Source organism: Enterobacter sp. CFEC122 (genome assembly GCF_052983755.1).
Genome location: NZ_JBRIQR010000004.1, coordinates 110,305 through 167,975 on the forward strand (window position 1 = coordinate 110,305; position 57,671 = coordinate 167,975).

The window sequence follows — 57,671 nt, forward strand, 5'->3', positions numbered from 1 at the left end:
TAACCAGCCCGGCTACGCGCGAAAGGTCATCATGCGCTACACCACGGCGAAAGAATTTTTTAACCCGGTGCGGTTTGTGCGCGGCGGCAACCTGATCGATCTCGACTGGCTGCTGGAGTCAACCTCCAGCCAGATGCCTCTGGCCATGGATACTGCCGCCCGTCTGTTTGATAGCGGTAAAGAATTCTGGATGTGCGCCAGCCGGGGCGATGACTATTCCCCGGGCTATTTTTCGCCTCAGAAAGAGAACTGGCTGGACATCATCCGCGCCTCCAGCGCGATCCCCGGCTTTTATCGTACCGGCGCCCTGCTGGACGGTATTAGCTATCTGGACGGGGGGATCAGTGACGCGGTGCCGGTGCAGGAAGCCGCCCGTCGCGGGGCGAAAACCATTGTGGTGATTCGTACCGTACCGTCGCAAATGTATTACACCCCGCAGTGGTTTAAGCGGATGGAGCGCTGGCTGGGCGACAGCAGCCTGCAGCCGCTGGTGAACATCGCGAAGCAGCATGAAACCACCTACGGCGCGATGCAGCGCTTCATTGAGAAACCGCCGGGCAAGCTGCGTATTTTTGAAATTTATCCGCCTAAGCCGCTGCTGAGCATGGCGCTGGGCAGCCGCGTTCCTGCGCTGCGCATGGATTACAAAACGGGGCGGCTGTGTGGGCGCTACTTCCTGGCGACGGTGGGGAAAATGCTGGCGGAGCAGCCGCCGCTTCATCGCCATAAACGCATTATTACGCCGCCTGCGATTGTCGCCAACGACGCCCTGACGGTGCCCCTGGTTGACATTCCGCAGGCGAATGACGCTTTACTGGATAACGAGGATCTGGCGTGATGTACCGCTTTGTCGACACCCATTGCCACTTTGATTTCCCGCCGTTTACGGGAGATGAAGAGCAAAGCATTGCGAAAGCGGCCGAGGCAGGCGTTCAGGCCATTATTGTGCCTTCAGTGGAAGCGGATTACTTTTCCCGCGTGCTGGATCTTTCCACGCGTCACCCTGCGCTCTATGCGGCGCTTGGCCTGCATCCGATCGTGATTGAGCGGCATCGGGATGAGGACATTGAGCGACTTGATGAGATAGTGCAGACCGCAGGCGACAAGCTTGTCGCCATCGGTGAGATCGGCCTCGATCTTTATCGCGAGCATCCGCATTTTGAGCGCCAGCAGACGATCCTCGACGCGCAGCTCAGGCTGGCGAAGCGTCACGATCTGCCGGTGATCCTTCATTCAAGACGCACACACGATAAGCTGGCAATGCACCTGAAGCGTATCGATTTGCCGCGTAAGGGCGTCGTGCATGGTTTCTCAGGCAGCCTGCAGCAGGCGCAGCGTTTTATCGAGCTGGGCTACAAAATCGGCGTTGGGGGCACCATCACCTATCCGCGCGCCAGCAAAACCCGGGACGTGATGGCACAGCTGCCGCTGTCGGCGCTTCTGCTGGAAACCGACGCGCCGGACATGCCGCTGAACGGTTTTCAGGGCCAGCCGAATCGTCCGGAACAGGCGGCGCGCGTGTTTGCCACCCTGTGCGAACTGCGAAAAGAGACTGAAGAGGCCATAGCCAGTGCGCTGCTGGAAAATACGCGTTCGGTATTTGGCATCACGCTATAGATAAAGCGCCGGACGGATCACCGTTATCTTCTGTTTTTCCAGCGCTCGCGCCAGCGGTTCAACGTCTTCCGGCGTGGCGCTGCGCCATGACGCCGCCTCGCCGTACACGCCATGCGCATGAAACGCGTTGAGGCGCACCGGCACGTTTCCCAGCCCGTGGATAAACGCCGTCAGCGGCTTCAGATGTTCCAGATAATCACACTGTTCCGGAATCACCAGCAGGCGGAGCTCCGTTAAACGATTACGATCTGCCAGCCAGCGGATACTCTGCTTGATTTGCGGGTTTTCGCGCCCGGTCAGGAAGCGGTGGTGTTCGTTCCCCCATGCTTTCAGGTCCAGCATCGCGCCATCCAGTACCGGCAGCAGCTTTTGCCAGCCGGTTTCGCTTAACAAACCGTTGCTGTCGACCAGGCAGGTCAGATGATTCAGGTCGGGATCGGCTTTGATCGCGGTGAACAGCGTCACTAAAAACGGTAATTGCGTTGTGGCCTCACCGCCGCTCACGGTGATCCCCTCGATAAACGGTGCGGATTTGCGGATCTGTGAAAGGATCTCCTCCACGCTCAGGCGGTGCGCCATAGGCGTTGCCTGCTGCTGGCACAGGTGCAGGCAGGTGTCGCACTGCTGGCAGTCACTCTCCTGCCACCAGACGCGTCCCGCCTGTATGGTCAGCGCGTCGTGCGGGCAGTGGGGCACGCAGTCCCCGCAGTCGTTGCAGCGGCCGATCGTCCAGGGGTTGTGGCAGGTTTTACAGCGCAGGTTGCAGCCCTGCAGGAACAGGGCCAGACGGCTGCCCGGCCCGTCCACGCAGGAAAAAGGGATGACCTGACTAACTAAAGCGCATCTGCTGTTCATGGCTTATCACGCGCGGCTGACGTTCCAGAATACGGGTATTGCGCGCGGCTTCTTCACCCAGCCAGGTGGTATTGGTGCGCGATCCGGCTTCCCGGTACTTCTCCAGATCCGACAACCGCACCATATAACCGGTGACGCGCACCAGATCGTTACCCGCGACGTTGGCGGTAAACTCGCGCATCCCCGCCCTGAACGCGCCGAGACAGAGCTGGACCACCGCCTGCGGGTTACGTTTTACCGTTTCATCCAGCGTCAAAATATCGCTGATCCCGGAAGCGTAGTGCTTGTGGTGCGGCGCCACCGCCAGCAGGTGGCTGATGGGATCCGGCTCGTCGCCGTAGGGCAGGCGCGCGCCCGGCGTGGTGCCCGAGTCAGAGCTGATCCCCGACTGCGCATGCAGCATCGCGCGCTGCTTCCAGCCGTGTTTCACCGGCGTGTTTTCGACAAACGCCGCAAGCTGTTCGCTGATGCGATAGCCCAGCGCGTTGGCCTGCTCGTCTTTGCCGTAACGCCCAGTCATCCCGGCTTTCTCACAGAGCACGTTTACCGCTTCTGCCAGGCCGTACATGCCAAACATCGGCACAAACCGATCGGCATCAATCAGCCCCTCTTTCACCAGGAAGCTATTCTCAAAGAAGCCGGATTGTTGATACAGGAAATCGCAGCGGGCATCGATGATGGCCATTTGCTGCTGGCAGTAATGCGGGAGGGCGCGGCTGAAGAAGTCTTCCATTGACGTACTGTGTTCGGCGATGGCCTTGAGGTTGAGGCGCACCAGGGTGCTGCCACCGCCTGCCAGAGGCAGGGAGTTGTAACAGCTCACTACGCCGTAATGGCCTTTTGTGAAAATTTTATCATTCACCGGGCCATTAGAAATATGCGGTTTACTGCATTCACATATGTTTTTCGCCACCTCAAGCAGCAAATCGTCCGGGGTGATCGCTGGATCATAAATAAAGGTCAGGTTCGGTGCGACCTGCTTCAGCTCTGCATCTGCACGCAGAATGGCGCGCGTGACGGGGGTATCTTCCGGCCCGATATTGGCATGCATAAAGGCATCGGGCAGCGTACGGTCGAGATAGCGCCAGAAACGTTTTATTCGGCTATTGATTTCTTCTTGTGTTAGAATTCTAACATAAGGTTGCAGCAACGCATCAAGCTGACCGAGATAGACCGGCATCGATGTGACGGACGGAACATGGTGGTAGAGGATGGTTAACAGTGAGAGGGCGTCGTCGAGATCTTTTGCCCCTTCCAGCTCCAGCCATTCTGAACCATTAGCCAGAAATTTTGCGTAATCCGGCAGAACGTAACGGGGTTTGTAAGGCGCATGGCCTTCGAACATGTCGCAGATGAACCCCTCGTCCAGCGCGGCGCGCGCAGCTTCAGGAAGTGCCGGATACGGCAGGTTGTTTTCCGCTTCCAGCGCCAGAAAATGACGTTTTTGTTCCGGGGATAACACCGGGCTTGTCACAATCTGCTGGCAACGTTGTTGCAGGGCGTCGGGGCTGGAGTGGGACATGTTCGCTTCCTTGAGTGTTCTGCGGATGATGAACGGATTGTAGAAAGCCTGCCTGTCGGCACTTTTGATCCGACAGGGGGTATCGCTGCTTTAGTCCGCAATATGCGCGCTAAAGTTTGAAGAAGATCGCATTACAGTAATGCAAATTTGCACGCAGTTTTCATTAACTGTGATGAATGTCGAAGTGTGGATGCGGGTGGATGTTAGAATACTCACAGACCCGCAAGGTAAAATTTATACGGCACTGCCGTTGGAGAATGTTATGACCGATTTAACTGCAAGCAGCCTGCGCGCGTTGAAACTGATGGACCTGACTACCCTGAACGATGACGACACCAATGAGAAAGTCATCGCTCTGTGCCATCAGGCGAAAACGCCGGTGGGCAACACCGCAGCCGTCTGTATCTACCCGCGCTTTATCCCGATTGCCCGTAAGACGCTGAACGAGCAGGGCACCCCGGACGTGCGCATTGCAACCGTCACTAACTTCCCGCATGGCAACGATGATATCGAGATTGCGCTGGCAGAAACCCGCGCGGCGATTGCCTACGGCGCAGACGAAGTGGACGTGGTGTTCCCGTACCGCGCGCTGATCGCCGGCAACGAGCAGGTCGGTTTTGACCTGGTGAAGGCCTGTAAAGACGCGTGTGCGGCGGCAAACGTGCTGCTGAAAGTGATCATCGAAACCGGCGAGCTGAAAGAAGAGGCGCTGATTCGCAAAGCCTCTGAAATCTCCATCAAAGCCGGTGCGGATTTTATTAAAACCTCTACCGGTAAAGTACCGGTAAATGCGACCCCGGAAAGCGCGCGCATCATGATGGAAGTGATCCGCGACATGGGCGTGTCCAAAACCGTGGGCTTCAAACCTGCGGGCGGCGTGCGTACCGCGGAAGACGCGCAGCAGTTCCTGGCGATTGCCGACGAGCTGTTCGGCGCCGACTGGGCCGATTCCCGTCACTACCGCTTCGGTGCGTCCAGCCTGCTGGCCAGCCTGCTGAAGGCGCTGGGTCACGGCGACGGTAAGAGCGCAAGCAGCTACTAAGTTTGAATTGCCGGGTGGCGCCACGCTTACCCGGCCTACCCGGATCGTGGTCGGGTAAACCGTACCCGCCACCATTCACCCGATTCCTCATGGGGGTTACCGTGTTTCTCGCACAAGAAATTATTCGTAAAAAACGTGATGGTCATGCATTAAGCGACGAAGAGATCCGCTTCTTCATCAACGGCATTCGTGATAACACCGTCTCTGAAGGGCAGATTGCGGCTCTGGCGATGACCATTTTCTTCCACGATATGTCGATGCCTGAGCGCGTGTCGCTGACCATGGCGATGCGAGATTCAGGAACCGTTCTGGACTGGAAAAGCCTCAACCTTAACGGCCCGATTGTGGATAAACACTCCACCGGCGGCGTGGGCGACGTGACCTCCCTGATGCTTGGCCCCATGGTGGCAGCCTGTGGCGGTTATATCCCGATGATCTCCGGGCGCGGCCTGGGCCACACCGGCGGTACGCTCGACAAACTGGAAGCCATTCCGGGCTTCGATATCTTCCCGGATGACAACCGCTTCCGCGACATTATTAAAGACGTTGGTGTGGCGATTATCGGCCAGACCAGCTCTCTTGCTCCGGCAGACAAGCGTTTCTACGCGACCCGCGACATCACCGCGACCGTTGACTCCATCCCGCTGATCACCGCCTCTATCCTGGCGAAGAAGCTGGCAGAAGGGCTGGACGCGCTGGTGATGGACGTGAAGGTAGGCAGCGGCGCGTTTATGCCAACCTATGAACTCTCTGAGGCGCTGGCCGAAGCGATCGTTGGCGTCTCCAACGGCGCGGGCGTGCGCACTACCGCACTGCTCACCGACATGAACCAGGTGCTGGCTTCCAGCGCCGGTAACGCCGTCGAAGTGCGTGAAGCCGTCCAGTTCCTGACGGGCGAATACCGCAACCCGCGTCTGTTCGACGTCACCATGGCGCTGTGCGTGGAGATGTTAATCTCCGGCAAGCTTGCCAAAGACGACGCCGACGCCCGCGCGAAGCTACAGGCGGTACTGGACAACGGCAAAGCGGCGGAGATCTTTGGCCACATGGTTGCGGCGCAGAAAGGCCCGACCGACTTCGTCGAAAACTATGCGAAGTACCTGCCGACCGCGACGCTCAGCAAAGCGGTGTATGCCGACAGCGAAGGGTTTGTCTCGGCAATGGATACCCGCGCGCTGGGTATGGCGGTCGTGTCTATGGGCGGCGGCCGTCGTCAGGCGTCAGATACCATTGATTACAGCGTCGGCTTCACCGATATGGCCCGTCTGGGCGACAGCGTTGACGGGCAACGTCCGCTGGCGGTGATCCACGCCAAAGATGAAGCCAGCTGGCAGGAAGCGGCGAAAGCGGTGAAGGCGGCTATTACGCTTGACAATAAAGCGCCGGAAACCACACCGACTGTCTATCGCCGTATCACCGAATAGCGGTATACTGATCTGATCGATAATTTTTGAAGCACTACGTACGGAGAACAATTATGAAACGTGCATTTATTATGGTGCTGGACTCATTCGGCATCGGCGCAACCGAAGATGCAGAACGTTTTGGTGACGTGGGTTCCGATACCATGGGTCACATCGCGGAAGCCTGTGCGAAAGGCGAAGCGGATAACGGTCGTAAAGGCCCTCTGACTCTACCCAACCTGACCCGCCTTGGGCTGGTGAAAGCACATGAAGGTTCTACCGGTAAAATCGCAGCCGGTATGGACGGCAATGCGGAAGTCGTGGGCGCCTATGCCTGGGCGCACGAGCTCTCCTCCGGTAAAGACACCCCGTCTGGCCACTGGGAAATCGCCGGTGTGCCGGTGCTGTTCGACTGGGGTTACTTCTCCGATCACGAGAACAGCTTCCCGCAGGAGCTGCTCGATAAGCTGGTGAAGCGTGCCAACCTGCCGGGTTACCTCGGCAACTGCCACTCCTCCGGTACCGTAATTCTGGATCAGCTCGGCGAAGAGCATATGAAAACCGGCAAGCCGATTTTCTACACTTCTGCTGACTCCGTGTTCCAGATTGCCTGCCACGAAGAGACCTTTGGCCTGGATAAACTCTACGAGCTGTGCGAAATCGCCCGTGAAGAGCTGACCGAAGGCGGCTACAACATTGGCCGCGTGATCGCGCGTCCGTTTATTGGTGACAAAGCGGGTAACTTCCAGCGTACCGGTAACCGTCACGATCTGGCCGTTGAGCCGCCGGCGCCAACCGTGCTGCAGAAGCTGGTTGATGAGAAAGGCGGTCACGTGGTTTCTGTAGGTAAAATCGCGGATATCTACGCTAACTGCGGCATCACCAAAAAGGTCAAAGCGACCGGACTCGATGCGCTGTTCGATGCCACCATCAAAGAGATGAAAGAAGCGGGCGACAAGACCATTGTCTTCACCAACTTCGTCGACTTCGACTCCTCCTGGGGTCACCGTCGCGACGTAGCGGGTTATGCTGCGGGTCTTGAGCTGTTCGACCGCCGCCTGCCGGAGCTGATGGAGCTGGTGGGTGAAGATGACATTCTGATCCTGACCGCGGACCACGGCTGCGATCCAACCTGGACCGGTACCGATCACACCCGTGAGCACATTCCGGTGCTGGTGTACGGCCCGAAAGTGAAGCCGGGTTCGCTGGGTCACCGTGAAACCTTCGCGGACATTGGCCAGACCCTGGCGAAATACTTTGGTACGTCTGACATGGAATATGGCAAGGCCATGTTCTGATGTCATTGCCCGGTGGCGCTTCGCTTACCGGGCCTACGGTTTTGTAGGCCGGGTAAGGCGTAGCCGCCACCCGGCAAAAACAACAAGTTAAAAGGAACTGAAGATGGCAACTCCTCACATTAATGCAGAAATGGGTGATTTCGCTGACGTCGTATTGATGCCGGGCGACCCGCTGCGCGCGAAGCACATTGCAGAAACCTTCCTGGAAGACGTGCGTGAAGTGAACAACGTTCGCGGCATGCTGGGCTTCACGGGTACTTATAAAGGCCGCAAAATCTCCGTTATGGGCCACGGCATGGGTATCCCATCCTGCTCCATCTACACCAAAGAGCTGATCACCGATTTCGGTGTGAAGAAAATCATCCGCGTAGGCTCCTGCGGTGCGGTGCGTATGGACGTTAAGCTGCGTGACGTGGTGATCGGCATGGGCGCGTGTACCGACTCTAAAGTCAACCGCATCCGCTTTAAAGATCATGACTTTGCGGCCATCGCTGACTTTGACATGGTGCGTAACGCGGTTGACGCGGCAAAAGCGCTGGGCGTTGACGCGCGCGTGGGCAACCTGTTCTCTGCCGATCTGTTCTACTCGCCAGAAGGCGACATGTTCGACGTGATGGAAAAATACGGCATCCTGGGCGTGGAAATGGAAGCGGCCGGTATCTACGGCGTAGCGGCTGAATTCGGTGCGAAAGCGCTGACCATCTGCACCGTATCTGACCATATCCGTACCCACGAGCAGACTACCGCTGCCGAGCGTCAGACCACCTTCAACGACATGATCAAAATCGCGCTGGAATCCGTTCTGCTGGGCGATAAAGAGTAATTCTGTCTCTTCCCTCCCTCTCCCTGTGGGAGAGGGCTGGGGTGAGGGCACCAGCTAGCGCACGGCCTGCGCAATCCACGCTGACAGCTCCCGCAGCTCATTTTCCTGCTCCGGGAAATCCCCAATTAACGCGTCACATTCCTGCTGCAGCATATCCGCCCGGTACAAACAGCCCTGCAAGCGTGCCGCAAGGGCTTCCAGTGGCCCCGGATTCAGACTGTCCGTAAACACCTGCGTGCGGGTGATATGACCTTTCTCGACGTCAAAATGCAGCTCCACGCCGCCCCAGGTAAAACGCTCATCCAGCAGATGGGAAAATGCAGGTGCCTGACCGAAGTTCCACTCCCAGCTGCTCTGGCGGGCGAAGGTTTCCGCGAAGTTTGGCAGGTCCGGGGTTTTGTCCGGTGAAATCACTTCTGCTTCCACGCGCTCGCCGTAATGCGCAAAGAACGCCTCGCGCACGGCCTCACAGATTTGCTCGTGTGTAACGCCCGGCAGCAGTTCCACCAGATTCGCCACGCGCCCGCGCACGGAGGTGATGCCCTTAGCCTGTAGCTTTTTCTTATCTGGATTAAGGTAGTTAGCCAGACGGCTGAGATCGGCGTTCAGCAGCAGGGTGCCGTGGTGGAATCCGCGATCCATCGTTTCGCGATAGGCAGAGCCGGATACCTTGCGGTCGCCATCGGGTGTTTTGACCACCAGATCGTTACGTCCGGAGGCTTCAGCCGTCACGCCGAGCGAATTGAGCGCGTTGAGGACGATGGACGTTGAGATGGTTTTGTCGTATTCCGGTTTGCCCGCCATAAAGGTAAAGCAGGTATTGCCCAGATCGTGGAATACCGCGCCGCCGCCGCTGCTGCGGCGCGCCAGACGGACGTTGTCCTCTTCCATACGGCGGGTGTTGCACTCTTTCCACGGGTTTTGCGCACGACCAATAACCACCGTATCGGCATTGCGCCAGAGAAACAGTACGCGCTGGGTGGCAGGCATCTGGCGGAAGATGCACTCCTCCACTGCCAGGTTAAACCAGGGATCGTAAGAGTCAGAGATAAGCAGGCGTAACGTCGACATGGCAGAGTTCCTTTTCCGAATCATCCGCCTACTTTATCACTATTCTTTCTTCTCGCTCTCTTCGTCTTCGGGGACTGACCGGCTGGCGGTCAGCAGGAACGGGGATTGCTGCCAGCGCGTGCGCTTGCCGCGAAGCAGGGTACGCGCCAGCACAACGCCGATGGCGAGTGAAAGCAGCAGCATCAGGCGCAGAATGTTGGTGGTATTATCGACCTGTTTGGCTTCCGTGGGCAGGGTGTGGGTATCAAGGGTGAGGCGCAGATAGCCCAGCGGGCCATTCTTCCCCTGAATAGGTTCAACAAGCTGTTGGTTGAAGTAGCCGCCGGCTTTTTTGCCGTCCAGCGCCAGCCTGTCGCGCACGTCGACGTGCTCACCCGCGCGGGCAATCAGGTTGCCTTGCTCATCATAGACACCGGCATCAAGAATGCGGCTGTTCTCCGTGAGCAGGCGTAAAACCTGGCCTATCCGCTTCTCGTCAGGCGTTTCGTTACGCATGGACGGCGCGACGTTGAGCGTGACCTGGCGTGCCAGCGTGCGGGCCAGCTCTTCAAACTGCGGGTTGCGTTGCCGTTGATGGTTCTGGCTAAACCACGATGCCCCTTGCATCAGCACCACTAAGAGTGCGAGACAGGAAAGGACAATCACGGCGCGATGGAGCCGGAATTTCAGTTTTGCGCGAGCCATATTCCACCTGCTGAAAATTTACGGCTTAATGTTGCCAGAAGTGATGGTTACAGGGTAGCCTCATGCGTTATTTTCCCTCTGCAACCTTCCGGCGCGAACGAAATTACAGGAGCTTTAATGCCGAACATTACCTGGTGTGACCTGCCAACGGATGTCTCTTTATGGCCAGGATTGCCGCTCTCTTTAAGTGGCGATGAGGTGATGCCTCTGGATTACCACGCCGGTCGTAGCGGCTGGCTGCTGTATGGACGCGGTCTGGATAAGCAACGCCTGACCCAGTATCAAACCAAACTGGGGGCCGCGATGGTCATCGTCGCCGCCTGGTGCGTGGAAGACTACCAGGTCATTCGCCTGGCGGGATCTCTGACCCAGCGCGCCACGCGCCTGGCGCATGACGCCGGGCTGGATGTCGCACCGCTGGGCAAAATTCCGCACCTGAAAACGCCTGGCCTGCTGGTCATGGACATGGACTCTACCGCCATTCAGATCGAGTGTATCGACGAAATTGCGAAGCTGGCGGGCAGCGGCGAGCTGGTGGCTGAAGTCACCGAGCGTGCGATGCGCGGCGAGCTGGATTTCACCGCCAGCCTGCGACAGCGCGTGGCGACCCTGAAAGGGGCCGATGCCAACATTCTGCGTCAGGTGCGCGATGAACTGCCCCTGATGCCAGGGCTGACGCAGCTGGTGCTGAAGCTGCAGTCCCTCGGCTGGAAGGTGGCGATCGCCTCCGGTGGCTTCACCTTCTTCGCGGATTATCTGCGGGAAAAACTGCATCTGACCACCGTGGTGGCCAACGAGCTGGAGATCATGGACGGCAAGCTGACCGGTCAGGTGATCGGCGATATTGTGGATGCCCAGTACAAAGCCAATACGCTAACGCGCCTCGCGGAAAAATATGAAATTCCGGTTGTCCAGACCGTCGCCATCGGTGACGGCGCGAACGACCTGCCGATGATCAAAGCGGCCGGCCTGGGCATTGCCTACCATGCCAAGCCAAAAGTGAATGAAAAGACGGAAGTGACTATCCGTCACGCTGACCTGATGGGGGTGTTCTGCATTCTCTCCGGCAGCCTTAATCAGAAATAACGGTCTGCTTTGTAGGCCGGGTAAGCGTAAGCGCCACCCGGCTCGCAGGCCGCAGAGAAATAACGAGGTAAACCGTGGCGAAAGCTCCAAAACGCGCATTTGTCTGTAATGAATGTGGTGCGGATTATCCGCGCTGGCAGGGGCAATGTAGCGCCTGCCATGCCTGGAACACCATCACCGAAGTGCGTGGTGTGGCGGCTTCGCCGAGCGTGGCGCGCAATGAACGCCTGAGTGGCTATGCGGGCAATGCGGGCGTGTCGAAGGTACAAAAACTTTCAGACATCAGCCTGGAGGCGCTGCCGCGCTTCTCCACCGGCTTCAAGGAATTTGACCGCGTGCTCGGCGGCGGCGTGGTGCCGGGCAGCGCCATTTTGATCGGCGGTAACCCGGGCGCGGGTAAATCGACTCTGCTGCTGCAAACGCTTTGTAAGCTCGCCGAACAGATGAAAACCCTGTACGTCACGGGCGAAGAATCACTCCAGCAGGTGGCGATGCGCGCGCACCGCCTGGGCCTGCCGACCGGCAACCTGAATATGCTGTCGGAAACCAGCATCGAGCAGATCTGCATGATCGCCGAAGAAGAGCAGCCGAAGCTGATGGTGATCGACTCCATCCAGGTGATGCACATGGCGGACATCCAGTCCTCGCCGGGCAGCGTCGCGCAGGTGCGTGAAACCGCGGCCTACCTGACGCGCTTTGCCAAAACGCGCGGCGTGGCGATTGTGATGGTGGGTCACGTGACCAAAGACGGCTCGCTGGCGGGACCGAAGGTGCTCGAACACTGTATCGACTGCTCCGTGATGCTCGACGGCGACGCAGACTCTCGCTTCCGTACCCTGCGCAGCCATAAAAACCGCTTTGGGGCGGTTAACGAACTGGGCGTGTTTGCCATGACCGAACAGGGGCTGCGCGAAGTCAGCAACCCGTCGGCCATCTTCCTGAGCCGGGGAGATGAAATCACCTCCGGCAGCTCGGTGATGGTGCTGTGGGAAGGGACGCGCCCGCTGCTCGTCGAAATTCAGGCACTGGTGGATCACTCGATGATGGGCAACCCGCGGCGCGTGGCGGTCGGTCTGGAACAGAACCGCCTGGCAATCCTGCTGGCGGTCCTGCACCGTCACGGCGGGCTGCAGATGGCGGATCAGGACGTCTTCGTGAACGTGGTCGGCGGCGTCAAAGTCACCGAGACCAGCGCTGACCTGGCGCTGCTGCTGGCGATGGTCTCCAGCCTGCGCGACAGACCGCTGCCGCAGGATCTGGTCGTCTTTGGCGAAGTGGGCCTTGCCGGGGAAATCCGTCCGGTGCCGAGCGGGCAGGAGCGAATCTCCGAGGCGGCAAAACACGGTTTCCGTCGGGCTATCGTTCCCGCTGCCAACGTGCCGAAAAAAATCCCGGAAGGGATGCAGGTTTTTGGCGTGAAGAAACTCGCAGATGCGTTAAATGTCTTTGACGACTTATAATTACGTATTCGATTTTGCAGGAGGCACCGTAATTTATGTCATCATTTGACTACATCAAGACCGCTATCCGCCAGAAGGGCTGCACGCTGCAGCAGGTGGCAGACGCCAGCGGCATGACCAAAGGCTACCTGAGCCAACTGCTGAACGCCAAAATCAAAAGCCCCAGCGCGCAGAAGCTGGAAGCGCTGCACCGCTTTCTGGGGCTGGAATTCCCGCGTATGCAAAAGAACATCGGCGTGGTGTTCGGCAAGTTTTACCCGCTGCATACCGGGCATATCTATCTGATCCAGCGCGCCTGTAGCCAGGTGGACGAGCTGCACATCATCATGGGGTACGACGAAACCCGCGATCGTCAGCTGTTTGAAGACAGCGCCATGTCGCAGCAGCCGACCGTGCCGGACCGTCTGCGCTGGCTGCTTCAGACCTTCAAGTACCAGAAAAACATTCGCATTCATGCCTTTAACGAAGAGGGTATGGAGCCGTACCCGCACGGCTGGGACGTGTGGAGCAACGGCATCAAAGCGTTTATGGAAGAGAAGGGCATTGCGCCTAACTGGATCTACACCTCTGAAGAGTCCGACGCGCCGCAGTTCCGCGAGCATCTGGGCATCGAGACGGTGCTGATCGATCCGAAACGCACCTTCATGAACATCAGCGGAGCGCAGATCCGCGAAAACCCGTTCCGCTACTGGGATTACATTCCGACCGAAGTGAAGCCGTTCTTCGTGCGCACGGTAGCTATTCTGGGCGGCGAGTCGAGCGGTAAATCAACGCTGGTCAACAAGCTTGCTAACATCTTCAACACCACCAGCGCGTGGGAGTACGGCCGTGACTATGTCTTCTCGCACCTGGGCGGCGACGAGATGGCGCTGCAGTATTCCGACTACGACAAAATCGCGCTTGGTCATGCCCAGTACATTGATTTCGCGGTGAAATACGCCAATAAAGTCGCCTTTATTGATACCGATTTCGTCACCACGCAGGCGTTCTGCAAAAAGTACGAAGGGCGCGAGCACCCGTTCGTGCAGGCGCTGATTGACGAATACCGCTTTGACCTGGTGATCCTGCTGGAAAACAACACCCCGTGGGTGGCCGACGGGATGCGCAGCCTCGGCAGCTCGGTGGACAGGCGGGAATTCCAGTCCATGCTGGTGGAGATGCTCAACGAAAACAACGTTGAGTTTGTGCACGTTGAAGAGTCAGACTACGACTCCCGTTTCCTGCGCTGCGTCGAACTGGTGAAGGAGATGATGGGGGAGCAGGGTTAATAACTTTCCCCTCACGCTAACCCTCTCCCTTTGGGAGAGGGCCGGAGTGAGGGAATCAGTCCACTCAGAACTCAACCACCACTTTCCCACGCATATGCCCGTCCAGCACCTTGCGGTGCGCCTCGGTAATGCTTTCCACGCTCAGCCCGTGCAGCGTTTCACTCAGTGAGCTTTCGACCACGCCGTTATCCACCAGCTTCGCGACTTCGTCCAGGATCTCTCCCTGACGCGCCATATCAGCGGTCTGGTACATGCTGCGGGTGTACATAAATTCCCAGTGCAGGGCGGCGGATTTGGACTTCAGCTTGTCCTGGTTCAGCGGGTGTTCATTCTCCACGATAGAACAGATATGCCCCTGCGGTGCAATCAGGTCGCTGACCGCATCCCAGTGCCCGTCGGTGTCGTTGAGGATGAAAATGTAATCCACAAAGGTCAGCCCGTGCTTCGCCAGTTCGCCTTTCAGATCGCGGTAGTTCACCACCACATCTGCACCGCGATCGTGGCACCACCGGGCGGAATCTTCACGGGACGCGGTTGCGATCACCTTTACCTTGCTGTTGTGCTTCGCAAACGGGATCGCCAGCGATCCCACCCCGCCCGCCCCGCCGACGATCAGCAGGGTTTTGTCCGTACCGGCATCCTGAATATTCAGCCGTTCAAACAGGCCTTCCCACGCGGTGAGCGCGGTCAACGGCAGCGCGGCGGCAGCCGCCCAGCCGAGGCTTGACGGTTTGTGCCCGACAATGCGCGCATCGATCAGCTGATGCGTGGTGTTGCTGCCCGGACGGGTGATGTCGCCTGCGTACCACACTTCATCTCCCGGTTTGAATCCGGTGACGCCAGCCCCAACGGCTTTGACGATCCCGCTGGCATCCCAACCCAGCACGCGCGGCTCCTTCAGCCCGCTTTTAGCAATGCCCGCGTGGACTTTGGTATCGACCGGGTTAACGGAGACGGCTTTCACCTCCACCAGCAGATCGTGCTCGCCGGGCTGTGGCATCGGTGGGGTGATTTCAATGAAGGTGGACGGATTTTCCGGGTTTACGGCAATGGCTTTAACTGACATGGTGTGCTCCTCAATGGCATGCGTTTTGTTGAGGCTAGTCTATTAAGTGGCCAGCTGCATGATAAGATGGACAATCAAGAACTCAGCGTTCGTACAGGATGAACAATCATGTTTAAACAGCTGCAGGATATGGCGCTTTTCGCGCTGGTGGCCGAGATGGGCAGCTTTACCGCGGCAGCCCAGAAGGCGGAGCTGCCAAAATCCAGCGTGAGCCAGCGGATTAGCCAGCTGGAGCAGCAGGTGGGCATTCGCCTGCTTAACCGCACCACGCGCAGGCTGAACCTGACGTTTGCGGGTGAACACTATCTTGTCCACTGCCGGGAGATGCTGGCGGCCAGCGAGCGGGCGGAGTACGCCATTCAGCGCCTGCGCGAAAACCCAAGCGGGCGGCTTCGCATCACCTGCCCGGCAGGGATTGGTGCGACGCTGCTGGCGCATATGAATGCCGAGTTCCAGCTTCGCTATCCTGAGGTTTCGCTGGACGTGTCGATCTCTGATGACGTGGTGGATCTGGTTGAGGCCGGCTTTGACGTGGCGCTGCGTACCGGCAAGCCGCAGGACTCCTCCCTGATTGGCCGCATGATCGGGCACTGTCCGCGCTACATGCTGGCCTCGCCGGACTATCTGGCGCGCCGTGGGCCGCTAACGCATCCCCGTCAGCTGGTGGAGCACCGCAGCATTACGCATCGGGCGTGGTCAGAGTGGCTTCTGCGAAGCGAGAGCGAGGATTACCGCTACCTGCCGGATAACGCGCACATGACCGACAACCTGGTATACGCCCGCGAATGTGCGATTGCCGGTGCGGGGATTACGCTCCTTCCGGCTTTTTTGCTGGAAGATAAGGTCGAGAAAGGGGCGCTGGTGCAGGTACTGCCGGAGTGGAATGTTGAAGGAAACGACCTGTGGCTGGCCTATCCGAGCCGTAAGCTCAACTCACCCGCGCTGATGAGCTATATCGACTTTGCAATGCAGTTTGACGAGGTGAAGCGGTATTACGTGGGTAAATAAAAAAGCCGGGTGGCGGCTTCGCCTTACCCGGCCTACAAACAGCGCAGAACCGTAGGCCGGGTAAGCGTGAGCGCCACCCGGCTTTTGGGCACTTACTTAGAAATACGCTTGTACTTAATACGCTTCGGCTCCAGCGCGTCGGCGCCCAGCGTGCGTTTCTTGTACTCTTCGTATTCGGTGAAGTTACCTTCGAAGAACTCCACTTTACCTTCATCCTGGTAGTCCAGAATGTGGGTCGCGATACGGTCGAGGAACCAGCGGTCGTGCGAGATAACCATTGCACAGCCCGGGAACTCCAGCAGGGCGTTTTCCAGCGCGCGCAGGGTTTCGATATCCAGGTCGTTGGTTGGTTCATCGAGCAGCAGAACGTTACCGCCTACCTGCAGCAGCTTCGCCAGGTGCAGACGTCCGCGCTCACCGCCGGACAGCTCGCCCACGCGTTTGCCCTGGTCGGTGCCTTTGAAGTTAAAGCGGCCAACGTAGGCGCGGCTTGGCATCTCGGTGTTGCCGATACGCATGATATCCAGACCGCCGGAGACTTCTTCCCACACGGTTTTGCTGTTATCCATCGCGTCGCGGAACTGGTCAACGGAGGCCAGCTTCACGGTCTCACCCAGGGTGATAGAGCCGCTGTCTGGCTGTTCCTGACCGGACATCATGCGGAACAGGGTCGATTTACCCGCGCCGTTCGGACCGATGATGCCCACGATAGCGCCTTTCGGTACGGAGAAGGTCAGATCGTCGATCAGCACGCGGTCGCCGTAGGACTTACGCAGGTTGGTCACTTCAACCACTTTATCCCCCAGACGTGCTCCAGGTGGAATAAACAGTTCGTTGGTTTCGTTACGTTTCTGGTATTCGGTGTTGTTCAGCTCTTCGAAGCGTGCCAGACGGGCTTTGCCCTTAGACTGACGGCCTTTCGTGCCCTGACGCACCCACTCCAGCTCTTTCTCGATAGACTTACGGCGCGCCGCTTCCTGAGACGCTTCCTGAGCCAGACGCTGATCTTTCTGCTCCAGCCAGGAGGAGTAGTTGCCTTCCCACGGAATACCTTCACCGCGGTCCAGCTCCAGGATCCAGCCGGCGACGTTGTCGAGGAAGTAACGGTCGTGGGTGATCGCCACAACGGTGCCTTCGAAGTCGTGCAGGAAGCGCTCCAGCCACGCCACGGATTCCGCATCCAGGTGGTTAGTCGGTTCGTCGAGCAGCAGCATGTCTGGTTTTTCCAGCAGCAGGCGGCACAGCGCCACGCGGCGGCGTTCCCCCCCGGAGAGGTTCGCGATTTTTGCATCCCAGTCCGGCAGACGCAGGGCATCCGCCGCGCGCTCCAGCTGCACGTTCAGGTTGTGACCGTCGTGCGCCTGGATGATCTCTTCATACTTGCCCTGCTGTGCGGCCAGCTTGTCGAAGTCCGCATCCGGTTCGGCATATTTGGCATACACTTCATCCAGACCTTTCAGGGCGTTAACCACTTCGGACACCGCTTCTTCAACGGATTCGCGAACGGTGTGTTCCGGGTTCAGCTGAGGTTCCTGCGGCAGGTAGCCAATCTTGATGCCAGGCTGCGGACGGGCTTCACCTTCGATGTCTGTATCAATGCCGGCCATGATGCGCAGCAGGGTGGACTTACCGGCACCGTTGAGACCCAGAACACCGATTTTTGCGCCCGGGAAGAAGCTCAGCGAGATATTTTTAAGAATATGACGTTTCGGCGGGACAACTTTGCCGACACGATGCATGGTATAAACGAATTGAGCCACGTTGGACTTCGCCTCTTTTATCGTAATGAGAAGGAATTTCAGCCTCGAAGTGTAGCCTTTTTCCCGCCCTAATCCCAGCCAGGAACGTCGGGAGTGTTAAAACGCGCAAGAAAGGTAAAAAAGTGTCCATGACGTGGCGCGTTGCAGGATGCCTGGTTAGCATAAGTTAATGAGACTTTGACGTGGCAAGACGCTGCAATTGACGAAAAAACAATGAGGAAGAGCTTGTGGAAAAAGCCAAACGGGTGGTCTGGCGTCTGCTGGCTGCCAGCGTATGCGTAATGGCGGTAAGCCAGGCGGTGCATGCCGATTCACTGGATGAACAACGTAACCGGTATGCCCAGATTAAACAGGCATGGGACAACAAGCAGATGGATACCGTGCAGGCGCTGATGCCGACGCTCAAGGATTATCCGCTGTATCCGTATCTGGAGTATCGTCAAATTACGGACGATCTCATGAACCAGCCCACCGTTACCGTGAATAACTTCATTCAGGCGAACCCGACCCTGCCGCCAGCCCGGAATCTTCAGTCTCGTTTTGTGAACGAACTGGCGCGACGTGAAGACTGGCGCGGGCTGCTGGCGTTTAGCCCTGAAAAGCCGAATACCACCGAAGCGCAGTGTAACTACTACTACGCAAAATGGGCGACCGGCCAGCAGGAAGAGGCCTGGGCCGGGGCGAAAGAGCTCTGGCTGACCGGGAAAAACCAGCCGAACGCCTGTGATTCCCTGTTCGGCGCGTGGCGTGCTTCCGGCAAGCAGGATCCGCTGTCCTACCTCGAGCGTATCCGCCTGGCGATGAAAGCCGGTAATACGCGTCTGGTGACTGCGCTGGCGGGGCAGATGCCGTCCGATTACCAGACTATCTCCACGGCAGTTATTTCGCTGGCAAACGATCCCAACAGCGTCCTGACCTTTGCCCGCAGTACGGGCGCGACCGATTTTACCCGCCAGATGGCGGCGGTGGCTTTTGCCAGCGTGGCGCGTGACGATGTGGAAAACGCGCGGCTGATGATCCCGCAGCTGGTGCAGGCGCAGCAGCTTAATGAGGAGCAAACGCAGGAGCTGCGCGATATCGTGGCGTGGCGACTAATGGGCACCGATGTGACCGACGAGCAGGCGCGCTGGCGAGACGATGCGATTATGCGTTCGAACTCCACGTCGCTGGTGGAACGCCGCGTGCGCATGGCGCTGGGTACTGGCGACCGTCGTGGGCTCAATACCTGGCTCGCCCGGTTGCCTATGGAGGCCAAGGAGAAAGATGAATGGCGCTACTGGCAGGCCGATCTGCTGCTGGAGCGCGGTCGTGATGATGAGGCCAAAGAAATTCTTCATACGCTGATGCAGCAGCGCGGGTTCTACCCGATGGCGGCCGCGCAGCGCCTGGGCGAGGAGTACACCTTCCGCATTGATAAAGCGCCCGCTAACGCGAATCCGGCGCTGACCCAGGGGCCAGAAATGGCGCGCGTTCGCGAGCTGATGTACTGGAATATGGACAACACCGCGCGCAGCGAGTGGGCGAATCTGGTGACCAGCCGCACCACCGATGAAAAAGCTCAGCTTGCCCGCTATGCGTTTGATAACCACTGGTGGGATCTGAGCGTGCAGGCGACGATCGCCGGTAAGCTGTGGGATCATCTCGAAGAGCGTTTCCCGCTGGCTTACAAGGATCTGTTCGATCGTTACACCAGCGGCAAAGATATCCCGCAAAGTTACGCGATGGCGATTGCCCGTCAGGAAAGCGCCTGGAACCCGAAAGTCCGTTCCCCGGTGGGCGCCAGCGGCCTGATGCAGATTATGCCGGGAACGGCGACGCACACGGTGAAGATGTTTAACATCCCTGGATACAGTAGCCCGTCACAGCTTCTCGATCCGGATACCAACATCAACATCGGTACCAGCTACCTGCAGTATGTGTATCAGCAGTTCGGCAATAACCGTATCTTCGCGTCGGCGGCGTATAACGCGGGGCCGGGTCGCGTGCGCACCTGGCTCGGCAACAGCGCCGGACGCATCGACGCCGTGGCGTTTGTCGAGAGCATCCCGTTCTCGGAAACGCGCGGCTACGTGAAGAACGTGCTGGCTTATGACGCCTACTATCGCTACTTCATGGGGCAGAAAGATACCCTGATGAGCGATGCCGAGTGGCAGAGACGTTACTGATCGGCGTGGGTTGTGTTATGCTGTACTCGCTAATGAGTACAAGAGGCAGCATAACATGACCCAGCATTCCCCGTATTCCTCGGCAATGGCCGAACAACGTCATCAGGAGTGGCTTCGTTTTGTGGAGCTGCTTCGCCAGTCTTACGAGCAGGATTTGCATTTACCCCTGATGCAGCTAATGCTCACGCCGGACGAGCGTGAGGCGCTGGGCACGCGCGTGCGGATCATTGAAGAGCTGCTGCGCGGCGAGATGAGCCAGCGCGAGCTGAAAAATGAGCTCGGCGCGGGCATTGCGACGATTACCCGCGGATCGAACAGCCTGAAGTCGGCGCCCGTTGAGCTGCGCCAGTGGCTGGAAGCGGTGTTGTTGAAAAACGTCTAACGATAGATCGCGTTATGGAACGGGCTTAACGCCAGGATCACCGCCTGATGGTAAACGCCTGAACGCGTCAGCGCGCCTGCGGTAAAGACGCCAATCGCCCCTTCTTTACGGCCAATCTCATCAATGCCGGTGTACTGCGACATCACCGGCCCAAGCGCTTCACCCGCACGCACTTTTTCCAGAATGATCTCCGGCAGGGGCAGGGTGGCCGAACGCGCCTCGCCGCGCTGCTCGCGGCTTTCGATCACCACCCAGCTAAAGGTTGCGCCTTCGTCGATACCGGCTTCAATCGCCACCCAAAAGTCCGCATCCGGGGCCGCAGCTCTGGCATTTGCCACGCGATTTCGTGCGCCAGCGCGCGTTTCCTCGCTGCCAAACGGCTGTTCAGGAACGCCACTCTCGACGCCGATGGCCTCAATATGGCAGGATCCTGCGCCGAAGATCTCGTCAAATGCCCTTAGAATTGCCTGAATTTTGGCAGGATTAGTGGTAGCAGAGACAACATGGTGCATAATTAAGCTCGATTCAAAAAAAACTCATCGCAGTATAACGGAAAAAAAGCATGTTACAGGTATACCTTGTTCGCCACGGTGAAACGCAGTGGAACGCCGAGCGACGTATTCAAGGCCAGTCAGACAGTCCTCTCACTGAGAAGGGTGTGCAGCAAGCGTGGCAGGTGGCGGAACGCGCCAGAACGCTGGGCATTACCCACGTGATTACCAGCGATTTAGGTCGCACACAGCAGACGGCGCGCATCATCGCAGACGCCTGTGGCTGTGACGTCATGCTTGAGCCGCGCCTGCGCGAGCTGGATATGGGCGTGCTGGAAAAACGCCATATCGATACGCTGACGGAAACGGAAGAGGGCTGGCGTCGCACGCTGGTGAACGGTACCGAAGATGGCCGTATTCCTGAGGGCGAATCCATGCAGGAGCTCAGCGTACGCATGCATGCCGCCCTGGCGGAATGCCTGAAGCTCCCGGCAGGAAGCCGTCCGCTGCTGGTGAGTCATGGGATTGCGTTGGGATGCCTGGTGAGCACCATTCTGGGACTACCGGCTTACGCTGAGCGCCGTTTGCGTCTGCGCAACTGCTCTATTTCCCGAATTGATTATCAGGAGAGCGCGTGGCTGGCGTCAGGTTGGGTGGTGGAGATGGCAGGGGACATTTCGCATCTCGATGCCCCTGCGCTTGACGAACTGCAGCGTTAACGACGTATCGGAATCAAGAATTCCATACGCAGATTGATGGGGCCTTCTTCCGGTTTGGCATCCTGCGCCGGGTAGTAGCGCTCAATGTCCTGACCTTTACGGCGATTCAGATTCAGCATCGGCATGCAGGTCCCGTAAACGGTCAGGATGAACTCCTGAACCCCCGTTCCCAGCCCTTCATAGGCGAACATCACATATTCACCGCCTTCCAGCACGACAGGTTTTGAACCCTGAATGTAGCCATTGGCCATCTCTGGCGTCAGCGCGGTGGTGTAGAACACCTCCTGCTCGTCGTCCTTTTCCTGGCTTGGGTGCGTTTCGTTGAGACCATACAGAATAGGCGGGATCGCCGGTGCGTGGCTCAGGAAGTCGCGCCAGAACTGGACGCGCATCTGATGACGGAACTCGGAAATCTGCTTCAGCGAACAGGAGTAGCTCTGCGTCGTGCCGATCAGATGGGTTTCCGGCAGGGTAATAATTTCATACTTCGGCATCGCGAACTCGCCCAGACGCAGCGGCGGACGCATGCCAAACGAGCTCCAGTCAGGCGAGCGACGATACAACGCTGGCGTCAACGAGAACTGTTTTTTAAAGGCGCGGGTGAAGGTCTGCTGCGAATCGAAACGATATTGCAGGGCAATATCCAGAATCGGGCGCGCGGTCAGGCGCAGAGCCACAGCAGATTTCGATAAACGACGTGCGCGAATATAGGCCCCGATAGCATGACCGGTGACATCCTTGAACATCCTTTGCAGATGCCACTTGGAATAGCCTGCTTTAGCCGCCACATTATCCAGTGACAAAGGCTGGTCGAGATGACCTTCCAGCCAGGTGAGCAGGTCGCGAATAATTCCAGCCTGATCCATATACTATCCTCATCCTTAAAACAGCAGGTGCCTGATAACAGGTTAGCGGATAATAGCATTTTTTGATGTTTTAGCATTCAGTGTTTTTTTTGCGCTTTCATGCTTTTTGTAGGGCATTATGGGTAAATATATTCTAATCCTGTGATCTTGCTACATTTTTGTCTAAAGTGTTGAATAATCGCTCAGTGTAATTTTAAAGAATGGTAACAATATGAAATACAAGACTTTGCTCTTCACCGCGCTGATGTTGATGGCCGGGCGCGTGGCACAGGCGGAACAGATAGGTTCTGTCGACACCGTGTTCAAAATGTTTGGCCCGGACCACAAAATCGTGGTCGAGGCGTTTGACGATCCGGACGTGAAAAACGTCACCTGCTATGTCAGCCGTGCGAAAACGGGCGGTATCAAGGGCGGTCTGGGGCTGGCGGAAGACACCTCCGATGCGGCGATCTCTTGTCAGCAGGTGGGCCCGGTTGAATTGAGCGATAAAATTAAAAACGGCAAAGCGCAGGGCGACGTGGTATTCCAGAAACGAACCTCTCTGGTGTTCAAAAAGCTGCAGGTTGTGCGTTTCTATGATGCCAAACGCAATACGCTGGCTTACCTGGCCTATTCCGATAAAGTGGTAGAAGGTTCACCGAAAAACGCGATCAGCGCGGTGCCGATTATGCCGTGGCAGTAATTCAGGGATGAATCATGCAACAACCTGTGGTCTGGCTGGTTGAAGACGAAACCAGTATCGCCGATACGCTGATCTACATGCTTCAGCAGGAAGGATTCGCGGTAAAGGCGTTTGAACGCGGCTTACCCGTGTTGGAGGAGGCGCGGCGGCAGGTTCCGGCGCTCGCCATTCTGGATGTCGGACTGCCCGACATCAGCGGGTTTGAGCTTTGCCGTCGGCTGCTGGCGCAGCATCCCTCGCTGCCTGTGCTGTTTCTGACGGCGCGCAGTGATGAAGTCGATAAGCTGCTTGGCCTGGAAATGGGCGCTGATGACTACGTTGCGAAACCTTTCTCCCCTCGTGAAGTCTGCGCCCGGGTGCGGACGATTTTGAGGCGCATGCAAAAATCCGCTGTACCGTCAGAAACGTTGCGTATCGGGCAGTTTGAACTGAACGAACCTGCCGCGCGAATCAGCTGGTGCGGGGAAGCACTGCCCCTGACCCGCTACGAATTCTTGCTGCTCAAAACCTTGTTACAGGCACCCGGGCGGGTCTTTTCGCGTCAGCAGCTCATGGACAAGGTATGGGGTGAAGACGGCGACAGCTTCGATCGTACCGTGGACACCCACATCAAAACCCTGCGCGCCAAGCTGCGGGCGGTGAACGAGGAACTGTCCCCCATCAGCACCCATCGCGGTATGGGCTACAGTCTGGGCCTTTACTGATGCGCATTGGGATGCGGTTGTTGCTGGGATATTTCCTCATCGTGGCCATTGCCGCGTGGTTTGTGCTGTCGATCTTTGTTCAGGAAGTGAAGCCCGGCGTGCGCAGGGCAACCGAGGGCACGTTAATCGATACCGCGACCCTGTTGGCCGAAATCGGACGTGATGATTTGCTTTCGGGTCATGCGCAGCAGGGCAAGCTGGCACAGGCCTTTTCCCAGCTTCATCAGCGCCCTTTCCGCGCCAATATCGGCGGGATCCATAAAGTGCGTAACGAGTATCACGTCTACATGACCGATGCGCAGGGCCGCGTCGTGTTTGATTCCGCCGGTCTGGCCGTGGGGCAAGATTACTCGCGCTGGAACGATGTCTGGCTGACGCTTCGCGGCGAATACGGCGCGCGCAGTACCCAGAGCCATCCCGACGATCCGGAGAGCACGGTGATGTATGTTGCCGCGCCGGTTGTGGATCAGGGCAAGATTATCGGCGTGCTGTCCGTGGGGAAACCGAACAGCGCGATGGCGCCGGTGATTCACCGCAGCGAGCGACGGATACTGTGGGCAGGCGGGGCGCTGCTCGGCATTGCCCTGCTGATTGGCCTCGTTGTGGCATGGTGGATCAATCGATCTATCGGTACGTTATCGCGCTATGCCGACTCGGTGACCACGGATACACCTCTCCCGCTGCCTAATCCTGGCAGCAGCGAACTGCACAAGCTGGCCCAGGCGCTGGAGAATATGCGCATTCGCCTTGAAGGGAAAAACTACATTGAACGCTATGTCCATGCGCTGACCCATGAGCTGAAAAGCCCCATCGCCGCTATACGCGGCGCGGCAGAAATTCTCTCCGAGCAGCCACCGCCGCAGGTTGCCGCGCGGTTTATCGATAATATTCTGGTGCAAAATGCGCGCATGCAGTCGCTGGTTGAAAAGCTGCTCACTCAGGCGCGGCTTGAAAATCGGGTCGAGATTACGCCTCAGACCGTCCGCGTCGATCTGCTGTTTACGCGGCTTGCCGATGCGCGCTCGGCGGTGTTGGCGGCAAAAGAGATTGCGCTGACCCTCCAGCCCGCTTCGCTTCATGTTGAAGGCGATCCCGATCTGCTCGAACAGGCGCTCGGCAATTTGCTGGATAACGCTATCGATTTTACCCCGCAGGGCGGTGCTATTGAACTGGCGGCCCGGGAGGTGCACGGGCAGATACAGCTTCTCGTCACCGACAGCGGAAACGGGATCCCGGATTATGCGCTGGAGCGAATTTTTGAGCGTTTTTATTCCCTGCCGCGCGAGAACGGGTTGAAGAGCAGCGGGCTCGGGTTGGCGTTTGTCCAGGAGGTGGCGCGTCTGCATCAGGGAGAGGTTACATTGCGTAATCGTGATGAAGGTGGCGTGATGGCCACGCTGAGACTTCACCGTCCCTTCACATAACTTCAAACTGACCCCACACAGCCTGGTTACGCTCTCCTCATCACAAAGGAGACGTAATGATGAAATCCCCCCTGTTCTGGAAAGTCAGCACCCTGCTGGGGTGCATTCTGCTGCTGTTAGTTCCGCTGTTTATGGTGAGTAACCTCATTTCAGAGCGTGAAAGCTACCGTAACGATGTCGAAAATACGCTTCGCCAGAGTACCAGTGGACCGCAAAAACTGGTCGGCCCGCTGATTGCTATCCCGGTGACGGAGATCTTCTACAAGTTAGAGGATGAGAAGAACGTCGAATACAAGAAAAGCTATATGCGCTTTATCCTGCCTGAGTCTCTGCTGGTTGAGGGTAACCAGCACGTTGAGTCCCGAAATATCGGTATTTATGACGGGCAGATCTGGAACACTAAACTCAACATAAAAGCGCGGTTCAACACCGAAAAAATCACGCAGCTGAAAGGGGAGGCGATGACCCTGGGGCAGCCGTTTATCGTTGTTGGCGTGGGCGACGCTCGCGGTATTGGCACGGTGAACGTCTCCAGTATCAACGGTGAGACGCTGGGCGTAGAGCCGGGTTCAGGCGTGTATGGGGGGCTTTCCGGGATTCATATCCCGCTGACGGACAAAGCGCTGGAGCCAAAAACGTTTGTCATGGAGATGTCGCTGAATCTGGCAGGCACGGGAAGTTTTGCCGTGGTGCCTGTGGGACGTAACAGTGAAATGGCGCTGAACAGCAACTGGCCACATCCAGGCTTTATGGGTAACTATCTGCCGGTGAAGCACAAAATTGGTGATTCCGGTTTCCAGGCGAACTGGCAGAGCAGCTGGTTTGCGAACAACCTTGAGAGCTGGTTCAACGGCAGTGAATCTCCGGCGTGGGAGTCGATCCCCGCTTTCAGCGTCACGGTGGCCACGCCCGCCGATCAGTATCAACTGACTGACCGGGCGATAAAGTACGCTATTTTACTGATTGCGCTGACGTTTATGGCCTTCTTTGTTTTCGAAACTCTGACCGGACTGCGCCTGCACCCGATGCAGTATCTGCTGGTGGGGCTGTCGCTGGTGCTGTTCTATCTGGTGCTGTTGGCGCTGTCAGAACACGTCGGCTTTACGCCAGCCTGGGTTGTTGCAAGTCTGGTTGGCGCGGCGATGAACGGGATGTACCTGCGGGCTGTGCTGAAAAGCTGGAAGCGTAGCGGGCTGTTCGTGCTGGCCCTGCTGGGGCTGGACGTGGTGATGTGGTTCTTGCTGCGCTCGGAGGATAGCGCGCTGCTGTTGGGGTCAGCGGTGCTGGCGCTGGCACTGTTCGCCGTGATGTACCTGACCCGACATCTCGACTGGTATTCACTTTCACAGCCGAAGCGGCCTGAGCCACCTGCATCGCCGGATGACGATACGATGCGGATCTGGAAATAAAAAAAAACGGCGCAAATGCGCCGTTTTTTAATGCGTTAACTGCGGGATTACTCTTGCAGGTCACCGCAGAAACGGTACCCTTCGCCGTGGATCGTGGCGATGATTTCCGGCGTATCTGGCGTAGATTCGAAGTGCTTACGAATACGACGGATGGTGACGTCTACGGTACGGTCGTGCGGCTTCAGCTCACGGCCGGTCATTTTCTTCAGCAGCTCTGCACGGGACTGGATCTTGCCCGGGTTTTCGCAGAAGTGCAGCATCGCGCGGAATTCACTGCGCGGCAGTTTATACTGCTCGCCGTTCGGGCTAATCAGCGAACGGCTATTGATATCAAGTTCCCAGCCGTTGAATTTGTAGCTATCGACGCTACGACGCTCTTCGCTGACCGTGCCCAGGTTCATGGTGCGGGACAGCAGGTTGCGTGCACGAATGGTTAACTCGCGAGGGTTGAACGGCTTGGTGATGTAATCATCCGCACCGATTTCCAGGCCAAGAATTTTATCAACTTCGTTGTCACGGCCCGTCAGGAACATTAACGCGACGTTCGCCTGCTCGCGCAGTTCGCGCGCCAGAAGAAGACCGTTTTTGCCCGGCAGGTTAATATCCATGATCACCAGGTTGATATCATTTTCAGAAAGGATCTGATGCATCTCTGCGCCATCGGTCGCTTCAAAGACATCGTAGCCTTCTGCTTCGAAAATGCTCTTTAACGTGTTGCGTGTTACCAACTCGTCTTCAACGATAAGAATGTGCGGGGTCTGCATGTTTGCTACCTAAATTGCCAACTAAATCGAAACAGGAAGTACAAAAGTCCCTGACCTGCCTGATGCATGTCGTAAATTAACATGATCGGCTTAACGTGACTAAAGTACGTAATTGCGTTCTTGATGCACTTTCCATCAACGTCAACAACATCATTAGCTTGGTCTTGGGTACTTTCCCTTTGGACCCGACAGTGTCAAAAACGGCTGTCATCCTAACCATTTTAACAGCAACATAACAGGCTAAGTGACACCAGACACCCAATAAAACTACGCTTCGTTGACATATATCAAGTTCAATTGTAGCACGTTAACAGTTTGATGAAATCATCGTAGCCGAATGCTAGCCTTTGTCACAATTTTTCAATAAACCAACTAGTTGCGGACATTGATTTATAAACGAAGCGAATCCAATCAGAATAGAGCATTCATGTTACTATTATCATTATAAAACATAGGGATAATAGTGTTCTGTTAACATTCTAACTGATTGTTCAGACACAGAATAGTTTAGCGTTTTTAATTTGTTATGAAACGCTATTTCGGTGATTTGTGTTGCAATTTTGTAAATTCGCGCTGCGTAATATGTTGAAGTGCATCACATTTTTACCGGCTAACTGATTAAAAAGAGAGCATAAATGCATCTGTCGATTGTACTGGTTGCACCAGCCAGAGCAGAAAATATAGGCGCAGCGGCGCGTGCGATGAAGACCATGGGTTTTACCGATTTACGTATTGTGGACAGCACGGCCCATCTGGAGCCAGCCGCCCGGTGGGTGGCGCACGGTTCGGGAGATATTCTCGATAATATAACCACTTACGCTACGCTTGCCGACGCGCTGCATGACATTTCGTTTACCGTTGCAACCACCGCGCGCAGCCGGGCGAAGTTCCACTATTACGCCACGCCTGCTGAACTGGTACCCATGCTCGAAGAGAAAAGCCAGTGGCTGGAGAAAGCCGCGCTGGTATTTGGACGTGAAGATTCCGGATTAACCAACGAAGAGCTGGAATTGGCGGACGTTCTTACCGGTGCGCCGATGGTGGCCGATTATCCTTCCCTGAATTTGGGCCAGGCGGTCATGGTCTATTGCTATCAATTAGCCTCCCTAATGCAAATCCCTCAACCTCAGCCAGAAGCGGCAAATGAAAATCAGCTGGCCGCGCTGCGAACTCGCGTGCAGGGGCTGTTATCGAGCCTTGGCGTCGCGGACGATCAGAAAATGGCCGACTGGCTGCAGCAGCGTCTTGGTCGTCTTGAGCAACGGGACACCGCCATGTTGCACCGTTTGCTGCACGATATTGAAAAAAAATTGGCCGAGTAAAATACTGCCATAAGTTTTTATTATGGCGAATAAGTCTGTCTGAACGGGTTGCGTTTGGGGGAATTGGATGAAAATAAAGCGGTACGCAGCGGGACGTGAGAGTCTTCCGAAATGTGATCAAATTAAAAATCCATTGACTTAAGGGGCCCGATCCTTTAACCCTAAAAGAATACAGCACAGACAGATAATAATGACAGAGTACACAACATCCATGAAACGCATCAGCATCACCACCATTACCACAACCATCATCATTACCACAGGTAACGATGCGGGCTGACGCGTACAGGAAAAACAGAAAAAAGCCCGCACCTGAACAGTGCGGGCTTTTTTTTCGGCTAAAGGAAACGAGGTAGAACCATGCGAGTGTTGAAGTTCGGCGGTACATCAGTGGCAAATGCAGAACGTTTTCTGCGTGTTGCCGATATCCTGGAAAGCAACGCCAGGCAGGGGCAGGTTGCGACCGTGCTCTCTGCCCCGGCAAAAATCACGAACCATCTGGTGGCGATGATTGAAAAAACCATCGGTGGCCAGGATGCACTTCCGAACATCAGCGACGCAGAGCGTATCTTCGCTGACTTACTGCAAGGCCTGGCAGAAGCGCTGCCTGGCTTCCCGCATGCGCAGCTGAAGTCTTTTGTTGAACAAGAATTCGCGCAAATTAAACATGTCCTGCACGGCATCAGCCTTCTCGGTCAGTGCCCGGACAGCATCAATGCAGCGCTGATTTGTCGCGGTGAAAAACTCTCTATCGCCATCATGGCCGGCGTGCTGGAAGCGCGCGGCCATAGCGTGACCGTGATCGAACCCGTTGAAAAACTGCTGGCGGTGGGCCACTACCTCGAATCCACCGTTGATATTGCCGAATCAACCCGCCGTATCGCCGCCAGCAAAATTCCCGCTGACCACATGATCCTGATGGCAGGCTTCACCGCCGGTAACGAGAAGGGCGAGCTGGTGGTGCTGGGCCGTAACGGTTCCGACTACTCCGCCGCCGTGCTGGCCGCCTGCTTACGCGCGGACTGTTGTGAGATCTGGACTGATGTTGACGGCGTGTATACCTGCGATCCGCGCCAGGTACCGGACGCCAGGCTGCTGAAGTCGATGTCGTACCAGGAAGCGATGGAGCTTTCCTACTTCGGCGCCAAAGTACTTCACCCGCGTACCATTTCCCCGATTGCCCAGTTCCAGATCCCTTGCCTGATTAAAAACACCGGTAACCCGCAGGCGCCGGGTACGCTGATTGGCGCGAGTACCGATGAGGACGGACTGCCGGTGAAAGGCATCTCCAACCTGAACAACATGGCGATGTTCAGCGTCTCGGGTCCGGGGATGAAAGGGATGGTCGGCATGGCGGCACGCGTGTTTGCGGCCATGTCCCGCAACGGTATTTCGGTGGTGCTGATCACCCAGTCTTCCTCCGAGTACAGCATCAGCTTCTGCGTGCCGCAGGCTGACTGCCTTCGCGCCCGCCGCGCGCTGGAGGAAGAGTTCTATCTGGAGCTGAAAGAAGAATTGCTGGAGCCACTCGCGATTCAGGAGCGTCTGGCGATCATCTCCGTGGTGGGCGACGGTATGCGCACCCTGCGCGGTATCTCCGCCAAATTCTTTGCCGCGCTGGCGCGCGCCAATATCAATATCGTGGCGATTGCCCAGGGCTCGTCAGAGCGTTCAATTTCTGTTGTTGTGGATAACGACGATGCCACCACCGGCGTTCGTGTGGTTCACCAGATGCTGTTCAACACCGATCAGGTCATCGAGCTGTTCCTGATTGGCGTGGGCGGCGTCGGCGGCGCGCTGCTGGAGCAGGTGAAGCGTCAGCAGGAATGGCTTAAGAAGAAACACATCGACCTGCGCGTCTGCGGGATCGCGAATTCCAGAGCGCTGCTGACCAACGTCCACGGCCTGAACCTGGAAAACTGGCAGGCCGAGATGAATGAGGCAAAAGAGCCGTTCAACCTGGGTCGCCTGATCCGTCTGGTAAAAGAGTATCATCTGCTTAACCCGGTCATCGTCGACTGTACCTCGAACCAGGCGGTGGCCGACCAGTACGCGGACTTCCTGCGCGAAGGTTTCCACGTGGTGACGCCGAACAAAAAGGCCAACACCTCGTCGATGGATTACTATCACCAGCTGCGCCTGGCAGCGAGCAAGTCGCGCCGCAAGTTCCTCTACGACACCAACGTGGGGGCGGGCCTGCCGGTTATCGAGAACCTGCAGAACCTGCTTAACGCGGGCGATGAGCTGCAGCGTTTCTCCGGCATTCTCTCCGGCTCGCTGTCGTTTATCTTCGGCAAGCTGGACGAAGGAATGAGCCTCTCGGAGGCCACCCGCGCCGCGCGCGAGCTGGGCTATACCGAGCCGGATCCGCGTGACGACCTTTCCGGTATGGACGTGGCGCGCAAGCTGCTGATCCTCGCGCGCGAAACGGGCCGTGAGCTTGAGCTTTCCGATATTGTGATTGAGCCGGTCCTGCCGGCAGAATTTGACAGCAGCGGTGACGTCAGCGCCTTTATGGCCAGGCTGCCGCAGCTTGACGACGCGTTTGCCGCCCGCGTGGCGAAAGCCCGTGATGAAGGTAAGGTATTGCGCTATGTTGGCAACATTGAAGAAGATGGCGTGTGCCGGGTGAAGATTGCCGAAGTGGATGGCAACGACCCGCTGTACAAAGTCAAAAACGGCGAAAACGCCCTCGCGTTTTACAGCCACTATTATCAGCCACTGCCGCTGGTGCTTCGCGGCTATGGCGCAGGGAACGATGTTACGGCGGCGGGTGTCTTTGCCGATCTGCTGCGTACCCTGTCATGGAAGTTAGGAGTTTAACATGGTCAAAGTTTATGCCCCGGCTTCCAGCGCGAATATGAGCGTCGGATTTGACGTGCTGGGTGCGGCGGTGACGCCGGTGGACGGTTCGCTGCTGGGCGATACGGTGACGGTGGAAGCGGCAGACAGCTTCAGCCTGAATAACGTGGGCCGCTTCGCCAGCAAACTGCCGTCTGAGCCACGCGAGAATATCGTCTATCAGTGCTGGGAGCGTTTCTGTCAGGAGATCGGTAAAAACGTGCCGGTTGCCATGACGCTGGAAAAAAGTATGCCGATTGGCTCCGGGCTGGGTTCCAGCGCCTGCTCGGTGGTCGCCGCGCTGGTGGCGATGAACGAGCACTGCGGCAAGCCGCTGAACAACAACCGCCTGCTTGCCTTAATGGGCGAGCTGGAAGGGCGTATCTCCGGCAGCATTCATTATGACAACGTCGCGCCATGCTTCCTCGGCGGCATGCAGCTGATGATCGAAGAAAATGGCATCATCAGCCAGCAGGTGCCAGGGTTTGATGAGTGGCTGTGGGTGTTGGCCTATCCGGGTATCAAGGTATCAACCGCGGAAGCGCGTGCGATCCTGCCCGCGCAGTATCGTCGTCAGGACTGTATTGCCCACGGGCGTCATCTGGCGGGCTTTATCCACGCCTGCTACACCCGCCAGCCGCAGCTGGCGGCCAAACTGATGAAGGACGTCATTGCCGAACCGTACCGCACGAAGCTGCTGCCCGGCTTTAACGAGGCGCGACAGGCATCAATGGATATCGGCGCGCAGGCGTGCGGCATCTCCGGCTCCGGCCCGACGCTGTTCGCCCTGTGCGACAAGCCTGACACTGCGCAGCGCGTGGCGGACTGGCTCTCTAAACACTACCTGCAAAATCAGGAAGGCTTTGTTCATATTTGCCGTCTGGACACGGCTGGCGCACGAGTACTGGGATAATTAATGAAACTCTACAACCTTAAAGATCATAACGAGCAGGTCAGCTTCGCGCAGGCGGTGACTCAGGGACTGGGCAAAAATCAGGGGCTGTTTTTCCCGCATGACCTGCCGGAATTCCAGCTGACCGAGATTGATGACCTGCTGAAGCAGGATTTTGTCACCCGCAGCACCAAAATTCTGTCCGCGTTTATCGGCGATGAAATTCCGCAGGAGCTGCTGGAAGAGCGCGTACGCGCGGCATTCGCCTTCCCGGCGCCGGTTCAGCAGGTTGAGCCTGATGTTGGCTGCCTGGAGCTGTTCCACGGTCCGACGCTGGCGTTCAAAGACTTCGGCGGCCGCTTTATGGCGCAGATGCTGACCCACATCAGTGGCGACAAGCCGGTGACCATCCTGACCGCGACCTCCGGGGATACCGGCGCGGCGGTAGCCCACGCGTTTTACGGCCTGAAAAACGTCCGCGTGGTGATCCTCTATCCGAAAGGCAAAATCAGCCCGCTGCAGGAGAAACTGTTCTGCACCCTCGGCGGCAACATTGAAACCGTGGCAATTGACGGTGATTTCGATGCCTGCCAGGCGCTGGTCAAGCAGGCCTTCGACGACGAAGAGCTGAAGGTGGCGCTGGGTCTGAACTCCGCCAACTCCATCAACATCAGCCGTCTGCTGGCGCAGATCTGCTACTACTTCGAAGCGGTGGCGCAGCTGCCGCAGGACGCGCGTAACCAGCTGGTGATCTCCGTGCCGAGCGGTAACTTCGGTGACCTGACGGCAGGCCTGCTGGCGAAATCCCTGGGGCTGCCGGTGAAACGCTTTATCGCCGCCACCAACGCCAATGACACCGTGCCGCGCTTCCTGAAAGACGGGAAGTGGGCGCCGAACGCCACGCAGGCGACCCTCTCCAATGCGATGGATGTGTCTCAGCCGAACAACTGGCCGCGCGTGGAAGAGCTGTTCCGCCGTAAGATCTGGCGTCTGGGCGACCTGGGCTATGCTGCGGTGACGGATGAAACCACCAAATCCACCATGCGCGAGCTGAAGGCGGTGGGGTATACCTCTGAACCGCACGCGGCGATTGCTTACCGCGCGCTGCGCGATCAGCTTAATCCGGGTGAATACGGCCTGTTCCTGGGAACCGCACATCCGGCGAAGTTCAAAGAGAGCGTGGAGGCGATCCTGGGCGAAACGCTGCCGCTGCCGAAAGAACTGGCCGAGCGTGCCGACCTGCCGCTGCTGTCCCATGAGCTGCCGGCGGACTTTGCGGCGCTGCGTAAGCTGATGATGACCCGCGCGTGATTTTTGTCGGGTGCGGCTACGCCTTACCCGACCTACAACTGATGATGACGCGTGCGTGATTGTATTGCCCGGTGGCGGCTTCGCCTTACCGGGCCAACAAAGACGAACAAACCGTAGGCCGGGTAAGCGAAGCGCCACCCGGCTTTTTTTGTGAAGAAATTAAGGAGAAAAATAGCAGGGAAAAAGCAGAAATTCTCAATAAATGCGGTCACTTAGCGTTTAGGATTGCAGAGAATAACATCCCCCGTTCCCCTCGCGTACTCTCCTTACAACGGCCCACGTTGGGCAACGATAATAAGGAGTCACCGATGTCAAAACTGAAACCTGCGCTGATTGCGCTTTCACTGATGCTGGTCGCTCCCATGGCGGTTCAGGCATCTGAAATTACCCTCGTACCTGCGGTCAAACTGCAGATTGGCGACCGGGATAATAACGGGCACTACTGGGACGGTGGCCGCTGGCGCGACCATGACTGGTGGAAGGCGCATTATGACTGGCGCGATAACCGCTGGCGTCCTCACGATGAGCATCGCGAGCATGACCATCATCATGACGATCATCGTCCAGGTCCGGACTGGAAACACCACTAATGCAAAACCCCGCCAGCCGGCGGGGTTTGTTTTTACTGCTCGTGGCGCTTAAACACCAGTTCGCCTTTCCCCGACGCTTCTTCGTCAAAGAAATAGCCTTCGCTGTTGAAGGCGGTTAGCTGCTCCGGCTTCGTCAGGCGGTTCTGAATGATGTAGCGGCTCATCAGACCGCGCGCTTTCTTGGCGTAGAAGCTGATCACTTTGAACTTGCCGTTTTTCTCGTCGAGGAACACCGGCTTGATGATGTCGGCATCCAGCTTTTTCGGCTTCACCGACTTGTAGTATTCATCGGACGCCAGGTTAATCACTACGTTATCGCCCTGCGCGCGCAGCGCCGCATTCAGCTTATCGGTGATGATATCGCCCCAGAAATGGTACAGGTCTTTGCCTTTGGCATTCTCCAGACGAATCCCCATCTCCAGACGGTACGGCTGCATCAGATCCAGCGGGCGCAGTACGCCGTACAGGCCCGACAGCATGCGCAGATGCTGCTGGGCAAAATCAAAATCGGCTTCGCTAAAATCTTCCGCCTGCAGGCCGGTGTACACGTCGCCTTTAAATGCCAGAATCGCCTGACGAGCGTTAGCCGGGGTGAAATCCGGGTGCCACTCGTGAAAGCGGGTCGCGTTCAAATCGGCCAGCTTGTCGCTGATGCTCATCAGCGAGGCGATTTGCGGTGCTGAGAGCTTACGCGCTTCGCGGATCAGCTGTTGCGAGTAGTCCAGCAGTTCAGGCTGGGTATAGCGCTCGGTGGCGAGCGGGCTCTGGTAGTCGAGCGTTTTTGCAGGTGAAATCAGAATCAGCATATCCAGTCCTTGCAGGAAATTTAGAGCGACTTTAGCAAAAAATCGCCCTGAATTGATCGATAGCTGTTATTGCCGTGGCAAATCATCCCACGTGCCGGGGGCAAGCTGCGCCTTGATATCGGGATAGCGGGCGGGATCAAAGACCGGCGGAACGCCGAGTTTGCGCTGGCGCAGATAGTCTCTGGCAATCAGGGTAACCACGGGCGAGAGCAGCAGGATCGCCGTGAGGTTAGTGATTGCCATCAGCGCCATAATGATATCGGCCAGCTGCCAGACCAGCGGCATACTGAGCAGGGAGCCTGCTACCACCATCAGGATAACCCCAAGACGCAGGGTTCCGATCGCGGCGCGGGAGTCGAGTTTCAGGAAAATAAGGTTATTTTCGGCGTAGAGGTAATTCACCACAATCGAGCTGAAGGCAAACAAGATCAGGATGAGAGAGACAAATCCGGCTCCCCAGCCGCCGGTCAGGGTCACCAGCGCCTGCTGGAGAAGCTGTATCCCGACGGTTCCCGACGCGTGGGGTACGGGGCCTGCCAGCAGCAAAATCATGGCGCTGGCGGAACAGATAATAATGGTATCGGTAAAGACGCCAATCATCTGCACAATGCCTTGTGCGGCTGGGTGTGGCGGCCAGGAAGAGGCGGCGGCTGCCGCATTGGGGGTTGACCCCATACCGGCTTCATTGGAGAACATGCCCCGCTGAAAACCCGCCATCAGCGCCTGGCTGAAGGTGTAGCCCAGCGCGCCGGATGCCGCTTCGCGCCAGCCAAAGGCGCTTTTGACGATGGTGGCAAGCACGCCCGGCACCTGGTCGAGATGCAGTGCGGCGACGAACAGGCTCGCGGCAACCCAGAGCAGCGCCATAATGGGCACCAGCCACTGCATCAGGCGAGCGATACCCTTGAGACCGAATGAAATGGTAAGCAGAACGATCGAAGCTAAAGCGAGACCCGCGAGCCACTCGGGGCAGGAGAAGGCATAGCGCATGGCATGGGCGACCGAGTTCGCCTGGACGGTATTAAAAATAAGACCGTACGCGAGCAGTAAAAAAAGCGAGAACAGGACGCCCATCCAGCGCATCCCCAGGCCACGCGCCATGTACCAGGCTGGACCACCGCGAAACTGGCCGCGCTTATCTTTCTCTTTGTAGAGTTGCGCAAGCGAACTTTCGGCAAAGGAGGTGGCCATACCGAGAAGTGCCGTCATCCACATCCAGAAGACCGCGCCTGGCCCACCGGCGCTGATGGCCAGTGCTACCCCCGCCAGATTCCCGCTGCCCAGGCGTGCCGCAAGGCTGGTACAGAGCGCCTGAAACGACGTTAATCCGCCCGGCTGGGGCGTGACGCTGTTTTTCAGACTTCTGCCAAACTTGCGAATATAGCGAAACTGGATAAACCCACTGCGTAGCGTAAACCAAATACCTGCTCCCAGAAGCAGGTAAATCATTATCGAACCCCAGAGGACTTCGTTAATAAAGAAAAAGAAATCAGGCATTAACGTCCCTCTTGTTGATGCCAACGTGAATATGTAAGCGCTACCACTGATTGGGCATGCTGTTGCTTAGCAGCCTGTTAATATTCTGAGTTTATCATACTCTGCCTAAGCGCACTGTCTGCGGTTGCGCTACCCTTCCGTCGTGTTATCATCAGGGCAGACCGGTTACATCCCCCTAACAAGTAAACCTGTCATTTTTCCGCTGCAGGCATGCTGTCGGTAGCGTGAATTATCCAGGGCACGTTAAAAGAGAAACACTATCATGACGGATAAATTGACCTCCCTTCGTCAGTTCACCACTGTCGTAGCTGACACCGGAGATATCGCGGCAATGAAGCTGTACCAGCCGCAGGATGCCACAACCAACCCTTCTCTGATCCTTAACGCCGCACAGATCCCTGAGTATCGCAAACTGATTGACGAGGCTGTGACCTGGGCGAAAGCGCAGAGCAACGACCGCGCGCAGCAGGTTGTGGACGCTACTGATAAACTGGCCGTGAACATCGGTCTGGAGATCCTGAAACTGGTTCCGGGCCGTATCTCTACCGAAGTGGACGCGCGTCTCTCCTACGACACCGAAGCGTCTATCGCGAAAGCAAAACGTCTGATCAAACTGTACAACGATGCGGGCATCAGCAACGATCGTATCCTGATCAAACTGGCTTCTACCTGGCAGGGTATCCGCGCGGCAGAGCAGCTGGAAAAAGAGGGTATCAACTGTAACCTGACCCTGCTGTTCTCCTTCGCACAGGCGCGTGCATGTGCAGAAGCTGGCGTATACCTGATTTCTCCGTTCGTGGGCCGTATTCTGGACTGGTACAAAGCCAACACCGATAAGAAAGAGTACGCACCGGCTGAAGATCCAGGCGTGATTTCTGTGACTGAAATCTACGAATACTACAAACAGCATGGCTATGAGACCGTGGTTATGGGCGCAAGCTTCCGTAACGTCGGTGAAATCATCGAGCTGGCTGGCTGTGACCGCCTGACCATCGCGCCTGCACTGCTGAAAGAGCTGGCTGAAAGCGAAGGTACTCTGGAGCGTAAACTGTCCTACACCGGTGAAGTGAAAGCACGCCCAGAGCGCATCACTGAATCCGAGTTCCTGTGGCAGCACAACCAGGATCCAATGGCGGTAGACAAGCTGGCGGACGGTATCCGTAAGTTTGCTGTTGACCAGGAAAAACTGGAAAAAATGATCGGCGACCTGCTGTAATCATTCCGCGTGACCGGGCTCCCGGTCACGCGACTGCTTTCGTACCCTGTCTGAATTTCCTCTCTGCGTGTATCATTCCCTTTAATCATTACTCTTTGAATGGAATGGATATGAATACCTTACGCATCGGCTTAGTGTCGATTTCTGACCGCGCCTCCAGCGGTGTTTACCAGGATAAAGGCATCCCCGCTCTGGAAGCGTGGCTGGCCAGTGCACTGACTACCCCGTTTGAGATCCAGACTCGCCTGATTCCCGACGAACAGCCGATTATCGAGCAGACCCTGTGTGAGCTGGTGGATGAGATGAGCTGTCACCTGGTGTTAACCACCGGCGGAACCGGGCCCGCGCGCCGTGATGTGACGCCGGACGCGACGCTGGCGATTGCCGATCGTGAAATGCCGGGCTTCGGCGAACAGATGCGCCAGATCAGTCTACACTTTGTCCCGACGGCCATTCTTTCCCGCCAGGTAGGGGTGATCCGCAAGCAGGCGTTGATTCTGAACCTGCCGGGCCAGCCGAAGTCGATCAAAGAGACGCTGGAAGGGCTAAAAGCGGAAGACGGCAGCGTCATCGTTCACGGCATCTTTGCAAGTGTACCGTATTGTATACAGCTGCTTGACGGCCCGTATGTCGAAACCGATGAGAAAGTGGTAGCAGCTTTTCGTCCTAAAAACGCGCGTCGCGAAACAATCTCCTGAAATTAATCAATATGTGACATAAGCTGAAGCGGCGATAGCGTGGTAACGGTTTTACGGTATAGTAATTTTTTCTTTACGATTGCTGTAAAAATAAATCCACAATACACGCATAATGGTTCGCTATGTCACATAACGCCCGACCTCTGAATCGACAGGACTACAAAACCCTCACGCTCGCGGCCTTAGGCGGTGCGCTGGAGTTTTACGACTTCATTATCTTCGTCTTCTTCGCTGCCGTAGTGGGGGAGCTCTTCTTCCCGGCCGATATACCGGAGTGGCTGCGTCAGGTGCAAACCTTCGGCATTTTTGCTGCCGGGTATCTGGCGCGTCCGCTGGGCGGCATTATCATGGCCCACTTTGGCGATCTGGTCGGGCGTAAAAAGATGTTTACCCTCAGCATCCTGCTGATGGCAGTCCCCACGCTGGCCATTGGTCTGCTGCCCACCTATGCCTCGATGGGCATTCTCGCGCCGTTGCTGCTGTTGCTGATGCGCGTGCTTCAGGGCGCGGCGATTGGCGGTGAAGTGCCGGGCGCGTGGGTGTTTGTCGCAGAGCATGTTCCGGCGCGCCGCATTGGTATCGCCTGCGGAACCTTAACCGCGGGGCTGACCATCGGGATCCTGCTCGGCTCGGTGGTCGCCACCATTGTGAATACCAGCATGACGCAGCAGGCCGTACACGACTGGGGCTGGCGTATTCCGTTCCTGCTGGGTGGGGCGTTTGGCCTGGTGGCGATGTACCTGCGCCGCTGGCTGCAGGAGACACCGATTTTCCTGGAGATGCAGCAGCGTAAAGCGCTGGCGCAGGAGCTGCCGGTGAAGGCGGTTGTGGTACGTCATAAAAAGGCGGTGGTGGTGTCGATGCTGCTCACCTGGCTACTCTCGGCCGGGATTGTGGTGGTGATATTGATGTCTCCGGTGTGGCTGCAAAAGCAATACGGTTTCGCCCCAGCCGTGACGCTACAGGCAAACAGTATTGCGACAATCATGCTCTGCTTTGGCTGTCTGGCCGCCGGGCTGGCGGCAGATCGTTTCGGGGCCAGCGTTACCTTTATTGTCGGCAGCCTGTTACTGGCCGCTTCAAGCTGGGCGTTTTACCATCTGGCTGGCAGCCATCCTGAACAGTTGTTCCTGCTGTACGGCGTGGTAGGGTTGTGCGTGGGCGTTGTCGGCGCGGTGCCTTACGTCATGGTGCGCGCGTTCCCGCCGGAGGTTCGCTTCACCGGGATCTCATTTTCCTACAACGTGTCGTATGCCATTTTCGGTGGGCTGACGCCGATTGCGGTGACGGTCCTGATGAGCGTCTCTCCCATGGCTCCGGCCTGGTACGTGCTGGCGCTGTCGGTGATGGGGCTGGTATTGGGATTTTGGCTTCGTCAGGCGGGGGGATGTCGTGCCCGCGAGGCGGGCACGACAGAGGGATCAGTGTTTTTCACCAATCGGTAGAACGGTGCGGTCAAACTGCTCGTTCAGCACTTCACCCATTGCCAGGTAGATAGCGCTTGCGCCGCAAACCAGACCAATCCAGCCGGCAACGTGAACGATGCCTTCGTTATCCACCAGGTGACCGATTGCCAGCAGGGCAAACAGCACGGTCAGGCTCAGGAAGACGAACTGCAGCATGCGGTTGCCTTTCAGGGTACCGAAGAACATGAACAGGGTGAAGACGCCCCACAGGCCCAGGTAGACGCCCAGGAAGTGGGCGTTTGCCGCGTCTGCCATGCCCATTTTAGGCAGCAGCAGAATGGCGACCAGGGTCAGCCAGAAAGAACCGTAAGAGGTGAAGGCGGTTAAGCCGAAGGTATTGCCTTTCTTATATTCCAGCAGGCCCGCAAAGATTTGCGCGATACCGCCATAAAAAATGCCCATCGCCAGGATGATGCCATCCATCGGGAACATCCCGATATTGTGCAGGTTCAGCAGAATAGTGGTCATGCCAAAACCCATCAGGCCCAGCGGAGCCGGATTAGCCAACTTAGTGTTGCCCATAAGTCCTCAAAAAAATCATCATTAATATGGTGAAATGGTTAAACCCGCGTCAGTTCTCCCTGACGGGGCGCGGCATCATAATGGGCGCAATCGATGGCGTCTATGATCTCATCAGGGTGAAATTAAAATTTTTTTTATGCTTGCCCCTTGATGGATGCCGTCGCGACCCCATCTTGTAGTCAACCGCAGTGTGTGGACCTGAAAAAAATCAAATCTGGGCAGTTGAAAAAGCACGTTCTGCCCTTATTACAGGTACACAACCACATGTTGACTGAATTTTTAGTGGAGACGTTTAGATGGGTAAAATTATTGGTATCGACCTGGGTACTACCAACTCTTGTGTAGCGATTATGGATGGCACTACTGCACGCGTGCTGGAGAACGCCGAGGGCGATCGCACCACGCCTTCTATCATTGCTTATACCCAGGACGGTGAAACTCTGGTTGGTCAGCCGGCTAAACGTCAGGCAGTGACAAACCCGCAAAACACTCTGTTTGCGATTAAACGCCTGATCGGTCGCCGCTTCCAGGACGAAGAAGTTCAGCGTGACGTTTCCATCATGCCTTACAAAATCATCGCGGCAGATAACGGCGATGCATGGCTTGATGTGAAAGGCACCAAAACAGCACCACCGCAGATTTCTGCTGAAGTGCTGAAAAAAATGAAGAAAACCGCAGAAGATTACCTGGGTGAGCCGGTAACTGAAGCTGTTATCACCGTTCCTGCCTACTTCAACGATGCTCAGCGTCAGGCAACCAAAGATGCTGGCCGTATCGCAGGTCTGGAAGTAAAACGTATCATCAACGAACCAACCGCGGCTGCTCTGGCTTACGGTCTGGATAAAGAAGTCGGCAACCGTACTATCGCGGTTTACGACCTGGGTGGTGGTACCTTCGATATCTCTATTATCGAAATCGACGAAGTTGACGGCGAAAAAACCTTCGAAGTTCTGGCAACCAACGGTGATACCCACCTAGGTGGTGAAGACTTCGATACCCGTCTGATCAACTACCTCGTTGACGAGTTCAAGAAAGATCAGGGCATTGACCTGCGTAACGATCCGCTGGCTATGCAGCGCCTGAAAGAAGCCGCTGAGAAAGCGAAGATCGAACTGTCTTCCGCTCAGCAGACCGACGTGAACCTGCCGTACATCACTGCAGACGCGACCGGTCCTAAACACATGAACATCAAAGTGACCCGTGCGAAACTGGAAAGCCTGGTAGAAGACCTGGTGAACCGTTCTATCGAGCCGCTGAAAGTTGCTCTGCAGGACGCTGGCCTGTCCGTGTCTGATATCAACGACGTTATCCTCGTTGGTGGCCAGACCCGTATGCCAATGGTGCAGAAGAAAGTGGCTGAGTTCTTTGGTAAAGAGCCACGTAAAGACGTTAACCCGGACGAAGCAGTGGCTATCGGTGCTGCGGTTCAGGGTGGCGTACTGACCGGTGAAGTGAAAGACGTACTGCTGCTGGACGTTACCCCGCTGTCTCTGGGTATCGAAACCATGGGCGGTGTGATGACTGCGCTCATCAACAAAAACACCACCATCCCAACCAAGCACAGCCAGGTGTTCTCTACCGCTGAAGACAACCAGTCTGCGGTAACCATCCATGTGCTGCAGGGTGAGCGTAAGCGTGCGGCAGATAACAAATCTCTGGGTCAGTTCAACCTGGACGGTATTAACCCGGCACCGCGCGGCATGCCACAGATCGAAGTCACCTTCGACATCGATGCTGACGGTATCCTGCACGTGTCTGCGAAAGACAAAAACAGCGGTAAAGAGCAGAAGATCACCATCAAGGCATCTTCTGGTCTGAACGAGGCGGAAATCGAAAAAATGGTTCGCGATGCCGAAGCTAACGCGGAATCCGACCGTAAGTTCGAAGAGCTGGTTCAGACCCGCAACCAGGGTGACCATCTGCTGCACAGCACCCGTAAGCAGGTTGAAGAAGCAGGCGATAAACTGCCAGCGGAAGACAAGACTGCTATCGAAGCTGCACTAAGTGCGCTGGAATCCTCACTGAAAGGTGAAGATAAAGCGGACATCGAAGCGAAGATGCAGGAACTGGCACAGGCTTCTCAGAAGCTGATGGAAATCGCTCAGCAGCAGCACGCTCAACAGCAGGCGGGCGCTGACGCTTCGGCGAACAATGCGAAAGACGACGACGTTGTCGACGCTGAGTTCGAAGAAGTTAAAGATAAAAAATAATCGCCCTGATGCAGGGTAATTAATCGGCACGGGCGTAGGAGAACTCTCCACGCCCGTGCTCGCATGTTAAGGGGCTTAAAAAAACCAATGGCAAAGCAAGACTATTACGAGATTTTAGGCGTTCCGAAAACTGCGGAAGAGCGTGAAATCAAAAAGGCGTATAAGCGCCTGGCCATGAAATTCCACCCGGACCGTAATCAGGGTGACAAAGAGGCTGAAGCCAAATTTAAAGAGATCAAAGAAGCCTACGAAGTCCTGACCGATGCACAAAAACGTGCGGCCTATGACCAGTACGGTCACGCAGCCTTTGAACAGGGCGGCATGGGCGGCGGTGGATTCGGTGGCGGCGGCTTTGGCGGCGGTGCCGACTTCAGCGATATCTTTGGCGATGTCTTCGGCGACATCTTCGGCGGTGGGCGTGGTCGTCAGCGCGCGGCGCGCGGCGCGGACCTGCGCTACAACATGGATCTGACGCTGGAAGAGGCCGTTCGCGGTGTTACCAAAGAGATCCGTATTCCGACGCTGGAAGAGTGTGACGTCTGCCACGGCAGCGGCGCGAAAGCGGGTACCCAGCCTCAGACCTGTCCAACCTGTCACGGCTCCGGCCAGGTCCAGATGCGTCAGGGCTTCTTCGCGGTACAGCAGGCCTGTCCGCACTGTCACGGTCGCGGTACGCTGATTAAAGATCCGTGCACCAAATGCCACGGCCACGGTCGCGTTGAGAAAACCAAGACCCTGTCCGTTAAAATCCCGGCTGGCGTGGATACGGGCGACCGCATCCGTCTGGCGGGTGAGGGTGAAGCTGGCGAACACGGCGCACCGGCAGGCGATCTGTACGTTCAGGTGCAGGTGAAACAGCACGCTATCTTCGAGCGCGAAGGGAACAACCTGTACTGTGAAGTGCCGATCAACTTCGCGATGGCGGCTCTCGGCGGCGAAATCGAAGTGCCGACGCTGGATGGTCGCGTCAATCTGAAGATCCCGGGCGAGACCCAGACCGGTAAGCTGTTCCGCATGCGCGGGAAAGGCGTTAAATCCGTTCGCGGTGGTGCGCAGGGCGACCTGCTGTGCCGCGTCGTCGTGGAAACGCCGGTTGGCCTGAACGATAAGCAGAAACAGCTGCTGAAAGAGTTGCAGGAAAGCTTTGGTGGTCCGACGGGTGAGAAAAACAGCCCGCGTTCCAAAAGCTTCTTCGATGGCGTCAAAAAATTCTTCGATGATTTGACCCGCTAATCCGTTAGCTGGTTTTTATCTTCAAAAAGCCCGGAAGCGATTCCGGGCTTTTTTTATTTACGGTTATTGCTCGGTAAAAGTGAATCTATACTCAATATTAATCTGTTTTTGCCAAGCTATTTGGCTTGGTATTATGGTTTTATCGAGGTATTGTTGTAAAAGAGAGAACTTAAATGAAATTACTACACCGTTTCTTTAGCAGTGAGGCGTCCGGTGGCGTGCTCCTGATTATTGCCGCAGCGGCCGCGATGGTGCTGGCTAATCTTGGCATCACGCGGGATCTCTATCATGCATTTCTGGAAACGCCCGTTGAGCTGAAGGTCGGGGCGCTGGAAATTAACAAGAACATGCTGCTGTGGATCAACGATGCGCTGATGGCGGTGTTCTTCCTGCTGGTGGGGCTTGAAGTTAAGCGCGAGCTGGTGCTGGGCTCGCTTGCCAGCCGCCAGCGCGCGGCGTTCCCGGTCATTGCCGCGCTCGGTGGGATGGTGGTGCCGGCGCTGCTCTTCCTGGCGTTCACCTGGCAGGATCCGGTTGTACGTCACGGCTGGGCGATCCCGGCCGCGACGGATATCGCCTTTGCGCTCGGGGTGCTGGCCTTGCTGGGAAGTCGCGTGCCGGTTGCCCTGAAAATCTTCCTGATGGCGCTGGCGATCATCGATGATCTTGGCGCCATTGTGATTATCGCGCTGTTCTACACCAGCGATCTGTCGATCCTGTCTCTGAGCGTGGCTGCCGGAGCGATTGCGGTGCTGGCGCTGCTGAACATCTTTAATGTGCGCCGCATCGGTATCTACATCCTCGTGGGGATGGTGCTGTGGACGGCGGTGCTGAAATCCGGCGTGCACGCCACGCTGGCTGGGGTGATCGTCGGCTTCTTCGTGCCGCTTAAGCCGCAGGACGGCAAGTCGCCGGCCAAACAGCTGGAGCATGTACTGCACCCGTGGGTCGCCTTTATGATCCTGCCCCTGTTTGCGTTTGCCAATGCCGGGGTTTCGCTGGGCGGCGTGACGCTGGACGGGCTGACGTCCGTGCTGCCGCTGGGCATTATTGCCGGTCTGTTTATCGGTAAGCCGCTGGGTATTAGCCTCTTTTGCTGGCTGGCGACGAAACTGAAGCTGGCGTCATTGCCGCACGGCACCACGTTTAAGCAGATTATGGCCGTCGGCGTGCTGTGTGGAATAGGATTTACGATGTCGATCTTTATCTCGACGCTGGCATTTGGCGCGCATGCGCCTGAGCTGATCGTCTGGGCGAAACTCGGCATTCTCATCGGGTCATTACTGGCCGCCGTAATTGGTTATACCTTGTTGAAGGTGAAATTGTCCGGACAGGCCGTCCAGGCATAACGGAACACCGGGAGGAGGCGATCCTTCTCCCGAAACACACTCAAGGAGCGAAGACGCGATGTCTCATTTGAATTACAACCATCTTTACTACTTCTGGCACGTCTATAGACAGGGCTCGGTGGTCGGGGCTGCAGAGGCGCTCTACCTGACGCCGCAAACCATCACCGGGCAAATCAAGGCGCTGGAAGAACGTTTGCAGGGCAAGCTGTTCAAGCGTAAGGGGCGCGGGATTGAACCCAGCGAGCTGGGTGAGTTGGTTTTCCGCTACGCGGACAAAATGTTTACCCTTAGCCAGGAGATGCTGGATATCGTCAACTACCGCAAAGAGTCGAACCTGCTCTTTGATGTTGGCGTGGCGGATGCGCTGTCCAAACGGCTGGTGAGCGGCGTGCTGGATGCGGCGGTGGTTGAAGATGAACAAATCCACCTGCGCTGCTTTGAATCCACCCACGAGATGCTGCTGGAACAGCTGAGCCAGCACAAGCTGGACATGATTATCTCGGATTGTCCGATCGACTCGACGCAGCAGGAAGGGCTGTTCTCGGTGAAAATTGGGGAATGCGGCGTGAGCTTCTGGTGCATTAATCCGCCGCCGGAGAAACCCTTCCCGGCCTGCCTGGAAGAGCGCCGACTGCTGGTGCCGGGAAGACGTTCCATGCTGGGGCGCAAGCTCCTGAACTGGTTTAACTCGCAGGGGCTGAACGTGGAAATCCTCGGCGAATTTGACGATGCGGCGCTGATGAAAGCCTTTGGTGAAGCCCACAACGCCATCTTCGTTGCGCCGACGCTCTACGCGCACGATCTCTATTCGGACGACAAGATTACGGAGATAGGCAGAGTGGATAACGTGATGGAGGAGTATCACGCCATCTTTGCTGAAAGGATGATTCAGCATCCGGCGGTACAGCGAATCTGTAACCGTGACTACTCGGCGCTGTTTACGCCACCGACAATCTGAAGATATAAAAAAACCCGCGTTAAGCGGGTTCTTTTAAAACAAGCAACAACAAGCGGCGATTAAGCCAGTTTGTTGATCTGCGCGGTCAGGTTTGCTTTATGACGCGCTGCTTTGTTTTTGTGGATCAGACCTTTAGCAGCCTGACGATCCACGATTGGTTGCATTTCGTTAAATGCGTTCTGCGCAGCAGCTTTGTCGCCAGCTTCGATAGCTGCGTATACTTTCTTGATGAAAGTACGCATCATAGAGCGACGGCTTGCATTGTGCTTACGAGCCTTTTCAGACTGAATAGCACGTTTCTTAGCTGATTTGATATTAGCCAAGGTCCAACTCCCAAATATGATCTATGTGGACAATTCAAAGGCCGAGGAATATGCCCTCTATACCTTCTTTTGTCAATGGATTTGTGCAAATAAGCGCCGTTAATGTGGCGACGCTACGTTACGTAGTGATGGCGCAGGATTCTACCAGCTTGTTGTCCGTGAATACAGCTTTTCGGCATAAAAATCGCAGTTCGCGAGCAGATTTTTTCGCTGCGAAAGGTCAGCCTGATGAAATCATTACGGCTTTCTGTTTTGCACGAACAATCGCCGGTTAACCTTAACCGCTGTACAAGGTATACTTTGGCGATTTTCACTGTTTTGAGCCAGACATGAAGCTGATACGCGGCATACATAATCTCAGCAGAGCCCCGCACGGGTGCGTGCTGACCATTGGTAATTTCGACGGCGTGCATCGTGGTCATCAGGCGCTGTTGCAGGGATTGCGTAAAGAAGGGGAGGCCCGCGGCCTGCCCGTTGTAGTGATGATTTTCGAACCGCAGCCGCTGGAGCTGTTTGCGGGCGATAAATCTCCCGCCCGTCTTACACGCCTGCGCGAGAAGTTGCGCTATCTGGCTGAGTCCGGCGTGGACTATGTATTGTGCGTACGTTTCGATCGCCGCTTTGCCGCGCTGACAGCACAAAATTTCGTCAGCGACCTGCTGGTGAAGCGTCTTGGCGTGCAGTTTCTTGCCGTGGGCGATGATTTCCGCTTTGGCGCTGGTCGTCAGGGTGATTTCTTGCTATTACAGAAGGCTGGTCTGGAGTACGGTTTTGACGTCACCAGCGCGATGACCTTCTGTGAAGGCGGCGTGCGCGTCAGCAGCACGGCAGTGCGGCAGGCGCTGGCCAACGATGAACTGGATACGGCAGAAAACCTGCTGGGACATCCGTTCACCATCTCTGGTCGCGTGGTCCATGGCGATGCGCTGGGCCGCACGATAGGTTTCCCGACGGCGAATATACCGCTGCGTCGTCAGGTTTCCCCGGTTAAAGGGGTCTATGCGGTAGAAGTGGCAGGACTGGGCGATAAGCCGTTCTACGGCGTCGCCAATATTGGCACGCGTCCGACCGTTGCCGGTGTGCGTCAACAGCTAGAAGTGCACCTGCTGGACGTTGTAATGGACCTGTATGGTCGCCATATAGATGTGATACTGCGTAAAAAAATACGCAACGAGCAGCGATTTGGTTCGCTGGATGAACTCAAAGCGCAAATTGCGCGAGATGAATTAACAGCCCGCGAGTTTTTTGGGCTTTGAACCCGGCTTAACTGCCTACGTGATAAATACGGAACCGAGAATCTGATGAGTGACTATAAATCAACCCTGAATTTGCCGGAAACAGGGTTCCCGATGCGCGGCGATCTCGCCAAGCGTGAACCGGGAATGCTGGCGCGTTGGACCGATGATGACCTGTACGGCATCATTCGTGCAGCCAAAAAAGGCAAAAAAACCTTCATTCTGCATGATGGCCCTCCCTATGCGAATGGCAGCATTCATATTGGTCACTCTGTAAACAAGATTCTGAAAGACATTATCGTGAAGTCCAAAGGACTCGCGGGATATGACTCGCCTTACGTTCCGGGCTGGGACTGCCACGGCCTGCCAATCGAGCTGAAAGTTGAGCAGGAATTTGGCAAGCCTGGTGAAAAATTCACCGCCGCTGAGTTCCGTGCGAAGTGCCGCGAATACGCAGCCACCCAGGTTGACGGTCAGCGCGCTGACTTCATCCGTCTGGGCGTACTGGGCGACTGGTCGCATCCGTACCTGACCATGGACTTCAAAACCGAAGCCAACATCATCCGTGCGCTGGGCAAAATCATCGGTAACGGCCACCTGCACAAAGGCGCGAAGCCGGTGCACTGGTGCGTGGACTGCCGTTCTGCGCTGGCAGAAGCGGAAGTGGAGTATTACGACAAAACCTCTCCATCTATCGACGTAGCCTTCCATGCCGTCGATCAGGATGCGGTGAAAGCTAAATTTGGCGTGTCGTCCGTTAACGGCCCGATCTCGCTGGTGATCTGGACCACCACCCCGTGGACCCTGCCAGCCAACCGCGCGATCTCCCTATCCGGTGAGTTCGAATACGCGCTGGTGCAGATTGACGGCCAGGCGGTTATCCTGGCGAAAGATCTGGTTGAAAGCGTGCTGAAGCGCGCGAACATCGCCGATTACACCGTGCTGGGCACAGTAAAAGGCGACGCGCTGGAGCTGATGCGCTTCAAACACCCGTTCCTGGACTTCGACGTTCCGGCGATCCTGGGCGACCACGTAACGCTGGACGCGGGTACCGGTGCGGTACATACCGCCGGTGGCCACGGTCCTGACGACTACAACATCAGCCTGAAGTACGGTCTGGAAATCGCTAACCCGGTGGGGCCGGACGGTTCCTACCTGCCTGGCACCTACCCGGCGCTGGACGGTATCAACGTCTTCAAAGCGAACGACATTATTGTCGACATGCTGCGCACCAGCGGCGCGCTGCTGCACGTTGAAAAAATGCAGCACAGCTATCCGTGCTGCTGGCGTCATAAGACGCCAATCATCTTCCGTGCGACTCCGCAGTGGTTCGTCAGCATGGATCAGAAAGGCCTGCGCGAGCAGTCTCTGAAAGAGATCAAAGGCGTGCAGTGGATCCCGGACTGGGGCCAGGCGCGTATCGAATCCATGGTGGCTAACCGTCCTGACTGGTGTATCTCCCGTCAGCGTACCTGGGGCGTGCCGATGTCGCTGTTCGTGCATAAAGAGACGCATGAGCTGCACCCGAACACCCTGGAACTGATGGAAGAAGTGGCGAAGCGCGTCGAAGTTGACGGCATCCAGGCGTGGTGGGATCTCGACGCCCGTGACATCCTGGGCGCTGATGCGGATAACTACGAGAAAGTGCCGGATACCTTGGACGTATGGTTCGATTCCGGGTCTACCCACTCCTCCGTGGTTGACGTGCGTCCGGAATTTGCCGGTCACGCTGCCGATATGTATCTGGAAGGGTCTGACCAACACCGCGGCTGGTTCATGTCATCTCTGATGATCTCTACCGCCATGAAGGGTAAAGCGCCTTACCGTCAGTTACTGACTCACGGTTTCACCGTGGATGGTCAGGGCCGTAAGATGTCCAAATCCATCGGTAACACCGTTTCTCCGCAGGACGTGATGAACAAGCTGGGCGCAGACATTCTGCGTCTGTGGGTGGCGTCGACCGACTACACCGGCGAAATGGCGGTGTCTGACGAGATCCTGAAACGCGCTGCCGACAGCTATCGTCGTATCCGTAACACCGCGCGCTTCCTGCTGGCGAACCTGAACGGGTTTGATCCGGCAAAAGACATGGTGAAACCGGAAGAGATGGTGGTGCTGGACCGCTGGGCGGTAGGCTGCGCGAAAGCGGCGCAGGAAGATATCCTGAAGGCCTATGAGTCTTATGACTTCCACGAAGTGGTGCAGCGCCTGATGCGCTTCTGCTCCATCGAGATGGGCTCGTTCTACCTCGACATCATCAAAGACCGCCAGTACACCGCGAAAGCGGACAGCGTGGCGCGTCGTAGCTGCCAGACCGCGCTGTTCCATATCGCAGAAGCGCTGGTACGCTGGATGGCGCCGATCATGTCCTTCACCGCGGATGAAATCTGGGGTTACCTGCCGGGCGATCGTGAGAAGTATGTCTTCACCGGCGAATGGTACGAAGGTCTGTTCGATCTCTCCAGCACCGAAGCGATGAACGATGCCTTCTGGGACGAGCTGCTGAAAGTGCGTGGCGAAGTGAACAAGGTTATCGAGCAGGCGCGTGCTGACAAGAAAGTCGGCGGCTCTCTGGAAGCGGCAGTGACCCTGTACGCGGAGCCAGAGCTGGCGGCGAAGCTGACGGCGCTGGGCGATGAATTACGATTTGTCCTGTTGACCTCCGGTGCGAAAGTTGCGGATTATGCCGAGGCTTCTGCTGATGCTCAGCAGAGCGAACTGCTCAAAGGACTGAAAGTCGCGCTGAGCAAAGCCGACGGTGAGAAATGCCCGCGCTGCTGGCATTACACTACCGATATCGGCCAGGTGGCGGAACACGCAGACATCTGCGGACGCTGTGTAAGCAACGTCGCCGGTGACGGCGAAAAACGTAAGTTTGCCTGATGAGTAAAACTCTCTGTTCAACAGGACTGCGCTGGCTGTGGCTGGTTGTGGTGGTGCTGATTATCGATCTGGGCAGCAAGTTCCTGATCCTCCAGAACTTTGCTCTGGGGGAGACGGTGCCGCTGTTCCCGTCGCTTAACCTGCACTACGCGCGCAACTACGGTGCGGCGTTCAGTTTCCTTGCCGACAGCGGTGGCTGGCAGCGCTGGTTCTTTGCGGGTATCGCTCTCGGTATCTGCGTGATCCTGGCGGTGCTGATGTACCGCTCGAAGGCAACGCAAAAGCTGAATAACATCGCCTACGCGCTGATCATTGGCGGCGCGCTGGGCAACCTGTTTGATCGCCTGTGGCACGGCTTTGTGGTCGATATGATCGACTTCTACGTCGGCGACTGGCACTTCGCGACCTTTAACCTCGCTGATAGCGCCATTTGCATCGGTGCGGCGTTAATCGTGCTGGAAGGCTTCTTGCCGAAACCGGCCGCGAAAGAGCAGGCGTAAGCATCAATGCCGGGTGGCGCTACGCTTACCCGGCCTACCGAATTTGTGGCTTCCCGTAGGCCCGGTAAGCGTAGCGCCACCGGGCAACAGGTGACCCAAAACAAGCGAGCAATTTGCATGTCTAAATCCGTACAGAGCAACAGCGCGGTTCTCGTTCACTTTACGCTGAAGCTGGATGACGGCTCCACGGCCGAATCCACCCGCAACAACGGCAAACCGGCCCTGTTTCGTCTTGGCGATACCTCCCTGTCTGAAGGTCTTGAGCAGCAGCTTCTCGGTCTGAAAGAGGGTGAGAAAAAAGCCTTTTCGCTGGAGCCGGATGCCGCGTTTGGCGTGCCAAGCCCGGATCTGATCCAGTATTTCTCCCGTCGTGAGTTTATGGACGCGGGTGAACCGGAGATCGGGGCAATTATGCTCTTTACCGCTATGGACGGCAGCGAAATGCCTGGCGTGATCCGCGAAATCAACGGCGACTCGATTACCGTTGACTTCAACCATCCGCTTGCCGGGCGTACCGTTCATTTTGATATTGAAGTGCTGGAAATCGATCCGGCACTGGAGGCCTGAGATGCAGATCCTGTTGGCTAACCCGCGCGGCTTTTGCGCCGGTGTAGACCGCGCTATCAGCATTGTTGAAAACGCGCTGGAAATTTACGGCGCGCCGATTTATGTGCGTCACGAAGTGGTGCATAACCGCTACGTGGTCGACAGCCTGCGCGATCGCGGTGCCATCTTTATCGAGCAGATCAGCGAAGTGCCTGACGGTGCGATCCTGATTTTCTCCGCGCACGGCGTCTCTCAGGCGGTCCGTAACGAAGCGAAAAGTCGCGATCTGACCGTCTTCGATGCCACCTGTCCATTAGTGACAAAAGTGCATATGGAAGTGGCGCGCGCCAGCCGCCGTGGTGAAGAGTCGATCCTGATTGGCCATGCCGGCCACCCGGAAGTTGAAGGCACCATGGGCCAGTACAGCAACCCGGAAGGGGGAATGTACCTGGTGGAGTCGCCGGAAGATGTCCTGACGCTGAACGTGAAAAACGAAGCGCGCCTGTCGTTTATGACCCAGACGACGCTCTCCGTCGACGATACCTCAGACGTGATTGACGCCCTGCGTCAGCGCTTCCCGAAAATCGTCGGGCCGCGCAAGGATGACATTTGCTACGCCACCACCAATCGTCAGGAAGCGGTGCGCGCGCTGGCTGAACAGGCGGACGTGGTGCTGGTGGTCGGCTCTAAGAACTCCTCCAACTCTAACCGTCTGGCTGAACTGGCACAGCGAATGGGGAAGGCGGCGTTCCTGATCGACGATGCCACGGATATTCAGGAAGCGTGGGTTAAAGACGCGGCCTGCGTTGGCGTGACGGCCGGGGCGTCCGCGCCGGATATTCTGGTACAAAACGTCATTTCCCGCCTGCAGGAGCTGGGCGGCGGCGAAGCGGTGCCGCTGGAAGGACGTGAAGAGAACATTGTTTTCGAAGTACCGAAAGAACTGAGAATCGACGCCCGCGAAGTCGAATAGTCCCTTTTCTGATGAAAGGCCAGCACCTCCTGTGCTGGCCTTTTTTTTACCCGTTACTTTATCGTGACGACAAAATCATGTCTTTTACTGATATTTAAGTCGGTTTCACGTTAAATTCTAATTATTGGTGTTTTCAGTTGGCAGTGCTCAGAAAGGCTGGTTAATCTGAAAACGGTTTACATCATTTTAACGTAAGAGAATAACTATGCATGATGCACAGATCCGTGTCGCCATTGCGGGCGCGGGTGGACGTATGGGCCGTCAGCTGATTCAGGCGGCACTTCAGATGGATGGCGTAGCACTTGGCGCGGCGCTGGAGCGTGACGGTTCATCACTTCTGGGGACCGATGCTGGTGAGCTGGCGGGCGCGGGAAAGACCGGCGTCACCGTACAAAGCAGCCTGGAGGCGGTTAAAGAGGACTTCGATGTCTTCATCGATTTTACCCGCCCGGAAGGGACGCTCACGCATCTGGCATTTTGCCGCCAGCACGGCAAGGGGATGGTGATCGGCACCACCGGTTTTGACGATGCGGGCAAGCAGGCTATCCAGGATGCATCCAAAGAGATTGCGATTGTCTTCGCCGCAAACTTTAGCGTGGGGGTTAACGTCATGCTGAAGCTGCTGGAGAAGGCCGCGAAGGTGATGGGCAACTACACCGATATTGAGATTGTTGAAGCTCACCACCGCTATAAGGTTGATGCGCCATCCGGCACGGCGCTGGCGATGGGCGAAGCGATTGCTCATGCACTTGATAAAGATTTAAAAGACTGTGCGGTCTATGCCCGCGAAGGCCACACCGGGGAACGCGTGCCAGGCACCATTGGTTTCGCAACCGTCCGGGCGGGTGACATCGTCGGCGAACATACCGCGATGTTCGCCGATATTGGCGAGCGCGTCGAAATTACGCATAAAGCGTCCAGCCGAATGACGTTTGCCAATGGTGCCGTTCGATCCGCTTTGTGGCTGAAAGAGAAGAGAAATGGCCTTTTTGATATGAGAGATGTGCTGGATCTCAACAATTTGTAAGCATTATTACCCATCGTGATGTGGTTATTGCAGTCGTAATTATTTGATTGCATAGGGCAATAATTTATTGCCCTTTTATTTTATCTGTTTCGTGATTATTTTGTTCATTTAGCCTTGAAAGTATAGCTGTTCCTCTTGATTCTCGTTACTGAAATGTAAATTTTGACCACTTGGTCCACTTTTTGATGCTGCGTCGACTCATTTTTCATTAAACCCGGCGCGCAAGCGTTTTCCGCAGTGATTTACCTGATCTTTTTGTCGCTTAAGCTTCACTCGCCTCGCCAGATACGCAAAAGACTAAACAAAATATCGGTTTTAAGTTGACTTTTACCCACCAAATCTCCAGAATGCCGCCGTTTGCCAAAAATCCGCTGGCAACACATTTGCATTGATCCATGACATAGTTATGCATTAATATGCAAATAAAGTGAGTGAATATTCTCTGGAGGGTGTTTTGATTAAGTCAGCGCTATTGGTTCTGGAAGACGGAACCCAGTTTATCGGTCGGGCCATAGGGGCAACGGGTTCGGCGGTTGGGGAAGTCGTTTTCAATACTTCAATGACCGGTTATCAAGAAATCCTCACTGATCCTTCCTATTCTCGCCAAATCGTTACTCTTACTTATCCTCATATCGGCAATGTCGGCACCAATGCGGCTGACGAAGAATCCTCTCAGGTACATGCGCAAGGCCTTGTCATTCGTGACCTGCCGCTGATTGCCAGCAACTTCCGCAACACTGAAGATCTCTCTTCTTACCTGAAGCGCCATAACATCGTGGCGATTGCCGATATCGATACCCGTAAGTTAACGCGTCTGCTGCGCGAGAAGGGTGCACAGAACGGCTGCATCATCGCAGGTGATAACCTCGATGCGACGCTGGCGCTGGAAAAAGCGAAAGCTTTCCCGGGCCTGAACGGCATGGACCTGGCGAAAGAAGTGACTACCGCTGAAGCCTACAGCTGGACTCAGGGTAGCTGGACGCTGGAAGGCGACCTGCCGGAAGCGAAAAAAGAGAGCGAGCTGCCGTTCCACGTGGTGGCCTACGATTTTGGCGCCAAGCGCAACATCCTGCGCATGCTGGTTGACCGCGGCTGCCGCCTGACGGTGGTGCCTGCACAAACGTCTGCCGAAGACGTGTTGAAGATGAATCCGGACGGTATTTTCCTGTCCAACGGTCCTGGCGACCCGGCGCCGTGCGATTACGCCATCGCCGCCATTAAGTCCTTCCTGGAAACCGATATCCCGGTATTCGGCATCTGCCTCGGCCATCAGCTGCTGGCGCTGGCGAGCGGTGCGAACACCGTCAAGATGAAGTTCGGCCACCACGGTGGTAACCACCCGGTGAAAGACATCGATAACAACACGGTGATGATCACCGCGCAGAACCACGGCTTTGCCGTCGATGAAGCCTCAATGCCGGCTAACCTGCGCGTGACCCATAAGTCGCTGTTCGATGGCACCCTGCAGGGGATTCATCGTACCGATAAGCCAGCATTCAGCTTCCAGGGCCACCCGGAAGCGAGCCCGGGCCCGCACGACGCCGCGCCGCTGTTCGATCACTTCATCGAACTTATCGAGCAATACCGTAAGACCGCTAAATAATCAGGAGCCGAGAAGACAATGCCAAAACGTACAGACATAAAAAGCATCCTGATCCTTGGCGCTGGCCCGATCGTTATCGGCCAGGCCTGCGAATTCGACTACTCCGGCGCGCAGGCGTGTAAAGCCCTGCGTGAAGAGGGTTACCGCGTTATCCTGGTGAACTCTAACCCGGCGACCATCATGACCGACCCGGAAATGGCTGATGCAACCTACATTGAGCCGATTCACTGGGAAGTGGTGCGTAAAATCATCGAAAAAGAGCGCCCGGACGCGGTGCTGCCGACCATGGGCGGCCAGACGGCGCTGAACTGCGCGCTGGAGCTGGAGCGTCAGGGCGTGCTGGCCGAGTTCGGCGTGACCATGATTGGCGCGACCGCCGACGCGATTGATAAAGCCGAAGACCGTCGCCGCTTCGACGTGGCGATGAAGAAAATCGGCCTCGACACCGCGCGCTCCGGTATCGCACACAACATGGAAGAAGCGCTGGCCGTTGCGGCTGACGTGGGCTATCCGTGCATCATCCGTCCATCGTTCACCATGGGCGGCACCGGCGGCGGTATTGCCTACAACCGCGAAGAGTTCGAAGAAATTTGCGAACGCGGTCTGGATCTTTCCCCAACCAAAGAGCTGCTGATTGATGAATCGCTGATTGGCTGGAAAGAGTACGAGATGGAAGTGGTGCGTGATAAAAACGACAACTGCATCATCGTCTGCTCCATCGAAAACTTCGATGCGATGGGTATCCACACCGGCGACTCCATCACCGTTGCGCCAGCCCAGACGCTGACCGACAAAGAGTATCAAATCATGCGTAACGCCTCGATGGCGGTACTGCGTGAAATCGGCGTGGAAACCGGCGGTTCTAACGTACAGTTCTCCGTAAACCCGAAAACCGGCCGTCTGATTGTTATCGAAATGAACCCGCGCGTGTCCCGTTCCTCCGCGCTGGCCTCTAAAGCGACCGGCTTCCCGATTGCGAAAGTGGCGGCGAAACTGGCGGTGGGTTATACCCTCGATGAGCTGATGAACGACATCACCGGTGGCCGCACCCCTGCGTCCTTCGAGCCGTCCATCGACTACGTTGTCACCAAAATTCCACGCTTCAACTTCGAGAAATTTGCCGGCGCCAACGACCGTCTGACCACCCAGATGAAATCCGTCGGTGAAGTGATGGCGATTGGCCGCACGCAGCAGGAATCCCTGCAGAAAGCGCTGCGCGGCCTCGAAGTGGGCGCGACCGGCTTTGACCCAAAAGTGAGCCTGGACGACCCGGAAGCGCTGACCAAAATCCGTCGCGAGCTGAAAGACGCAGGCGCAGAACGTATCTGGTACATCGCCGATGCCTTCCGTGCCGGCCTGTCCGTCGACGGCGTGTTCAACCTGACCAACATCGACCGCTGGTTCCTGGTACAGATTGAAGAGCTGGTGCGTCTGGAAGAGAAAGTGGCAGAGCTGGGCATCAACGGCCTGGACGCAGACTTCCTGCGCATGCTGAAGCGTAAAGGATTCGCCGACGCGCGTCTGGCTAAGCTGGCGGGCGTGCGCGAAGCGGAGATCCGCAAGCTGCGCGACCAGTACGACCTGCACCCGGTTTACAAGCGCGTCGACACCTGTGCGGCAGAGTTTTCTACCGACACCGCGTACATGTACTCCACCTATGAAGACGAGTGCGAAGCAAATCCGTCAGTTGACCGCGACAAGATTATGGTGCTGGGCGGCGGTCCAAACCGTATCGGCCAGGGCATCGAGTTCGACTACTGCTGCGTACACGCCTCGCTGGCGCTGCGTGAAGACGGTTACGAGACCATCATGGTCAACTGTAACCCAGAAACCGTCTCCACCGACTACGACACCTCTGACCGCCTCTACTTCGAGCCGGTTACCCTGGAAGACGTGCTGGAAATCGTGCGCATCGAGAAGCCAAAAGGCGTTATCGTGCAGTACGGTGGCCAGACGCCGCTGAAGCTGGCGCGCGCGCTGGAAGCGGCAGGCGTACCGGTTATCGGGACCAGCCCGGATGCGATTGACCGCGCGGAAGACCGCGAGCGTTTCCAGCAGGCGGTTGACCGTCTGAAGCTGAAACAGCCGGCGAACGCCACGG

At 56.7% G+C, this 57,671-nt stretch carries 52 protein-coding genes, 1 pseudogene and 1 other annotated feature (2 of these 54 only partly in view); of the genes and pseudogenes, 40 read left to right on the top strand and 13 right to left on the bottom strand.

The annotated features are described in order from the left end of the window. Together ACVCAM_RS04895 and ACVCAM_RS04900 are read left to right on the top strand one after the other, a co-directional pair. A protein-coding gene (locus ACVCAM_RS04895; RefSeq protein WP_008502074.1) for a patatin-like phospholipase family protein crosses the window boundary here: on the top strand, nt 1–838 show its 3' portion. The gene continues 215 nt to the left of window position 1, outside the view; only the last 838 of its 1,053 coding nucleotides appear in the window; its start codon lies off the left edge, out of view; its stop codon occupies nt 836–838. After that, nucleotides 835–1,617 (top strand): TatD family hydrolase, encoded by a 783-nt coding sequence (locus ACVCAM_RS04900; protein WP_025912134.1) that lies wholly within the window; start codon nt 835–837, stop codon nt 1,615–1,617. The genes ACVCAM_RS04895 and ACVCAM_RS04900 overlap by 4 nt, the downstream gene beginning before the upstream one ends. Here ACVCAM_RS04900 and ACVCAM_RS04905 read toward each other — a convergent pair. Both ACVCAM_RS04905 and ACVCAM_RS04910 read right to left on the bottom strand, forming a co-directional pair. After that, a complete protein-coding gene (locus tag ACVCAM_RS04905) occupies nt 1,612–2,472 on the bottom strand; it encodes a YjjW family glycine radical enzyme activase (protein ID WP_025912135.1) in 861 nt (286 codons plus the stop codon). The two genes, ACVCAM_RS04900 and ACVCAM_RS04905, sit on opposite strands and share 6 nt — an antisense overlap. Next, nucleotides 2,447–3,994 (bottom strand): YjjI family glycine radical enzyme, encoded by a 1,548-nt coding sequence (locus ACVCAM_RS04910; protein WP_025912136.1) that lies wholly within the window; start codon nt 3,992–3,994, stop codon nt 2,447–2,449. Before ACVCAM_RS04910 ends, ACVCAM_RS04905 begins: the two co-directional genes overlap by 26 nt. A 262-nt stretch (nt 3,995–4,256) precedes the next feature. Between ACVCAM_RS04910 and deoC the strand changes: the two genes are divergently transcribed. The 4 genes from deoC (at nt 4,257) to deoD (ending at nt 8,560) form a co-directional block, all read left to right on the top strand. Then, nucleotides 4,257–5,036: a deoxyribose-phosphate aldolase gene (gene deoC, locus ACVCAM_RS04915; RefSeq protein WP_023293328.1), complete on the top strand. Its 780-nt coding sequence runs from the start codon at nt 4,257–4,259 to the stop codon at nt 5,034–5,036. Between the two features lie 101 nt (nt 5,037–5,137). Next, the gene (gene deoA / locus ACVCAM_RS04920) at nt 5,138–6,460 is read left to right on the top strand and encodes a thymidine phosphorylase (protein ID WP_407223043.1); all 1,323 of its coding nucleotides are present in this window, start codon (nt 5,138–5,140) and stop codon (nt 6,458–6,460) included. Between the two features lie 53 nt (nt 6,461–6,513). Next, nucleotides 6,514–7,737 carry a phosphopentomutase gene (gene deoB, locus ACVCAM_RS04925; protein WP_025912138.1) on the top strand — a complete coding sequence of 408 codons (1,224 nt, stop codon included), beginning with the start codon at nt 6,514–6,516 and terminating at the stop codon, nt 7,735–7,737. Between the two features lie 103 nt (nt 7,738–7,840). Continuing rightward, a complete protein-coding gene (deoD, locus tag ACVCAM_RS04930; protein WP_003856538.1) occupies nt 7,841–8,560 on the top strand; it encodes a purine-nucleoside phosphorylase in 720 nt (239 codons plus the stop codon). A gap of 54 nt (nt 8,561–8,614) precedes the next feature. Here deoD and lplA read toward each other — a convergent pair whose 3' ends face one another. Then, a complete protein-coding gene (gene lplA, locus ACVCAM_RS04935) occupies nt 8,615–9,631 on the bottom strand; it encodes a lipoate--protein ligase LplA (protein WP_023293326.1) in 1,017 nt (338 codons plus the stop codon). Between the two features lie 39 nt (nt 9,632–9,670). Then, entirely contained in the window at nt 9,671–10,315 is a 645-nt protein-coding gene (locus tag ACVCAM_RS04940; RefSeq protein WP_008502067.1) for a YtjB family periplasmic protein, read from the bottom strand. A gap of 117 nt (nt 10,316–10,432) precedes the next feature. On the opposite strand from ACVCAM_RS04940, the gene serB reads away from it, so the two are divergent. The 3 genes from serB to nadR all read left to right on the top strand — a co-directional run bounded on the left by serB (nt 10,433) and on the right by nadR (nt 14,129). Continuing rightward, nucleotides 10,433–11,401, top strand: coding sequence for a phosphoserine phosphatase (serB, locus tag ACVCAM_RS04945; RefSeq protein ID WP_021240580.1), 969 nt, complete (start codon nt 10,433–10,435; stop codon nt 11,399–11,401). 74 nt (nt 11,402–11,475) lie between these two features. Further along, a complete protein-coding gene (gene radA / locus ACVCAM_RS04950; RefSeq protein WP_003856523.1) occupies nt 11,476–12,861 on the top strand; it encodes a DNA repair protein RadA in 1,386 nt (461 codons plus the stop codon). A 35-nt stretch (nt 12,862–12,896) separates the two neighbouring features. Further along, nucleotides 12,897–14,129: a multifunctional transcriptional regulator/nicotinamide-nucleotide adenylyltransferase/ribosylnicotinamide kinase NadR gene (gene nadR, locus ACVCAM_RS04955; RefSeq protein WP_006810194.1), complete on the top strand. Its 1,233-nt coding sequence runs from the start codon at nt 12,897–12,899 to the stop codon at nt 14,127–14,129. Between the two features lie 64 nt (nt 14,130–14,193). Here the strand turns inward: nadR and ACVCAM_RS04960 are convergent, their stop codons facing one another. Beyond that, complete coding sequence (locus tag ACVCAM_RS04960; RefSeq protein ID WP_348581703.1) at nt 14,194–15,195, bottom strand: zinc-binding alcohol dehydrogenase family protein; 1,002 nt, start codon at nt 15,193–15,195, stop codon at nt 14,194–14,196. A 108-nt stretch (nt 15,196–15,303) separates the two neighbouring features. Between ACVCAM_RS04960 and ACVCAM_RS04965 the strand changes: the two genes are divergently transcribed. Then, a complete protein-coding gene (locus ACVCAM_RS04965) occupies nt 15,304–16,203 on the top strand; it encodes a LysR family transcriptional regulator (RefSeq protein WP_021240577.1) in 900 nt (299 codons plus the stop codon). 92 nt (nt 16,204–16,295) lie between these two features. Here ACVCAM_RS04965 and ettA read toward each other — a convergent pair whose 3' ends face one another. After that, nucleotides 16,296–17,963, bottom strand: a complete 1,668-nt coding sequence (gene ettA, locus ACVCAM_RS04970) for an energy-dependent translational throttle protein EttA (protein ID WP_021240576.1) — start codon at nt 17,961–17,963, stop codon at nt 16,296–16,298. A 227-nt stretch (nt 17,964–18,190) separates the two neighbouring features. Between ettA and sltY the strand changes: the two genes are divergently transcribed. Then, nucleotides 18,191–20,128 (top strand): murein transglycosylase, encoded by a 1,938-nt coding sequence (gene sltY, locus ACVCAM_RS04975; RefSeq protein WP_058657703.1) that lies wholly within the window; start codon nt 18,191–18,193, stop codon nt 20,126–20,128. Between the two features lie 55 nt (nt 20,129–20,183). Continuing rightward, complete coding sequence (gene trpR, locus ACVCAM_RS04980; RefSeq protein ID WP_407223044.1) at nt 20,184–20,510, top strand: trp operon repressor; 327 nt, start codon at nt 20,184–20,186, stop codon at nt 20,508–20,510. Here trpR and yjjX read toward each other — a convergent pair. Beyond that, nucleotides 20,507–21,022 (bottom strand): inosine/xanthosine triphosphatase, encoded by a 516-nt coding sequence (yjjX, locus tag ACVCAM_RS04985; RefSeq protein WP_008502058.1) that lies wholly within the window; start codon nt 21,020–21,022, stop codon nt 20,507–20,509. The genes trpR and yjjX overlap by 4 nt on opposite strands. A 50-nt stretch (nt 21,023–21,072) precedes the next feature. Between yjjX and gpmB the strand changes: the two genes are divergently transcribed. After that, entirely contained in the window at nt 21,073–21,720 is a 648-nt protein-coding gene (gene gpmB / locus ACVCAM_RS04990) for a 2,3-diphosphoglycerate-dependent phosphoglycerate mutase GpmB (protein WP_008502057.1), read from the top strand. Here gpmB and robA read toward each other — a convergent pair. After that, complete coding sequence (robA, locus tag ACVCAM_RS04995) at nt 21,717–22,586, bottom strand: MDR efflux pump AcrAB transcriptional activator RobA (protein ID WP_447093544.1); 870 nt, start codon at nt 22,584–22,586, stop codon at nt 21,717–21,719. The genes gpmB and robA overlap by 4 nt on opposite strands. A gap of 211 nt (nt 22,587–22,797) precedes the next feature. On the opposite strand from robA, the gene creA reads away from it, so the two are divergent. The 4 genes from creA to creD are packed head-to-tail and all read left to right on the top strand — an operon-like array spanning nt 22,798 to nt 26,805. Continuing rightward, a complete protein-coding gene (gene creA, locus ACVCAM_RS05000; protein ID WP_021240573.1) occupies nt 22,798–23,268 on the top strand; it encodes a protein CreA in 471 nt (156 codons plus the stop codon). A gap of 14 nt (nt 23,269–23,282) precedes the next feature. Then, complete coding sequence (gene creB, locus ACVCAM_RS05005; RefSeq protein ID WP_021240572.1) at nt 23,283–23,972, top strand: two-component system response regulator CreB; 690 nt, start codon at nt 23,283–23,285, stop codon at nt 23,970–23,972. After that, a complete protein-coding gene (gene creC / locus ACVCAM_RS05010) occupies nt 23,972–25,396 on the top strand; it encodes a two-component system sensor histidine kinase CreC (protein ID WP_025912141.1) in 1,425 nt (474 codons plus the stop codon). The genes creB and creC overlap by 1 nt, the downstream gene beginning before the upstream one ends. 56 nt (nt 25,397–25,452) lie before the next feature. Further along, entirely contained in the window at nt 25,453–26,805 is a 1,353-nt protein-coding gene (creD, locus tag ACVCAM_RS05015; protein ID WP_021240570.1) for a cell envelope integrity protein CreD, read from the top strand. 47 nt (nt 26,806–26,852) lie between these two features. On the opposite strand, the gene arcA is transcribed toward creD, so the two are convergent. Beyond that, the gene (arcA, locus tag ACVCAM_RS05020) at nt 26,853–27,569 is read right to left on the bottom strand and encodes a two-component system response regulator ArcA (RefSeq protein ID WP_003856501.1); all 717 of its coding nucleotides are present in this window, start codon (nt 27,567–27,569) and stop codon (nt 26,853–26,855) included. A 95-nt stretch (nt 27,570–27,664) separates the two neighbouring features. On the opposite strand from arcA, the gene yjjY reads away from it, so the two are divergent. The 7 genes from yjjY to ACVCAM_RS05055 all read left to right on the top strand — a co-directional run bounded on the left by yjjY (nt 27,665) and on the right by ACVCAM_RS05055 (nt 34,525). Then, the gene (gene yjjY, locus ACVCAM_RS05025; protein ID WP_085928893.1) at nt 27,665–27,805 is read left to right on the top strand and encodes a YjjY family protein; all 141 of its coding nucleotides are present in this window, start codon (nt 27,665–27,667) and stop codon (nt 27,803–27,805) included. 399 nt (nt 27,806–28,204) lie between these two features. After that, nucleotides 28,205–28,891 carry a tRNA/rRNA methyltransferase gene (locus ACVCAM_RS05030; RefSeq protein WP_008502053.1) on the top strand — a complete coding sequence of 229 codons (687 nt, stop codon included), beginning with the start codon at nt 28,205–28,207 and terminating at the stop codon, nt 28,889–28,891. A gap of 211 nt (nt 28,892–29,102) precedes the next feature. After that, entirely contained in the window at nt 29,103–29,171 is a 69-nt protein-coding gene (gene thrL, locus ACVCAM_RS05035; protein ID WP_015572623.1) for a thr operon leader peptide, read from the top strand. Then, nucleotides 29,110–29,227 (top strand) — a sequence feature (Thr leader region). (Overlaps the previous gene by 62 nt.) A 24-nt stretch (nt 29,228–29,251) precedes the next feature. Continuing rightward, nucleotides 29,252–31,714, top strand: coding sequence for a bifunctional aspartate kinase/homoserine dehydrogenase I (gene thrA, locus ACVCAM_RS05040; protein WP_407223046.1), 2,463 nt, complete (start codon nt 29,252–29,254; stop codon nt 31,712–31,714). Between the two features lies 1 nt (nt 31,715). Continuing rightward, nucleotides 31,716–32,645, top strand: coding sequence for a homoserine kinase (thrB, locus tag ACVCAM_RS05045; protein ID WP_021240567.1), 930 nt, complete (start codon nt 31,716–31,718; stop codon nt 32,643–32,645). Between the two features lie 3 nt (nt 32,646–32,648). After that, entirely contained in the window at nt 32,649–33,935 is a 1,287-nt protein-coding gene (gene thrC, locus ACVCAM_RS05050; protein WP_023345407.1) for a threonine synthase, read from the top strand. Between the two features lie 308 nt (nt 33,936–34,243). Further along, the gene (locus tag ACVCAM_RS05055) at nt 34,244–34,525 is read left to right on the top strand and encodes a DUF2502 domain-containing protein (RefSeq protein WP_025912144.1); all 282 of its coding nucleotides are present in this window, start codon (nt 34,244–34,246) and stop codon (nt 34,523–34,525) included. 32 nt (nt 34,526–34,557) lie between these two features. Here ACVCAM_RS05055 and yaaA read toward each other — a convergent pair whose 3' ends face one another. Both yaaA and ACVCAM_RS05065 read right to left on the bottom strand, forming a co-directional pair. Next, nucleotides 34,558–35,331 (bottom strand): peroxide stress protein YaaA, encoded by a 774-nt coding sequence (gene yaaA, locus ACVCAM_RS05060; protein WP_021240562.1) that lies wholly within the window; start codon nt 35,329–35,331, stop codon nt 34,558–34,560. A 66-nt stretch (nt 35,332–35,397) separates the two neighbouring features. Further along, on the bottom strand, nt 35,398–36,828 hold the full coding sequence (locus tag ACVCAM_RS05065) for an alanine/glycine:cation symporter family protein (protein WP_222665141.1): 1,431 nt from the start codon (nt 36,826–36,828) through the stop codon (nt 35,398–35,400). Between the two features lie 262 nt (nt 36,829–37,090). On the opposite strand from ACVCAM_RS05065, the gene tal reads away from it, so the two are divergent. The 3 genes from tal to ACVCAM_RS05080 all read left to right on the top strand — a co-directional run bounded on the left by tal (nt 37,091) and on the right by ACVCAM_RS05080 (nt 40,187). Next, on the top strand, nt 37,091–38,044 hold the full coding sequence (gene tal / locus ACVCAM_RS05070) for a transaldolase (RefSeq protein WP_008502045.1): 954 nt from the start codon (nt 37,091–37,093) through the stop codon (nt 38,042–38,044). A gap of 110 nt (nt 38,045–38,154) precedes the next feature. Beyond that, nucleotides 38,155–38,742 (top strand): molybdopterin adenylyltransferase, encoded by a 588-nt coding sequence (gene mog / locus ACVCAM_RS05075; RefSeq protein WP_008502044.1) that lies wholly within the window; start codon nt 38,155–38,157, stop codon nt 38,740–38,742. 122 nt (nt 38,743–38,864) lie between these two features. Continuing rightward, on the top strand, nt 38,865–40,187 hold the full coding sequence (locus tag ACVCAM_RS05080; RefSeq protein WP_348581699.1) for an MFS transporter: 1,323 nt from the start codon (nt 38,865–38,867) through the stop codon (nt 40,185–40,187). On the opposite strand, the gene satP is transcribed toward ACVCAM_RS05080, so the two are convergent. Continuing rightward, on the bottom strand, nt 40,164–40,730 hold the full coding sequence (gene satP, locus ACVCAM_RS05085) for an acetate uptake transporter (protein ID WP_008502042.1): 567 nt from the start codon (nt 40,728–40,730) through the stop codon (nt 40,164–40,166). The two genes, ACVCAM_RS05080 and satP, sit on opposite strands and share 24 nt — an antisense overlap. A 296-nt stretch (nt 40,731–41,026) precedes the next feature. On the opposite strand from satP, the gene dnaK reads away from it, so the two are divergent. The 4 genes from dnaK (at nt 41,027) to nhaR (ending at nt 46,480) form a co-directional block, all read left to right on the top strand. After that, nucleotides 41,027–42,940, top strand: coding sequence for a molecular chaperone DnaK (gene dnaK, locus ACVCAM_RS05090; RefSeq protein WP_008502041.1), 1,914 nt, complete (start codon nt 41,027–41,029; stop codon nt 42,938–42,940). 87 nt (nt 42,941–43,027) lie between these two features. Next, nucleotides 43,028–44,173, top strand: a complete 1,146-nt coding sequence (gene dnaJ, locus ACVCAM_RS05095; RefSeq protein ID WP_008502040.1) for a molecular chaperone DnaJ — start codon at nt 43,028–43,030, stop codon at nt 44,171–44,173. A 173-nt stretch (nt 44,174–44,346) separates the two neighbouring features. After that, nucleotides 44,347–45,522: a Na+/H+ antiporter NhaA gene (gene nhaA, locus ACVCAM_RS05100; protein ID WP_407223047.1), complete on the top strand. Its 1,176-nt coding sequence runs from the start codon at nt 44,347–44,349 to the stop codon at nt 45,520–45,522. A gap of 58 nt (nt 45,523–45,580) precedes the next feature. Further along, complete coding sequence (gene nhaR / locus ACVCAM_RS05105) at nt 45,581–46,480, top strand: transcriptional activator NhaR (RefSeq protein WP_219288901.1); 900 nt, start codon at nt 45,581–45,583, stop codon at nt 46,478–46,480. 59 nt (nt 46,481–46,539) lie between these two features. On the opposite strand, the gene rpsT is transcribed toward nhaR, so the two are convergent. After that, nucleotides 46,540–46,803: a 30S ribosomal protein S20 gene (rpsT, locus tag ACVCAM_RS05110; RefSeq protein ID WP_008502037.1), complete on the bottom strand. Its 264-nt coding sequence runs from the start codon at nt 46,801–46,803 to the stop codon at nt 46,540–46,542. A 115-nt stretch (nt 46,804–46,918) separates the two neighbouring features. Between rpsT and ACVCAM_RS05115 the strand changes: the two are divergent. From ACVCAM_RS05115 to carB, 9 genes and pseudogenes are all read left to right on the top strand, one after another. After that, a pseudogene (locus ACVCAM_RS05115) lies at nt 46,919–47,125 on the top strand (DUF2575 domain-containing protein); the annotation flags it as partial. A 7-nt stretch (nt 47,126–47,132) separates the two neighbouring features. Continuing rightward, nucleotides 47,133–48,059, top strand: a complete 927-nt coding sequence (gene ribF, locus ACVCAM_RS05120; RefSeq protein WP_021240557.1) for a bifunctional riboflavin kinase/FAD synthetase — start codon at nt 47,133–47,135, stop codon at nt 48,057–48,059. A gap of 45 nt (nt 48,060–48,104) precedes the next feature. Further along, nucleotides 48,105–50,921 (top strand): isoleucine--tRNA ligase, encoded by a 2,817-nt coding sequence (gene ileS / locus ACVCAM_RS05125; RefSeq protein WP_447093545.1) that lies wholly within the window; start codon nt 48,105–48,107, stop codon nt 50,919–50,921. After that, on the top strand, nt 50,921–51,421 hold the full coding sequence (lspA, locus tag ACVCAM_RS05130) for a signal peptidase II (RefSeq protein WP_008502034.1): 501 nt from the start codon (nt 50,921–50,923) through the stop codon (nt 51,419–51,421). The genes ileS and lspA overlap by 1 nt, the downstream gene beginning before the upstream one ends. A 117-nt stretch (nt 51,422–51,538) precedes the next feature. Beyond that, complete coding sequence (fkpB, locus tag ACVCAM_RS05135) at nt 51,539–51,988, top strand: FKBP-type peptidyl-prolyl cis-trans isomerase (RefSeq protein WP_023345412.1); 450 nt, start codon at nt 51,539–51,541, stop codon at nt 51,986–51,988. 1 nt (nt 51,989) lies between these two features. Next, nucleotides 51,990–52,940, top strand: a complete 951-nt coding sequence (gene ispH / locus ACVCAM_RS05140) for a 4-hydroxy-3-methylbut-2-enyl diphosphate reductase (RefSeq protein WP_023293312.1) — start codon at nt 51,990–51,992, stop codon at nt 52,938–52,940. 205 nt (nt 52,941–53,145) lie between these two features. Further along, nucleotides 53,146–53,967 (top strand): 4-hydroxy-tetrahydrodipicolinate reductase, encoded by an 822-nt coding sequence (dapB, locus tag ACVCAM_RS05145; RefSeq protein WP_407223048.1) that lies wholly within the window; start codon nt 53,146–53,148, stop codon nt 53,965–53,967. A gap of 454 nt (nt 53,968–54,421) precedes the next feature. Beyond that, nucleotides 54,422–55,570: a glutamine-hydrolyzing carbamoyl-phosphate synthase small subunit gene (carA, locus tag ACVCAM_RS05150; RefSeq protein WP_010427050.1), complete on the top strand. Its 1,149-nt coding sequence runs from the start codon at nt 54,422–54,424 to the stop codon at nt 55,568–55,570. A gap of 18 nt (nt 55,571–55,588) precedes the next feature. Then, nucleotides 55,589–57,671 carry the 5' portion of a carbamoyl-phosphate synthase large subunit gene (gene carB, locus ACVCAM_RS05155; RefSeq protein ID WP_023293310.1) on the top strand. Its footprint extends 1,142 nt past the window's final position, so only the first 2,083 of its 3,225 coding nucleotides appear in the window; its start codon is at nt 55,589–55,591; its stop codon lies off the right edge, out of view.

What these genes read in the sequence shown, in the direction of transcription:
- ACVCAM_RS04905 (WP_025912135.1), bottom strand. Translation starts at nt 2,472, where the DNA reads ATGAACAGCAGATGCGCTTTAGTTAGTCAGGTCATCCCTTTTTCCTGC.
- ACVCAM_RS04910 (WP_025912136.1), bottom strand. Translation starts at nt 3,994, where the DNA reads ATGTCCCACTCCAGCCCCGACGCCCTGCAACAACGTTGCCAGCAGATT.
- deoC (WP_023293328.1), top strand. Translation starts at nt 4,257, where the DNA reads ATGACCGATTTAACTGCAAGCAGCCTGCGCGCGTTGAAACTGATGGAC.
- deoB (WP_025912138.1), top strand. Translation starts at nt 6,514, where the DNA reads ATGAAACGTGCATTTATTATGGTGCTGGACTCATTCGGCATCGGCGCA.
- deoD (WP_003856538.1), top strand. Translation starts at nt 7,841, where the DNA reads ATGGCAACTCCTCACATTAATGCAGAAATGGGTGATTTCGCTGACGTC.
- lplA (WP_023293326.1), bottom strand. Translation starts at nt 9,631, where the DNA reads ATGTCGACGTTACGCCTGCTTATCTCTGACTCTTACGATCCCTGGTTT.
- ACVCAM_RS04940 (WP_008502067.1), bottom strand. Translation starts at nt 10,315, where the DNA reads ATGGCTCGCGCAAAACTGAAATTCCGGCTCCATCGCGCCGTGATTGTC.
- serB (WP_021240580.1), top strand. Translation starts at nt 10,433, where the DNA reads ATGCCGAACATTACCTGGTGTGACCTGCCAACGGATGTCTCTTTATGG.
- nadR (WP_006810194.1), top strand. Translation starts at nt 12,897, where the DNA reads ATGTCATCATTTGACTACATCAAGACCGCTATCCGCCAGAAGGGCTGC.
- ACVCAM_RS04960 (WP_348581703.1), bottom strand. Translation starts at nt 15,195, where the DNA reads ATGTCAGTTAAAGCCATTGCCGTAAACCCGGAAAATCCGTCCACCTTC.
- ACVCAM_RS04965 (WP_021240577.1), top strand. Translation starts at nt 15,304, where the DNA reads ATGTTTAAACAGCTGCAGGATATGGCGCTTTTCGCGCTGGTGGCCGAG.
- trpR (WP_407223044.1), top strand. Translation starts at nt 20,184, where the DNA reads ATGACCCAGCATTCCCCGTATTCCTCGGCAATGGCCGAACAACGTCAT.
- yjjX (WP_008502058.1), bottom strand. Translation starts at nt 21,022, where the DNA reads ATGCACCATGTTGTCTCTGCTACCACTAATCCTGCCAAAATTCAGGCA.
- gpmB (WP_008502057.1), top strand. Translation starts at nt 21,073, where the DNA reads ATGTTACAGGTATACCTTGTTCGCCACGGTGAAACGCAGTGGAACGCC.
- robA (WP_447093544.1), bottom strand. Translation starts at nt 22,586, where the DNA reads ATGGATCAGGCTGGAATTATTCGCGACCTGCTCACCTGGCTGGAAGGT.
- creA (WP_021240573.1), top strand. Translation starts at nt 22,798, where the DNA reads ATGAAATACAAGACTTTGCTCTTCACCGCGCTGATGTTGATGGCCGGG.
- creB (WP_021240572.1), top strand. Translation starts at nt 23,283, where the DNA reads ATGCAACAACCTGTGGTCTGGCTGGTTGAAGACGAAACCAGTATCGCC.
- creC (WP_025912141.1), top strand. Translation starts at nt 23,972, where the DNA reads ATGCGCATTGGGATGCGGTTGTTGCTGGGATATTTCCTCATCGTGGCC.
- creD (WP_021240570.1), top strand. Translation starts at nt 25,453, where the DNA reads ATGATGAAATCCCCCCTGTTCTGGAAAGTCAGCACCCTGCTGGGGTGC.
- arcA (WP_003856501.1), bottom strand. Translation starts at nt 27,569, where the DNA reads ATGCAGACCCCGCACATTCTTATCGTTGAAGACGAGTTGGTAACACGC.
- ACVCAM_RS05030 (WP_008502053.1), top strand. Translation starts at nt 28,205, where the DNA reads ATGCATCTGTCGATTGTACTGGTTGCACCAGCCAGAGCAGAAAATATA.
- thrA (WP_407223046.1), top strand. Translation starts at nt 29,252, where the DNA reads ATGCGAGTGTTGAAGTTCGGCGGTACATCAGTGGCAAATGCAGAACGT.
- thrB (WP_021240567.1), top strand. Translation starts at nt 31,716, where the DNA reads ATGGTCAAAGTTTATGCCCCGGCTTCCAGCGCGAATATGAGCGTCGGA.
- thrC (WP_023345407.1), top strand. Translation starts at nt 32,649, where the DNA reads ATGAAACTCTACAACCTTAAAGATCATAACGAGCAGGTCAGCTTCGCG.
- ACVCAM_RS05055 (WP_025912144.1), top strand. Translation starts at nt 34,244, where the DNA reads ATGTCAAAACTGAAACCTGCGCTGATTGCGCTTTCACTGATGCTGGTC.
- yaaA (WP_021240562.1), bottom strand. Translation starts at nt 35,331, where the DNA reads ATGCTGATTCTGATTTCACCTGCAAAAACGCTCGACTACCAGAGCCCG.
- ACVCAM_RS05065 (WP_222665141.1), bottom strand. Translation starts at nt 36,828, where the DNA reads ATGCCTGATTTCTTTTTCTTTATTAACGAAGTCCTCTGGGGTTCGATA.
- tal (WP_008502045.1), top strand. Translation starts at nt 37,091, where the DNA reads ATGACGGATAAATTGACCTCCCTTCGTCAGTTCACCACTGTCGTAGCT.
- mog (WP_008502044.1), top strand. Translation starts at nt 38,155, where the DNA reads ATGAATACCTTACGCATCGGCTTAGTGTCGATTTCTGACCGCGCCTCC.
- ACVCAM_RS05080 (WP_348581699.1), top strand. Translation starts at nt 38,865, where the DNA reads ATGTCACATAACGCCCGACCTCTGAATCGACAGGACTACAAAACCCTC.
- satP (WP_008502042.1), bottom strand. Translation starts at nt 40,730, where the DNA reads ATGGGCAACACTAAGTTGGCTAATCCGGCTCCGCTGGGCCTGATGGGT.
- dnaK (WP_008502041.1), top strand. Translation starts at nt 41,027, where the DNA reads ATGGGTAAAATTATTGGTATCGACCTGGGTACTACCAACTCTTGTGTA.
- dnaJ (WP_008502040.1), top strand. Translation starts at nt 43,028, where the DNA reads ATGGCAAAGCAAGACTATTACGAGATTTTAGGCGTTCCGAAAACTGCG.
- nhaA (WP_407223047.1), top strand. Translation starts at nt 44,347, where the DNA reads ATGAAATTACTACACCGTTTCTTTAGCAGTGAGGCGTCCGGTGGCGTG.
- nhaR (WP_219288901.1), top strand. Translation starts at nt 45,581, where the DNA reads ATGTCTCATTTGAATTACAACCATCTTTACTACTTCTGGCACGTCTAT.
- ribF (WP_021240557.1), top strand. Translation starts at nt 47,133, where the DNA reads ATGAAGCTGATACGCGGCATACATAATCTCAGCAGAGCCCCGCACGGG.
- ileS (WP_447093545.1), top strand. Translation starts at nt 48,105, where the DNA reads ATGAGTGACTATAAATCAACCCTGAATTTGCCGGAAACAGGGTTCCCG.
- lspA (WP_008502034.1), top strand. Translation starts at nt 50,921, where the DNA reads ATGAGTAAAACTCTCTGTTCAACAGGACTGCGCTGGCTGTGGCTGGTT.
- fkpB (WP_023345412.1), top strand. Translation starts at nt 51,539, where the DNA reads ATGTCTAAATCCGTACAGAGCAACAGCGCGGTTCTCGTTCACTTTACG.
- ispH (WP_023293312.1), top strand. Translation starts at nt 51,990, where the DNA reads ATGCAGATCCTGTTGGCTAACCCGCGCGGCTTTTGCGCCGGTGTAGAC.
- dapB (WP_407223048.1), top strand. Translation starts at nt 53,146, where the DNA reads ATGCATGATGCACAGATCCGTGTCGCCATTGCGGGCGCGGGTGGACGT.